The organism is Paenibacillus auburnensis, assembly GCF_927798115.1.
Taxonomy (GTDB): domain Bacteria; phylum Bacillota; class Bacilli; order Paenibacillales; family Paenibacillaceae; genus Paenibacillus_AQ; species Paenibacillus_AQ auburnensis.
Genome location: NZ_CAKMMG010000007.1, coordinates 57672 through 115342 on the forward strand (window position 1 = coordinate 57672; position 57671 = coordinate 115342).

General features: G+C 51.0%; 53 protein-coding genes and 1 riboswitch (1 of these 54 only partly in view). Of the genes, 45 read left to right on the forward strand and 8 right to left on the reverse strand.

Going from position 1 to position 57671, the window contains the following annotated elements; all coding sequences use genetic code 11:
• The first annotated feature begins 41 nt into the window (after positions 1 to 41).
• From aguA to L6H70_RS20560, 8 genes are all read left to right on the forward strand, one after another.
• Positions 42 to 1166 (forward strand): agmatine deiminase, encoded by a 1125-nt coding sequence (aguA, locus tag L6H70_RS20530; RefSeq protein WP_236335969.1) that lies wholly within the window; start codon positions 42 to 44, stop codon positions 1164 to 1166.
• Positions 1167 to 1309: 143 nt separating this feature from the next.
• The gene (locus L6H70_RS20535) at positions 1310 to 1696 is read left to right on the forward strand and encodes a GntR family transcriptional regulator (RefSeq protein WP_236335970.1); all 387 of its coding nucleotides are present in this window, start codon (positions 1310 to 1312) and stop codon (positions 1694 to 1696) included.
• Entirely contained in the window at positions 1689 to 2591 is a 903-nt protein-coding gene (locus tag L6H70_RS20540; protein WP_236335971.1) for an ABC transporter ATP-binding protein, read from the forward strand. Before L6H70_RS20535 ends, L6H70_RS20540 begins: the two co-directional genes overlap by 8 nt.
• The gene (locus L6H70_RS20545; RefSeq protein ID WP_236335972.1) at positions 2566 to 4572 is read left to right on the forward strand and encodes a DUF6449 domain-containing protein; all 2007 of its coding nucleotides are present in this window, start codon (positions 2566 to 2568) and stop codon (positions 4570 to 4572) included. Before L6H70_RS20540 ends, L6H70_RS20545 begins: the two co-directional genes overlap by 26 nt.
• 121 nt (positions 4573 to 4693) lie before the next feature.
• Positions 4694 to 4825: a hypothetical protein gene (locus L6H70_RS28730; protein WP_279306778.1), complete on the forward strand. Its 132-nt coding sequence runs from the start codon at positions 4694 to 4696 to the stop codon at positions 4823 to 4825.
• A gap of 112 nt (positions 4826 to 4937) precedes the next feature.
• Positions 4938 to 5765: a nucleotidyltransferase domain-containing protein gene (locus L6H70_RS20550; RefSeq protein WP_236335973.1), complete on the forward strand. Its 828-nt coding sequence runs from the start codon at positions 4938 to 4940 to the stop codon at positions 5763 to 5765.
• On the forward strand, positions 5729 to 5920 hold the full coding sequence (locus L6H70_RS20555) for an RNA 2'-phosphotransferase family protein (RefSeq protein WP_236335974.1): 192 nt from the start codon (positions 5729 to 5731) through the stop codon (positions 5918 to 5920). Before L6H70_RS20550 ends, L6H70_RS20555 begins: the two co-directional genes overlap by 37 nt.
• A gap of 22 nt (positions 5921 to 5942) precedes the next feature.
• Complete coding sequence (locus L6H70_RS20560) at positions 5943 to 6458, forward strand: mismatch-specific DNA-glycosylase (protein ID WP_236335975.1); 516 nt, start codon at positions 5943 to 5945, stop codon at positions 6456 to 6458.
• 94 nt (positions 6459 to 6552) lie between these two features.
• On the opposite strand, the gene L6H70_RS20565 is transcribed toward L6H70_RS20560, so the two are convergent.
• The gene (locus L6H70_RS20565; protein WP_236336172.1) at positions 6553 to 7512 is read right to left on the reverse strand and encodes an MraY family glycosyltransferase; all 960 of its coding nucleotides are present in this window, start codon (positions 7510 to 7512) and stop codon (positions 6553 to 6555) included.
• Positions 7513 to 7608: 96 nt separating this feature from the next.
• Here L6H70_RS20565 and L6H70_RS20570 point away from each other — a divergent pair, with 96 nt between their 5' ends.
• Together L6H70_RS20570 and L6H70_RS20575 are read left to right on the forward strand one after the other, a co-directional pair.
• Positions 7609 to 8295, forward strand: a complete 687-nt coding sequence (locus L6H70_RS20570; protein WP_236335976.1) for a YjjG family noncanonical pyrimidine nucleotidase — start codon at positions 7609 to 7611, stop codon at positions 8293 to 8295.
• A 126-nt stretch (positions 8296 to 8421) separates the two neighbouring features.
• Complete coding sequence (locus L6H70_RS20575) at positions 8422 to 9087, forward strand: hypothetical protein (RefSeq protein ID WP_236335977.1); 666 nt, start codon at positions 8422 to 8424, stop codon at positions 9085 to 9087.
• A 101-nt stretch (positions 9088 to 9188) separates the two neighbouring features.
• Here the strand turns inward: L6H70_RS20575 and L6H70_RS20580 are convergent, their stop codons facing one another.
• On the reverse strand, positions 9189 to 10172 hold the full coding sequence (locus tag L6H70_RS20580) for a ring-cleaving dioxygenase (RefSeq protein ID WP_236335978.1): 984 nt from the start codon (positions 10170 to 10172) through the stop codon (positions 9189 to 9191).
• 176 nt (positions 10173 to 10348) lie between these two features.
• Here L6H70_RS20580 and L6H70_RS20585 point away from each other — a divergent pair, with 176 nt between their 5' ends.
• The 10 genes from L6H70_RS20585 to L6H70_RS20630 all read left to right on the forward strand — a co-directional run bounded on the left by L6H70_RS20585 (position 10349) and on the right by L6H70_RS20630 (position 20396).
• On the forward strand, positions 10349 to 11158 hold the full coding sequence (locus L6H70_RS20585; protein ID WP_236335979.1) for an AAC(3) family N-acetyltransferase: 810 nt from the start codon (positions 10349 to 10351) through the stop codon (positions 11156 to 11158).
• A gap of 149 nt (positions 11159 to 11307) precedes the next feature.
• Entirely contained in the window at positions 11308 to 11454 is a 147-nt protein-coding gene (locus L6H70_RS20590) for a hypothetical protein (protein ID WP_236335980.1), read from the forward strand.
• Between the two features lie 873 nt (positions 11455 to 12327).
• Positions 12328 to 13746, forward strand: coding sequence for an RtcB family protein (locus L6H70_RS20595; RefSeq protein WP_236335982.1), 1419 nt, complete (start codon positions 12328 to 12330; stop codon positions 13744 to 13746).
• A 478-nt stretch (positions 13747 to 14224) separates the two neighbouring features.
• On the forward strand, positions 14225 to 15340 hold the full coding sequence (locus L6H70_RS20600; protein ID WP_236335983.1) for a slipin family protein: 1116 nt from the start codon (positions 14225 to 14227) through the stop codon (positions 15338 to 15340).
• 188 nt (positions 15341 to 15528) lie between these two features.
• Positions 15529 to 16461, forward strand: a complete 933-nt coding sequence (locus L6H70_RS20605; RefSeq protein ID WP_236335984.1) for a manganese-dependent inorganic pyrophosphatase — start codon at positions 15529 to 15531, stop codon at positions 16459 to 16461.
• A 161-nt stretch (positions 16462 to 16622) separates the two neighbouring features.
• The gene (locus L6H70_RS20610; protein ID WP_236335985.1) at positions 16623 to 17057 is read left to right on the forward strand and encodes an Rrf2 family transcriptional regulator; all 435 of its coding nucleotides are present in this window, start codon (positions 16623 to 16625) and stop codon (positions 17055 to 17057) included.
• Positions 17058 to 17210: 153 nt separating this feature from the next.
• Positions 17211 to 17858 carry a nitroreductase family protein gene (locus L6H70_RS20615; RefSeq protein ID WP_236335986.1) on the forward strand — a complete coding sequence of 216 codons (648 nt, stop codon included), beginning with the start codon at positions 17211 to 17213 and terminating at the stop codon, positions 17856 to 17858.
• A 185-nt stretch (positions 17859 to 18043) separates the two neighbouring features.
• Entirely contained in the window at positions 18044 to 18745 is a 702-nt protein-coding gene (locus L6H70_RS20620) for a pirin family protein (protein WP_236335987.1), read from the forward strand.
• A 40-nt stretch (positions 18746 to 18785) separates the two neighbouring features.
• On the forward strand, positions 18786 to 19115 hold the full coding sequence (locus L6H70_RS20625) for a hypothetical protein (protein WP_236335988.1): 330 nt from the start codon (positions 18786 to 18788) through the stop codon (positions 19113 to 19115).
• Positions 19116 to 19301: 186 nt separating this feature from the next.
• Positions 19302 to 20396, forward strand: a complete 1095-nt coding sequence (locus L6H70_RS20630) for a Glu/Leu/Phe/Val family dehydrogenase (RefSeq protein ID WP_236336173.1) — start codon at positions 19302 to 19304, stop codon at positions 20394 to 20396.
• A gap of 221 nt (positions 20397 to 20617) precedes the next feature.
• On the opposite strand, the gene L6H70_RS20635 is transcribed toward L6H70_RS20630, so the two are convergent.
• The gene (locus tag L6H70_RS20635; protein ID WP_423802862.1) at positions 20618 to 21394 is read right to left on the reverse strand and encodes a peptidylprolyl isomerase; all 777 of its coding nucleotides are present in this window, start codon (positions 21392 to 21394) and stop codon (positions 20618 to 20620) included.
• A gap of 116 nt (positions 21395 to 21510) precedes the next feature.
• Here L6H70_RS20635 and L6H70_RS20640 point away from each other — a divergent pair, with 116 nt between their 5' ends.
• Positions 21511 to 22749, forward strand: coding sequence for an MFS transporter (locus tag L6H70_RS20640; protein WP_236335989.1), 1239 nt, complete (start codon positions 21511 to 21513; stop codon positions 22747 to 22749).
• Between the two features lie 81 nt (positions 22750 to 22830).
• Here the strand turns inward: L6H70_RS20640 and L6H70_RS20645 are convergent, their stop codons facing one another.
• Together L6H70_RS20645 and L6H70_RS20650 are read right to left on the reverse strand one after the other, a co-directional pair.
• On the reverse strand, positions 22831 to 23370 hold the full coding sequence (locus L6H70_RS20645) for a hypothetical protein (RefSeq protein ID WP_236335990.1): 540 nt from the start codon (positions 23368 to 23370) through the stop codon (positions 22831 to 22833).
• Positions 23371 to 23385: 15 nt separating this feature from the next.
• Positions 23386 to 23571 carry a hypothetical protein gene (locus L6H70_RS20650; RefSeq protein WP_236335991.1) on the reverse strand — a complete coding sequence of 62 codons (186 nt, stop codon included), beginning with the start codon at positions 23569 to 23571 and terminating at the stop codon, positions 23386 to 23388.
• A gap of 300 nt (positions 23572 to 23871) precedes the next feature.
• Here L6H70_RS20650 and L6H70_RS20655 point away from each other — a divergent pair, with 300 nt between their 5' ends.
• Together L6H70_RS20655 and L6H70_RS20660 are read left to right on the forward strand one after the other, a co-directional pair.
• The gene (locus L6H70_RS20655) at positions 23872 to 25719 is read left to right on the forward strand and encodes a sensor histidine kinase (RefSeq protein ID WP_236335993.1); all 1848 of its coding nucleotides are present in this window, start codon (positions 23872 to 23874) and stop codon (positions 25717 to 25719) included.
• A 177-nt stretch (positions 25720 to 25896) separates the two neighbouring features.
• Positions 25897 to 27741, forward strand: coding sequence for a sensor histidine kinase (locus L6H70_RS20660; RefSeq protein WP_236335995.1), 1845 nt, complete (start codon positions 25897 to 25899; stop codon positions 27739 to 27741).
• A 17-nt stretch (positions 27742 to 27758) separates the two neighbouring features.
• Here L6H70_RS20660 and L6H70_RS20665 read toward each other — a convergent pair whose 3' ends face one another.
• Entirely contained in the window at positions 27759 to 27998 is a 240-nt protein-coding gene (locus L6H70_RS20665; RefSeq protein ID WP_236335996.1) for an NHLP leader peptide family RiPP precursor, read from the reverse strand.
• A gap of 107 nt (positions 27999 to 28105) precedes the next feature.
• The gene (locus tag L6H70_RS20670; RefSeq protein ID WP_236335997.1) at positions 28106 to 29041 is read right to left on the reverse strand and encodes a hypothetical protein; all 936 of its coding nucleotides are present in this window, start codon (positions 29039 to 29041) and stop codon (positions 28106 to 28108) included.
• A 114-nt stretch (positions 29042 to 29155) separates the two neighbouring features.
• Between L6H70_RS20670 and L6H70_RS20675 the strand changes: the two genes are divergently transcribed.
• Positions 29156 to 29470, forward strand: a complete 315-nt coding sequence (locus L6H70_RS20675; RefSeq protein WP_236335998.1) for a hypothetical protein — start codon at positions 29156 to 29158, stop codon at positions 29468 to 29470.
• A gap of 75 nt (positions 29471 to 29545) precedes the next feature.
• Here the strand turns inward: L6H70_RS20675 and L6H70_RS20680 are convergent, their stop codons facing one another.
• On the reverse strand, positions 29546 to 31450 hold the full coding sequence (locus tag L6H70_RS20680) for a family 20 glycosylhydrolase (RefSeq protein WP_236335999.1): 1905 nt from the start codon (positions 31448 to 31450) through the stop codon (positions 29546 to 29548).
• Positions 31451 to 31534: 84 nt separating this feature from the next.
• Here L6H70_RS20680 and L6H70_RS20685 point away from each other — a divergent pair, with 84 nt between their 5' ends.
• From L6H70_RS20685 to L6H70_RS20785, 21 genes are all read left to right on the forward strand, one after another.
• Positions 31535 to 32392 (forward strand): helix-turn-helix transcriptional regulator, encoded by an 858-nt coding sequence (locus L6H70_RS20685; RefSeq protein ID WP_236336000.1) that lies wholly within the window; start codon positions 31535 to 31537, stop codon positions 32390 to 32392.
• A 1097-nt stretch (positions 32393 to 33489) separates the two neighbouring features.
• Positions 33490 to 34662, forward strand: coding sequence for a sensor histidine kinase (locus tag L6H70_RS20690; RefSeq protein ID WP_236336001.1), 1173 nt, complete (start codon positions 33490 to 33492; stop codon positions 34660 to 34662).
• Between the two features lie 23 nt (positions 34663 to 34685).
• Positions 34686 to 35321: a response regulator gene (locus tag L6H70_RS20695; RefSeq protein ID WP_054938969.1), complete on the forward strand. Its 636-nt coding sequence runs from the start codon at positions 34686 to 34688 to the stop codon at positions 35319 to 35321.
• A gap of 356 nt (positions 35322 to 35677) precedes the next feature.
• Positions 35678 to 36418: a YveK family protein gene (locus L6H70_RS20700; protein ID WP_236336002.1), complete on the forward strand. Its 741-nt coding sequence runs from the start codon at positions 35678 to 35680 to the stop codon at positions 36416 to 36418.
• A complete protein-coding gene (locus tag L6H70_RS20705) occupies positions 36402 to 37043 on the forward strand; it encodes a CpsD/CapB family tyrosine-protein kinase (RefSeq protein ID WP_236336003.1) in 642 nt (213 codons plus the stop codon). The genes L6H70_RS20700 and L6H70_RS20705 overlap by 17 nt, the downstream gene beginning before the upstream one ends.
• A 44-nt stretch (positions 37044 to 37087) precedes the next feature.
• Positions 37088 to 37978 carry a UTP--glucose-1-phosphate uridylyltransferase GalU gene (gene galU, locus L6H70_RS20710; RefSeq protein ID WP_054938972.1) on the forward strand — a complete coding sequence of 297 codons (891 nt, stop codon included), beginning with the start codon at positions 37088 to 37090 and terminating at the stop codon, positions 37976 to 37978.
• A gap of 63 nt (positions 37979 to 38041) precedes the next feature.
• Entirely contained in the window at positions 38042 to 38734 is a 693-nt protein-coding gene (locus L6H70_RS20715) for a sugar transferase (protein WP_054938973.1), read from the forward strand.
• A gap of 25 nt (positions 38735 to 38759) precedes the next feature.
• A complete protein-coding gene (locus L6H70_RS20720) occupies positions 38760 to 39695 on the forward strand; it encodes a glycosyltransferase (RefSeq protein WP_236336004.1) in 936 nt (311 codons plus the stop codon).
• 9 nt (positions 39696 to 39704) lie between these two features.
• On the forward strand, positions 39705 to 41018 hold the full coding sequence (locus tag L6H70_RS20725; protein WP_236336006.1) for an O-antigen ligase family protein: 1314 nt from the start codon (positions 39705 to 39707) through the stop codon (positions 41016 to 41018).
• Positions 41019 to 41047: 29 nt separating this feature from the next.
• On the forward strand, positions 41048 to 41821 hold the full coding sequence (locus tag L6H70_RS20730) for a WecB/TagA/CpsF family glycosyltransferase (protein ID WP_236336008.1): 774 nt from the start codon (positions 41048 to 41050) through the stop codon (positions 41819 to 41821).
• 28 nt (positions 41822 to 41849) lie between these two features.
• On the forward strand, positions 41850 to 43343 hold the full coding sequence (locus tag L6H70_RS20735) for an O-antigen ligase family protein (protein WP_236336010.1): 1494 nt from the start codon (positions 41850 to 41852) through the stop codon (positions 43341 to 43343).
• Positions 43309 to 44694 (forward strand): lipopolysaccharide biosynthesis protein, encoded by a 1386-nt coding sequence (locus L6H70_RS20740; protein WP_236336012.1) that lies wholly within the window; start codon positions 43309 to 43311, stop codon positions 44692 to 44694. Before L6H70_RS20735 ends, L6H70_RS20740 begins: the two co-directional genes overlap by 35 nt.
• Before the next feature lie 244 nt (positions 44695 to 44938).
• A complete protein-coding gene (locus L6H70_RS20745; RefSeq protein WP_236336014.1) occupies positions 44939 to 45793 on the forward strand; it encodes a glycosyltransferase family 2 protein in 855 nt (284 codons plus the stop codon).
• Positions 45780 to 46973: a glycosyltransferase family 4 protein gene (locus L6H70_RS20750; protein WP_236336016.1), complete on the forward strand. Its 1194-nt coding sequence runs from the start codon at positions 45780 to 45782 to the stop codon at positions 46971 to 46973. Before L6H70_RS20745 ends, L6H70_RS20750 begins: the two co-directional genes overlap by 14 nt.
• The gene (locus L6H70_RS20755; protein ID WP_236336017.1) at positions 46967 to 48106 is read left to right on the forward strand and encodes a glycosyltransferase family 4 protein; all 1140 of its coding nucleotides are present in this window, start codon (positions 46967 to 46969) and stop codon (positions 48104 to 48106) included. Before L6H70_RS20750 ends, L6H70_RS20755 begins: the two co-directional genes overlap by 7 nt.
• Before the next feature lie 100 nt (positions 48107 to 48206).
• Positions 48207 to 49307 carry a glycosyltransferase gene (locus L6H70_RS20760; RefSeq protein WP_236336018.1) on the forward strand — a complete coding sequence of 367 codons (1101 nt, stop codon included), beginning with the start codon at positions 48207 to 48209 and terminating at the stop codon, positions 49305 to 49307.
• A 4-nt stretch (positions 49308 to 49311) separates the two neighbouring features.
• Positions 49312 to 50652: a UDP-glucose dehydrogenase family protein gene (locus L6H70_RS20765; protein WP_236336019.1), complete on the forward strand. Its 1341-nt coding sequence runs from the start codon at positions 49312 to 49314 to the stop codon at positions 50650 to 50652.
• A gap of 410 nt (positions 50653 to 51062) precedes the next feature.
• Positions 51063 to 52436, forward strand: a complete 1374-nt coding sequence (locus tag L6H70_RS20770) for a sugar phosphate nucleotidyltransferase (RefSeq protein WP_236336020.1) — start codon at positions 51063 to 51065, stop codon at positions 52434 to 52436.
• A 138-nt stretch (positions 52437 to 52574) separates the two neighbouring features.
• Positions 52575 to 52654, forward strand: a riboswitch (cyclic di-GMP riboswitch).
• Positions 52655 to 52666: 12 nt separating this feature from the next.
• Positions 52667 to 55084: a PA14 domain-containing protein gene (locus tag L6H70_RS20775; RefSeq protein WP_236336021.1), complete on the forward strand. Its 2418-nt coding sequence runs from the start codon at positions 52667 to 52669 to the stop codon at positions 55082 to 55084.
• A 212-nt stretch (positions 55085 to 55296) separates the two neighbouring features.
• Entirely contained in the window at positions 55297 to 56814 is a 1518-nt protein-coding gene (locus L6H70_RS20780) for a glycosyl hydrolase (RefSeq protein ID WP_236336022.1), read from the forward strand.
• A gap of 192 nt (positions 56815 to 57006) precedes the next feature.
• Positions 57007 to 57671, forward strand: partial view of a discoidin domain-containing protein gene (locus L6H70_RS20785; RefSeq protein WP_236336023.1) — the 5' portion only. Its footprint extends 1882 nt past the window's final position; 665 of the gene's 2547 nt are visible here — the first part of the coding sequence; it begins with the start codon at positions 57007 to 57009; its stop codon lies beyond the right edge, outside the window.

A 57671-nucleotide genomic window follows, 5' to 3' on the forward strand; every position in this document is an offset into this window, starting at 1 on the left:
CATAGAATTCTATTAGGATTCTATAGCCGGGGTGAATACTGATGCCACACACAATAGGAAGATCGCCGAGAGAAGACGGTTATCGTATGCCGGGTGAATATGAGCCTCATGCCGGCACCTGGATGCTCTGGCCTACCCGCACCGACACCTGGAGGCTGGGGGCTAAGCCGGCACAGGATGCTTTTGTAGCTGTAGCATCGGCAATTGCCGAATTTGAGCCGGTGACGATAGGCGTTGTTTCCGGCCAGTTTGAGCATGTACGCTCACGGATGCCGGAGTCCGTCCGGGTCGTTGAGATTTCTTCCAACGATGCCTGGATGCGGGATATCGGCCCAACCTTTGTAGTGAACCGTGAGGGTGGCGTAAGGGGAATTGACTGGGGTTTTAACGCTTGGGGCGGACTAAACGGAGGGCTGTATTTTCCGTGGGATCAGGACCTGCTGGTGAAACAAAAAGTGCTGGAGATCGAGCGTCTGGACCGCTATGATCTTCAGCATTTTATTTTGGAGGGCGGATCGGTTCATGTGGACGGAGAAGGTACGCTTATCACTACAGAGCAGTGTCTGCTGCACAAAAACCGCAACCCGCAGCTGACGAAGGGGCAAATCGAAGCTGTGCTGCGTGATTCCCTGAATATCGACAAGATTATCTGGCTCCCGCGCGGCATGCTTCATGATGAAACGGATGGGCATATCGACGAGGTTGCAGCGTTCGTAAGACCCGGCGTCGTTGTCATGAGCTGGACGGACAACCGGCGGGATCAGCAGTATGAGGTGCTGAATGAGGCCTATAAACACTTGACCCGGGCAAGGGATGCACAGGGACGCAGGCTTGAAATCCATAAGCTGCACCTCCCGCAGCCCCTGGCAATTACCGGTGAGGAAGCAGGCCGGATTGACCGGGCCAGTCATAGCTACAGCCGCAGAGCGGGAACCCTTTTAGCTGCTACTTATGTGAATTTCTATATCTGCAACGGGGGGGTTATTATACCCGGCTTCGGGGACAGCAATGACGCCGGGGCTTGTGCCATGCTTAGCAGGCTGTTTCCGGAGCGGAATGTCGTGCAGATCAATACAAGGGAAATCGCGCTCGCCGGCGGCAATATTCATTGCATTACCCAGCAGCAGCCCAAAGGGCAGCGGATTAAATATAACCTGGGCCGATAAAAGGCCACCGAAACGAAACGGCTCTCCGGCAGAGGAGGAAGGCCGTTTCTTTATGTTGACAATAGCATTTAACTGTACTAATAATAGTAGTACAGTTAATACACCTAAGAGCACTGCTATGCAATATGGAAAGGAGGATGCTTATGTTCGAATTGGACGTTCGCAGCCGCAAGCCGATTTACGAGCAGCTGACGGGCAAGATCAAAGAGATGATTATGCATGGGATTCTCCGGGCGGATGAACAGCTTCCGTCGGTAAGAACGTTGTCTTCACAGCTCACGGTCAATCCCAATACGATTCAGAAGGCTTACCGGGAGCTGGAGCGTGAAGAGTACATCTATTCCCTGCCGGGCAAAGGAAGCTTCGTGGCTCCGCTGCGGCAGGAACGGAATGAGAGCAAACGGACGGAGCTGCGCGGGGAGCTGCTGCGGCTGATGGCGGAAGCCGTATATCTTGGATTCACCGAAAATGAGATCAGCACATTGTACCGCCAGGTTCTGGAGCAGAGAGAGGGGGAGAAGCATGATTGAGATCCGCGGAGTAAGCAAGATTTTTCAAGGGGAAAAGGCCGTTGACGGCATCTCGCTGACTGTACATAAAGGGGCAATCTACGGATTGCTCGGTTCGAACGGTGCGGGTAAAACGACACTGCTAAAGACACTCGCCGGTATTTACAGGCCCGAGGAGGGAACGGTTACGATCGGAGGCAAGCCGGTGTTTGAGGCGCCGGAAGTGAAGCAGCGGATTATTTTCATGCCGGACAGCCCTTATTTTTTCCCGCAGGCGTCGATCCGGAGCATGGCTGCCTTTTACCGGTCGGTCTATCCTTCATGGAGCGAGGAGCGTTTCAAGGAACTGGCTGCCGTATTTCGGCTGGATCAGGGCCGGAAGCTCAGCAGATTCTCTAAAGGGATGCAGCGGCAGGCTGCTTTTTGGCTTGCATTGAGCTGTGCGCCGGAGGTGTTGATTATGGATGAGCCGATTGACGGGCTTGATCCGGTTATGCGGCGGCAGATCAAGAATCTGCTGTTCCAGGAAGTGGCCGAACGCGGACTGACTGTACTGATCTCCTCGCATAATCTGCGTGAAATAGAGGATTTATGTGATCATGTCGGCATTATGCATGGCGGTAAAATGCTGGTCGAGAAGGATCTGGATGATCTGAAGGCGGACACGCATAAAATTCAAGTGGCTTTCCGTGATGAACGCCACGCCGGCGCACTTACCGCCAAGCTGCAGATTCTCCATCAGGAGCAGCGGGGCAGCGTTAACCTGTATATCGTAAAAGGCGACCGTGAGCGGATCTCCCGGGCTTTTCATGTCTATGAGCCGTATGTGTTTGATCTGCTGCCGCTGACGCTGGAAGAAATCTTTATTTATGAAATGGGGGATGCCGGTTATGACGCGCAGCCGATTCTTCTTTAACAGCAGCGTGATCCGCCAGAATTTGCGCCAGCACGGCTGGATCGGAATTATATATACTCTTGCTCTTCTATTCGCACTGCCGTTGCAGATGTTCATGAACGGTGACCCGAATGCCAAGCCGCAGACTGTACAGAATCTGTTCTTCGTCGGCGGAGAGATTCAGATGTTGTTCGCCGTTACGGTTCCTGTAGCTGCCGGTTTATTCCTATTCCGTTATCTCCAGGCCAAAATGCCGTCTGATCTGTGGCACAGCCTGCCGCTGCGCCGGGAGCATCTGCTGGTGTCCCATACGGTGAGCGGTCTGATTCTGCTGATGGTCCCCATCTGGCTAACGGGTGCTATTGCCGCCATGGTGCAGCCGCTGGACAGCAATATGTACATTTATACTGGATCGGATGTCTTGGAATGGTGCCTGACGCTGAGTGTTCTAACGCTGTTCCTGTTTATCTTCAGCATGTTTATCGGCATCTGTACCGGACAAACGGTGCTTCAGGGGGCGGTGATCTACATCCTGCTGCTTCTGCCTGTAGTCTTGCTCCAATTAATCAATGAACATCTGGGGATGTACCTGTACGGTTATCCCAGATGGTTTGGGATAAGAGCGCATATCGAAGTATGGTCGCCTATACTTCATATGGTCTATGTGAATACCAATGCATTCAGCGCCGGTGATCTGTGGATGTATTCGGCCTTGTCTGTCCTGTTGTTTGCGCTGTCTGTCCTGCTGTACCGCAGACGCCACGGGGAAAAGGCTGGCCAGGCGATTGCCTTTACGTATTTCAATCCGCTGTTCAAAGCGGGGGTCATGTTCTGTGCAATGCTGATCTCTGGTACCTATTTCGCCCAGCTTAAGCAGCAGCAGCTTGGCTGGACTATCGCGGGCAACCTGGCCGGGGCGCTGATCGGCTACATTGCGGCGGAGATGATCATCCGCAAAACCTGGCAGATTCTAACCCGCCGGGTACCGCTGGAATTTGCCGGTTATGCGTTGCTGCTGGGTCTGCTGCTGTATATTCCGGTCTCCGGAATCTCCGGCTATGAGAACCGGGTGCCTGCTCTTGAGAAGATTGAAGCTGTTTATGCCGGAAGTGATTATGCGGCTAATGATGCGTATTGGAATACCAACAATCCGAATACCAGCAAGGAGGATCCGTTCACTGAGGACCGGAACTATATCGAGGCGGTACGCAAGCTGCATCTTGCCGTGGCAGCTGCACGGCCGGAGGCTCCGGCGAATTATTCCTATTCGGATTACCGGCAATTCTATCTGTCCTACCGGCTGGAGAACGGGCGGATTGTACAGCGTTCCTACATGATTCCTTCTGCCGGATTTGAACCGGAACTCAAGGCAGTGATGGAGAGCGAGGGATACAAGCGCAAAGCGTATAGGCTGTCCCGGCTTGAGACAGACACTGAGAGTTTCCGCTTAAACAACTATAATAAAGCGCTTAGCCTCTCGGACCCGCAGGAGGTTAAGGAGTTCAAAGAAATCCTGAAACGGGAAATTCTGAATATGACCTACGAAGACCAGAACCTGACACGTGTCCAGCCGTCATATGCTTCGATCCAAACTATGGGTAAGCCGGATGCTACCGGGTATCAGCTCTACTACGCCTACGAATGGCAGTCCTCCTTCCATGAGCTTGGAGCCTGGCTGGAGAAGAAGGGATACGCCGATAAAATCCGCACTAAACCTGGAGATATAGCATCTGCCGAGATTATTCAGGATAACTACAATGACCGGCTTCCTGCTGCTGAGCGACATGACCCTGAGCGCCATCTGGAACTGGCCCGCAGCGAGAAGCGTTCGGCTGTGATCCAAGAGGCAGCGCCAATCGCCGACATCCTGGAGCATCAGCGCTATTATTCTGCGAAGGATGGCGATTACCTGGTGAAGCTGGTCTATAAAGAGGGCAGAACGGACTATATGACGCTGCGTGAACAAGACTTAACGCCAGCGGTCAAAGCCATCCTACCTTAGCTCAGGAATACACTAGCGCAGCCGGTTGCTCCAATGCAGGTTGACAGAAACTGGACTATTGCTTTATGCTTTTGGGAAATGATGACAACAAAACAATAAAACTTATAGGAGGTCAGAACAGATGAATTATATGGAGAAGCATTTCAGCCCGGAGAATACCAATTCCAATCTCCATCTGATTCAATCCGTCCAACTGTCCTCCCTGGTTCATAGCGTAGTCTCAGCAGCAGTATATGTATCGCCGGAACGGTAATTTAGCGTTGCGGCATACGTAGCTGGAAGTCTGCTATAGACGGAGCGGGGCCATGGATGATAGAATCCATGGCCTTTTTGTATTGTTTTGGAGCTGAAGGGAGCGTTGAATGATGTCTGAAATTCATAAAGAGATTGTGCGCCAGCTGCGTTCGATTGAAGCGGAAGAGGATGTGCGTATTCTGTATGCCTGTGAGTCGGGCAGCCGGGCCTGGGGTTTTCCGTCCAAGGACAGCGATTACGATGTCCGGTTCCTGTACTTGCGGCGGCCGGAGGCTTATCTGTCGATCCAGGAGCCGAGAGATGTGATCGAACGGCCGATCAGTGACCTGCTGGACATTAACGGATGGGATTTGAAGAAGGGGCTGACGTTGTTCCACAAATCCAATCCGCCGCTGCTGGAGTGGCTGCAGTCTGATATCCGTTATGAAGAAAATTACACGGTTGCAGAGAGCATCCGCAAGCTTTCGCCGCTGGGCTTCTCGCCTAAGTCATGCATCTATCACTATCTGAACATGGCCCGGGGCAACTATCGTACCTATCTGCAGGGCAGCGAGGTCAAAATCAAAAAATATTTCTATGTGCTCCGTCCGCTGCTGGCCTGTGCCTGGATTGAGAAATACAATGAGGTTCCGCCATTGGAATTTTCCGTACTGGTAGAGGAGTTGATTCCGGCTGGCACCCTCCTGAGAGAGACTGTGAACAACCTGCTGATCCGCAAAATGTCCGGCGATGAATTGAACCTGGAGCCGCGCCTTGAAGTGATAAATACATATCTGGAGCAGCAAATCGCCTATTTTGAAGAGGCGGCTTCCCGGTTTGGTCCGGGGAACGGCGTATCGTATGAAGTGCTGGATGAGCTGTTCCGCGCAGCGCTGGCAGAGGTATGGGGAGAAGGTAGCTTATGGACCGCAGGTGTAAGCCGGCGAAGCGGCAATTAGGGGAGGAAACGGCTGCTACCCATGTGCTTCTTACAGTAGACACGGTTAAGGCTGCGGCTTCCGGTGTAACCTTCTATTATGCGGGCAATGAAGTGTGGCTGGCGGAGCTGGTTCCAGCGGACTGTATAGCTGTGCTGGCAGAGCCGGAAATATAACTAGAAGAGCGGAGGGCTGTTCATGGAGGAAGTGCCGGATCACCTGGATCACGGTCTGCAGATTGTCTTTATCGGCTTCAACCCGAGCATCCGCTCAGGGGAGCTGGGACATCATTATGCGAACCCTCGTAATAACTTCTGGAGGATTCTCCATCAGTCGGGTCTGACGCCGCGCCTGTACGAGGCCTCTGAGGATGGAGAGCTGCTGAAGCTGGGTTATGGCTTTACGAACATTGTTGCCCGTCCGACGGTAGGGGCGGAGGATATCACCCGTGAAGAATATGCTGCGGGGAGGGAACTGCTGAGAACCAAGCTCGCCCTTTACCGGCCGGAGATTGCCTGTTTTGTAGGGAAAGGCGTCTACACTGAATTCAGCCGCAGAACCAAGGCGCAGTGGGGTTTCCAGCAGGAAGCGCCGGTCGTTGACGGTGTACGCGAGTTTGTTGCCCCGTCCTCCAGCGGCCTGGTCCGTATGCCGATGCAGGAGATCGTGGATATCTACCGCAGATTATACGACTTTACCCATGAGGGTATTTGAATGAAGCAACGGATTCATAGCAAAAAAACCACCCTTACCAAGCAAGGGTGGTTTTGCTTATCTCAGCAGCCGAAATAACCGGCATGCTTGAATATCAGGTCTCGATTAACAGCAGGATGATCGAGGACAGCGACAGACAGACACTGACCAGATACAGGACGGCAACAACCTGCTTCTGGTTCAGTCCGGCTTTGAGCAGCCGGTAGTGTACCTGGCTGGCATCGGCCTGATAGATTGCTTTGCCTTGAATGAACCGTTTGATTACGACAAAAATATTGTCGAAGATCGGCACGCCCATCGCCAGAATCGGGATGAACAGCGACAGCACCGTGGCCTGCTTGAAGGCTCCATCCAGGGCGATTACCGCCAGGATAAAGCCGAGAAAGGTAGCGCCGGCGTCGCCCATGAAGATTTTGGCGGGTGCTTTGTTGAAGCGCAAGTAAGCCAGGGTAACACCGACCAGGGAAATAGCCATGATGGCGGATGCGGACTGGCCCATTGTCAGTGCGACAATGAACAGCGTGATTGCTGAGATCGCCGTAAGTCCTCCCGCCAGGCCGTCCATGCCGTCGGAGAAATTAATGACCGTAGTGACACCGAAGATCCAGACGATTGTCAGTACGAACTGCAGAATAAACGGCAGGGAAATGTAGTCCCCGGAGAACGGGTTGATGAACCCGGTAAAAGCATTGCCGGACAGGAACACAAGAATGGCCGCCGCAATCTGTACGATAAACTTGGGAAGCGCCGGGAAATCTTTGCCTTTTGTCTTGTACCAGTCATCAATAGTACCTATAGTGAGCAGAAGTACCCCGCCGATGAAGAGGGCGAGCGTCTCCAGCGAGAAATCCCGGGCAAACACCAGGTATGTAATGAAAAAACCGATAAAAATCGCATAGCTGGCTGTCAGAGGAATAGGCTCCCTATGGATTTTACGTTCGACATCCTGCCGGGGCCTGTCCACAAAATCAAGCCGGAACGCAAGCTTGCCTAGCGGAGGGATGAGCAGGTAAACGATGAAAAATGACACCAGGAACGATAAAACGTATAAAATGACAATCACCACCGTTGATTTTTTTAAGCAGGTCTGTCTAAATTATATCGCAGAGCATGTTATCTTGTCGATTGTACGTAAATTTGGAGGCGAATCATGAAATACGATGTGATTTTATTTGATGCGGACGATACCCTGTTTGATTATGGAATGGCAGAGGGGCAGGCTTTTATGAATGTGTTTGCTCATTTCGGGCTGCCGACCGGAGCTGAGGAGTATGCGGCCAGCTACCAGACCATCAACCGGGCGCTGTGGGCAGATCTGGAGGCGGGACGCATTACGTCTGCTGCGCTGCGGGTGGAACGGTTTAATCGGCTGTTTGCCGCCCATCAGCTCGATTTGAACCCGGAGGAATTCAGTGAGGCCTATTTGCGGTTTCTGGGGGAAGGCACGTTTCTGATTCAAGGCGCGGTAGAGCTATGCGAGGAGCTGGCGGCCTTTAGACTGTCGATTATTACCAATGGAATCAAAGAGGTGCAGCTGTCCAGAATCAAGGGGTCGCCGCTTGCGGACACTTTTGAGCAGATTATTATCTCAGAAGAAGCAGGTTATCAAAAGCCGGCTACCGGCATTTTCGACTATGCTTTTGAGAAGCTGGGGATTACGGATAAGCGCAGGGTGCTGATTGTCGGGGACTCACTGACCTCGGATATCCAGGGCGGAATCAACTACGGCATTGATACCTGCTGGTTCAATCCGCTGGGGAAGGCTAACGTTGCAGGGATTCTGCCGACCTATGAAATCCGTGAGCTGGCTGCACTGCTGGAGATTGTCCGTGAATAGCTGCAAGCGGGCCTCTTATAAGGCGTTTTTCCATTAGAAAAAGGTTGGCGGGGTTCTCCTGGTGGTAAATATATGAAGACGAAACATTCATTTCTACATCATTCTAATACACGGGAGAGGATAGCGATGAACTTGAATAAAAAATGGCTGATTGCCGCGGTCGTTACAGGCATGGCAGTGACCGGCTCCGCAGGGGTCTATGCCGGAGCGAAATTACAGCAGATCAAAGCGTATTTAAACCACAGCATTGGAGTGGTCGTTGACGGTACGCCCTACTGGCTCAAGGACGGCAATGGCAAAACCTTAACGCCGATTACCTATGAAGGTCTTACGTATCTGCCGATCCGCTCGGTTGCAGATGCTCTGGATGTGCCTATCACGTATGATTCCGTAAATTATAAAGTCAGAATTGGTAGCGGTGCGGACACGGCTGAAACGCCGGGAACTTCCGGAAGCACTCCGGTGGAGAGCACGTTGCGGCCGGTTAACCTGCCGAAGGATTTCCCGATCCCAGGAGATGCCATTATTGCGACTACGGTGGATACGGATGCGGACGGTGTGAAGAAGGCTGCGTTCAGCTATTCGACGCAGGAATCGCTGGATACCATGGGCTTCGTGTACAGTGAGTATGTCCGGATTAAACGGCTGGAGAATGCCTCGCAGACTGTGACTTCAACAACGGTCAAAATTACCGGCCTTTTGGGCGGCACAAGTCCGGTTTCGATTACAGGCAAACCGTCCACTGCCCGTCCCGGCTTCACTATTTTTACGATCACCTGGTCAGAGAGCTGATCTTAACTTTGCCTGCTGAATAGGGAATGACATACAAACAGCTGCATTCCAGGGCCGGAATGCAGCTGTTTGTGTTGCTATTTGAAGAGGCAGGCCGGGACTCAAGCCTGCTGACGGGTATCCAACGGCTTGAGATGGGCTTCAATCTGGGCGCGTTTGTCTTCCAGAAACGGCGGAAGGGCAAGGGATTCGCCGAGATGCTCCATAGGCTCGTCAGTGGCAAACCCGGGTCCGTCTGTAGCCAGCTCGAACAGAATGCCATTGGGTTCGCGGAAGTACAGGGAACGGAAGTAGAAACGGTCAACGAAGCCGGAATTGGGCAGCTGGACGGTGCGGATGCGCTCAATCCACAGCTTGAGTTCCTCCTCATTGTCGACCCGGAAGGCGACATGATGCACGCCGCCCCGGCCGAGCCGCTCCTGCGGCAGATCGGTGCGCTCTTCCAGATGTACTTCAGCGCCGGAGCCGCCTTCGCCGGTTTCAAATACCATTACATCCGGCTGTCCGGCTACGGGTGATGGATAGCTTCCTTTGCGGCGGAAGCCCAAGAGATCCTCCAGGATGAGCGCGGTATGTTCAGCATTCTCGACGGTGAGATGAGCGGGGCCGAGCCCGATAATGCCGTATTCGGCCGGTACCGGGCTGCCCGCCCATGACTTGCCTCCGGCAACGCCCTGATTATTCTGATCGGATACGAGCAGGAACCGCTGCCCCTCATGATCACGGAAGCCCAGCGTCCGGCGTCCGCCGCGTTCAGTGATGGTCTCATGCTCTACGCTAAGGTCTGTAAACCGCTGCTTCCAATAGTCCAGTGCCTGATCATCCGGCACGCGCAGCGACAGTGCGGAGATGCTGTTGTTGCCGTCACGGTTGCGTCCGGCGTTCGGAAGCTCGAAGAAGGTCAACTCTGTGCCGGGATTGCCTGCTTCGTCGCCGTAGAACAGGTGATAGACCGAGATGTCATCTTGATTCACCGTTTTTTTGATCAGCCGCAGTCCAAGTATTTCGGTGTAGAATTTGTAATTCTCCGGCGCTCTGGCTGTAATCGCAGATACGTGGTGAAGGCCTTTTAATGATAAACTCATGATGTACCCTCCTTGAAAGTGTATTTACAAATAAAACTGTATGGAAATGTAGGAATAAGTCAGTTACTGTTCCATCGGAAGTTTAGTGAATAATATTAAGTTACTATAATTTTATAAGTAAAGTATGAGGATTGCAAGTAGAGTTTTTAACCTATCCAGATAAGGAGAGAAATGTAATGCATACCAAAGCCAGCCTGCTGAAGCAGCTAAAGGAGCTTGGAATTAATCAGCGGGGGACACTGCTGGTTCATTCTTCATTCAAAAGCATCGGACCCGTGCAGGGTGGTGCAGATACGGTGCTGGATGTGCTGTCAGAGTATATGAAGGATGGACTGCTCGTCCTGCCTACGCATACCTGGTCGTATATTGATGCTGATCATCCGCGGTTTTCTGTGGAGGAATCGCCTGTCTGTGTCGGCATTCTGCCGGAGCTGTTCCGGCGGCGCCCGGGTGTCATCCGCTCCTGGCATCCGACTCATTCCGTGGCTGCCCTCGGCCGGGATGCAGAGGTTTTCACTTCCGGAGATCACCGCTGGGATACCCCATGCGCCCGGGGTTCGGTCTACGGGAAGCTGCTCGACCGGAGCGCGGAGATTATGCTGCTCGGCGTGGATCTGCGGCGCAATACGTTCATTCACGGCATTGAGGAATGGGTAGACATTCCCGGCAGAATGACCGATGAGCCTGAGCTACTGTACACAATCACTCCCGACGGCACGGAAATTGCCGTGCCGTCACGCAGACATTGCGGTCTGTCGTGGTCCCAGCATTTCTGGAAGGTGGAGCAGGTTCTGGAGGATGGGGGAGCCTTGCGCAAAGGCTGCTTTGGCGATGCGGCTGTTATGATCTGCGGTGCTGTAGAAACTACGGAAATCCTAAGCAGGATGCTGGCGGAGAACCCTGATCTGTTCGGCGACAACGAGCCGTTACAAGGCCAGGATGTACCGGAGCCGCTGCCCAAGACGAAACGGGGACTCCCGGAATAACCTGCAGGGCCGGGATGCGCTCCACTATTGGAGTCACACGCTGGATCTATACTAGGATCTCCTAAATAAGGTTGACACTTTCTGGGAATCCATGGTAAGCTGGCTACAAATTTACGGGCCGGCATATGGCTGAGGGAGGCGAAGGATCAATGAATAAGGTGAACGGATATGAGCAGAAGCTCCAGCACGGCTGGAATGAGCAAGTTTTACTATCCAACCAACCGTCATTTGATTCCTATATAGAGGATACCCAGGTATCACGCAGCGCTCCCTTCCCTCCCGGTGTGCAGGTCTAACCCTGCAACGCTGATATGGCTAGACTGGGATCTCAGGCTGCGTGCACCGCAGTCTTTTTCTTTGCCCTTGGATAAGGGCAGGGAGGAAGGCGGCGGGACGCAGCCTTTTTATTGTCCGGCAGATGAATCCCTCTGATTCCACCGCACGCGGGTGAAACGAGCAAATTAGAGGTATAAATCCCTCTGATTTCGCCGCATTCGGGCAAAACGGGCGAATCAGAGGTATAAATCCCTCTGATTCCACCGCACGCGGGTGAAACGAGCAAATTAGAGGTATAAATCCCTTTGATTCCGCCGCACGCGGGCGAAACGTACGAATCAGAGGTATAAATCCCTCTGATTCCACCGCACGCCCATCTCGGGAGACTTATGTACGATTCCCGTCAACTGAAATTCTTAAAATAACTTAAGCCCACCCTGAAAGGAGAGAGAAGCATGAATACAAAGACGAATTGGCAAAAGCGGGAGGATATGCAGACCCTATCCCAATACCTATCTGTTTCCCCTGATTACTCCACTATATCCATGGAGCGCGTACAACACGATGAGCGAGAGCCTTATCGGTCCGTCTGTCTCAAGTATCCCGCTTCCTCTCCCGTAAGGCAGAGGCACAGGGATTTCCCGGGGCTATAGCACAGCCGTGCTACAGCAACGAGAAGAAATGAGGCTGCCGGATTGCGCAAGTCTTCGCTGCACCTGGATACAGGCGGAGGTGGAGATGAACGCGGACCGGCAGTTTTTTTGAAATATAAGAATGTATATGTTTTACGCTATAAATTATCCTTCTATTTTTCGCAGAAACGGATACCGTCCCTAATAGGACGGTGAAGCCGTTTCTTCTTATATAAATAACAACAACCAGGAGGAGAAGCAATGAACCGGAACACCAAGGCACACGGCAGCAACCATTATGAGATTGAACTCCCGCATGGAGCGCTGCACGTGTTTGCCAATCAGGAGATTTACGAGTCGTTTGAGGATAAGGTGTTTGAGATGGCTGACAACAATCTGCGGATCCCGCGCAATAAATACATGGCTTATACACCGGATGCGCATGTCGGCATCGGGACCTGCATCGGCACAACAGCGGTGTGGAATATGAAAGACGGTATGGTGTCACCTTCGATTGTTGGCGTGGACATCGGCTGCGGGATGCGCGTACACACGACGCCGCTGCATAAGCGGGATTTGCAGGACAAGGAGGTCCGCCGCAAGCTGATCGAAACCATTGAGAAATATGTACCGACCAACGAACGCGTCAACAGCAATTATGCTGACATCGATATTATGGAGGTTGTGCGCAGCGGGCTGAAGGGACTGCCGGACAAATACATTCCTTCGCCCCAGTGGATTACGCATGTGGAGGAAAGTAATTTCCGTTATGATCATTCGGCTCTAGAGATGCTTCCGCCTAAGATCCGCAAGAACGCACATGGCCAGCTTGGGACGCTGGGGAGCGGCAATCATTTTTGTGAGATTCAATACTTGGAGATTGCTGAAGAGTATAAAGAACTGGCGGCGCAGTGGGGGCTGGTTGACGGAGGGGTTGTCGTAATGATTCATTCCGGCTCGCGCGCCTGGGGAGCGATGGTGGGAAGGGAGCATACCAAAACAATTAAAGAAGCCATGCATTTGTGGGGAGTAAGCAACCCTGACCCGAACCTGAATTACGCGCCGATCAGCAGCCGTGAAGGGCAGACTTATCTGAATCTGATGTACTCAGCACTTAATTTTGCTGTAACGAACCGGCATATGATTGCGTTCGGGGTGCAGGAAGCCTTCCGTGAGCTGTATGGTCCGCAGTTTCAGATGCCGGTGCTGTATGATCTGATGCACAACTACGCGCTGAAGGAATTCCACCGCGGCCAGCCGATGCTGGTACATCGTAAAGGAGCGACCCGGGCGCTGCCGCCGGGGCATTTTCTTAATACGCCGGTATATAAGGCAACGGGGCATCCGGCCCTGATTCCCGGCTCGATGGGTACCTCTTCGTACATTATGCTGGGCCGGGATGAAGGCGTGAAGAACTTCTACTCTATCTGCCATGGTGCAGGACGGCTGCGTTCCAGAAGAGCCACCCGTCTTGCGGTAACAGTAGATGAATTCAGCCAATCCCTGCGCGTAGGTACGGATGATGAGATCGTCGTCAATCACCGGTCCCTGGACACCATTCTCGATGAATGCCCGCAGGCGTATAAGGATGTGGACCAGATTATCGACAGTATCACGGGTGCCGGACTGGCAGATGTTGTGGCGAAGTGTAAGCCGATGGCCGTCATCAAAGGAATTTAGCTGTACGGAACAAGAGTTTACAAATTATAATAGTTTTGGGTATTTAAACGTTCTGCCTGCCTGGCGGTGATTTCGGAATGATCACGCAGTGCCCGCCATCCTATGGCCGGGTATGCTGCAGCAGACGGGGACTTATCCAAACATTCGGGGTTCGATTCCCCAATCGCCTGTCAAGCGAATTGTGGCTCAACTGTGAAATCTGATATGGAAAGACCTCCGGCCGGGGTTTCTTGTCCAGGAGCGCTGCTATGCAGCCGTTGGATACCGGAGTGCCGGAACAGGCGTTCAAGCGGGTAAACATGCCATCTGCGTGACAGTTAGGCTGCAGTCTGAGCCTGTGTTGTCAGCCCTTGGCGTTTGCCGTCATGACGCTTCAGTCCCGCTCCTCAAAATGGGCTCCGCAGCCGCTTACGGCTGAAGCCTCTTCCGGAGGTCGTACATCAGAAGGACCGCCGCACGGCGGATTAAGGAGAACAGTATGTTCAAGAAGATTACGATTGCCGCTGATGAACGCGGGCTTTTGTTTAAGCAGGGCAGCTATGATAAATATTTGGAGCCTGGTACATATTGGTTGACAGGATTTACGGATAAGGAGATCCTCAAGCTGAAACTTAGCGAGCCTTTTGAGGTACCCGGCAAGAAATTGAATATTTTTTTGCAGGATGAAGCGCTGGTGCGCGAGCTTGAGATTGTCACCGTAGCCGATCATGAATACGTGCTGCATTATGAGGACGGCAGCTTTAGTGAGCTGCTTCCCCCGGGGCAGCATGCATTCTGGTCTAAGCTTACGAATCATCAGTTCATCCGGGCGGACAGCCGTGAACCGGAAATTCCGGCGGAGATTGACCGGTCCATACTTGTCCGTATCCCGTTTGCTGTCCAGAGCTTTGGAGTCGCCATCCACGAGACGGGGATACTGTATTTTAATAATGTGTTTCAGCGTGAGCTGCCGCCGGGTAAATACGATTTCTGGAGAGGGCCGGTTACAGTGGTTGTGAAGACCGTTGACCTGCGTCAGCAGCAGCTGGATATGACCGGACAGGAGATGCTGACCGAGGATAAAGTGAGCTTGCGGCTTAATTTTGTCTGCCAGTATTCGGTTGTCAATCCTCAGCGGACGCTGGCGATCAAATCGGTGGAAGAGCAGATTTACGTCACCCTGCAGCTGGTACTCCGGGAATATGTCGGGACGATGAAGCTGGATGATCTGCTGCGGATGAAGCAGGAGGTGGGTGCCTTTGTGCTGTCACGGCTGCAGGAGCTGAGTGAGGGTTATGGCGTCATCTTCCATTCCGCTGGAGTGAAGGATATTATTTTGCCGGGAGAAATCAAAGATATACTCAACACGGTGCTGCTGGCTGAGAAGAAGGCCCAGGCCAATCTGATCACCCGGCGGGAGGAAACTGCCTCCACCCGCAGCTTGCTGAACACCGCGAAATTAATGGACGAGAACAAAACTCTATACCGTCTAAAAGAGCTGGAGTTCCTCGAAAAGATCAGCGAACGGATCGGCAATGTCTCCCTGGTCGGCGGTGGAACGCTCACGGAAAGGCTGGGCCAGCTGCTTATCCATGAAGGCGACGGAAAGCAGTAACCTAAAGAAGCAATGAGGCCATATCCATGCTTGTTAAAATAACCTGCTTGCGGAGTTTTTTCGTGAGCGGGTTATTATTTTTATAGGCTACAGCCGGAGACGGGCGACAACTTCCTGCTCCAATCTGGCTTGTCCCTATCAATGTATGGTATATTATTCTCACAAAAAACAAAGTAAGGAGATTGGAAATGGAAAAAACTTTGATCTTTGGACACAAAAATCCGGATACGGATACAATTTGTTCGGCAATTGCCTATGCTGCACTTAAGAAGGAACTGGGATGGGATGCTGAACCGGTTCGTCTGGGAGAGGTGAGCGGTGAAACCCAGTTTGCGCTGGATCAATTCGGCGTGGCTGCACCTAGACTGGTTGAGAATGTTGCAGGGGAAGCTAAACAGGTCATTCTCGTTGACCATAATGAACGCCAGCAGAGTGCGAATGATATCGATCAGGTGCGTGTTGTTGAGGTTATTGACCATCACCGGATCGCTAACTTTGAAACGGCTCACCCGCTGTACTACCGTGCCGAGCCAGTAGGCTGCACAGCGACAATCCTGAACAAGCTGTACAAAGAGAATGGAGTAGCCATTCCTAAGGAGATCGCCGGCCTGATGCTGTCTGCTATCATTTCCGATTCCTTGCTGTTCAAATCGCCTACCTGCACTGAAGAGGATGTAGCAGCTGCACGCGAACTGGCTGAAATTGCCGGTGTAGATGCCGAAAGCTACGGCCTGTCCATGCTTAAAGCCGGAGCTGACCTCAGCGACAAGAGCATTGCCCAGCTCATCTCCCTGGATGCCAAAGAGTTCAAAATGGGCGACTACAAAGTGGAAATTGCCCAAGTGAACGCGGTTGACGTGAACGATGTGCTCTCCAAGCAGGCGGAGCTGGAAACGGCCCTTACTGCAATCATTGATGAAAAAGGATTGGATCTGTTCCTGTTCGTAGTGACAGATATCCTGAACAATGATTCCGTGGGTCTAGCACTGGGCCGTGTTGCCGGTGCAGTTGAGCAGGCTTACAATGTGAAGCTGGATGACAATAAAGCAATTCTTAAGGGTGTTGTATCCCGCAAATCGCAAATCGTACCGGTTCTGACAGAAACGATTGCTAAGCTGTAATTAATATTAATCTGTCAGTCTTGAACGGCTGACGCCTAATTATGCGTAACAAGCCTCTGCAAGGGAATGAAGTGGATTCCTGGCAGAGGCTTTGTTTTGCCAAAATGGGGTTTGCGTTCTATACTTAGCATACAACATTGAATTAGGAAGGAGCCGGAACAATGGCAAAAACAAGGAACAGCGGGGCTCTTCAATATAAATCCTTCGGGCTTGTCCTGCAGGCGCTTGTGCTGCTGGCCCGCAAAGGCAATACCTGCTCCAGCTGCGAACTGGCGGAATTGCTCTCTTCGGAGGCGACCCTGCTGAGGAAGACGATGGCTAAGCTGACGCGTGAGCAGATTTTGACTACCAAAGAAGGACGCGATGGCGGCTATGCTCTGAACCGTGTCCCGGAAGAACTGACGCTTGCAGAGATTTATCAGGCACTGGAAGATGAATCGCGCTGCCAGGCAGGGAATGATACGATGTGCAGCACTGTGCTGGGGGGACAGCTGAAGGAAGCGTGCTTCGATATTTTTGAGGAAATGGACCGGAGCATGATGACGGTATTGGAGAAATATACGCTGGCGGATATGGTTCGCAAATCGGGATGTTGACAGGAGGCTTTTTTGTGGATTATACTGTGCATAAATAATTACAGTTAAACGCCGCAAGAAGCCGGGCAACAACGAATATTTTTTTGCGGTTAACTGTGCTTTTATACACACAGAATACAAATCAACTGGATTAGGAAGAGGAGGAGCATGGCAATGACAACAGAACTGAAATTGGAAGTGGAATTTAATAAGGTGATCCGTGAACGGCATTCGGTACGGAAATACGATCCATCCTGGAAAATTTCCGATGCGGAAATTAAGGAGATTCTGGGTGATGCGATTCTGGCGCCATCCTCATCCAATCTGCAGCCCTGGCGGTTTCTTGTGATTACGGATCAGGCCCTGAAGGAGAAAGTACTGCCGATTGCTCACAACCAGCAGCAGATCGTCGATGCTTCAGCTACAATTGCCGTGATTGGTGACATCGAAGCTTACCGCAATGCGGACAAAATTTATGAATACGCTGAAGCAGCTGGTTATGTAACGGCGGAAGTAGGCGCGGCGATGGCTAAACGCAGTAAGGACGGCTACTCCAGCATGCCGCAAGAGAAGCTGAAGGAGATTGCCCTGGTCGATGGCGGTCTGGTCTCCATGCAGCTGATGCTGGCTGCCAAAGCGAAGGGTTACGATACCGTGCCGATGGGCGGATTCAATCCCGAGCAATTCCGCGAGCTGTTCAATATCCCGGAACGGTATGTAACCGTGATGCTGATCGCGCTGGGCAAAGCCGCTGCCGAAGGACGCTCAACGGCCAGACTGCCGCTGAATGAAGTTACCCAGTGGAACGGTTTTCAGGGTTAACAGGCATATCCAATGATTTTATAGAAGAATAAGGGGCGGCCGGCGTATGCTGGCTGTCCCTTTTTTAATAGTAGAAAGCGGATGCTTTACGTTACAGGTATGGCTGCAGTTTTTTTGTTTTCCTGCTCTTTCTGCTAAACTATGGTTAGATGAGGATGCTCACGAATCTTTCAGGAGGGGATCACATGATAAAGGTCTATTCTGCAGAATCCGCTCACCAATTTGATCATGGCTGGCTGAAAGGCAGTCACAGCTTCTCGTTCGGGGATTTCTACGATCCGGAGAATACAGCCTTCGGCCCAATGCGGGTCTGTAATGATGATACGATTTCTCCGGGCAGAGGCTTTGGTGCCCATCCGCACAGTGACATGGAGATCGTCTCCATCGTGCTCTCCGGAAGGCTGCGCCATGAAGATAATTTAGGTAATGTGGCGGAAACAACTTTTGGCGGCATTCAGCGGATGTCGGCGGGGACGGGCGCCATTCATACAGAGCATAATCCTTCTGATTCAGAGCCGGTCCGGCTGCTTCAGCTATGGTTCATGCCGCGCACCCGCGGCACCGCTCCCTCCTATACCACAGGGCGCTTTGATCCCGCTAAGCTTGAAGGCAGGCTGCTGGCTGTGGTGGCTACAGAGCGTACGGCGGAAATTGTGGATATCGCCCAGGATATGACGATCTATCTTGGCCGGGCAGGAGCCGGGCAGGAGCTGAACTTTCAGCAAGCGCCGGGGCGGCGGGTCTTCATTTATCTGATTGAGGGACAGCTCAAACTGCCGGATAATCAGGTTCTGTTGCCAGGGGATTCCGCGCGGATTGAGGATTACAGCGAATTATTGCTTGCTGCTGAAGTAGATACCCTGGTGATGGCGATCGATTTGCCTTAAGCGGTCCCACCCAAGCACAACATTAAGGGAGGAACGAATGATGATGCAGCAGGAGAGAGTGCTGGTGAAGCATTCCGTAACCGGGCGCATGCTCGTCAGCAGTACCGACGGGCTGACATATAGTTTTGATCCGCAGGGCGATCTTACATTAATTACGATTTGCGGAGTGGGGGTTGAGCAAGGTGCGGCAGTAGTGGAGCTGCGGTCCGAGTTGAATGTATTCCGCTTTGAGGAGCCGGCAGGCGGTCCGGTCATCAAGCATTGGTATTACGTCGGAGACAATCCTGTGGAGTATGATGCTGCTTCACGATGCCTGAAGATCACTGCACAATCGGAAATTCAATACCGCCCGGATGAGTACTGGGAATAGAGGCGTGATTACGCTCGCCTTACTTTCTTCTAACATTTTGCGTTAAGTTCATGTTTGCTATGTGTGTTTATTTCATGATTTTTCCTTGAAAAAGGACAAATGATCTTGACAATAATCTTTGAGTGTACTAGCTTTGTTATGAAACGTAACACGTTATAAAGAGATGAGACAGGAGAAATGGACAAAATGGAATTGTTTGCAGCAATGGAGCGGGATGATTACGAGGAACTGTTGTTTTGTCAGGATAAGGCATCGGGCTTAAAGGCAATCATTGCTATTCATGACACAACCCTGGGACCCGCCCTGGGTGGAACGAGAATGTGGACGTATGCGTCGGAAGAAGCGGCAGTAGTCGATGCGCTCCGGCTGGCTAAGGGCATGACTTATAAGAATGCGGTTGCCGGGCTGAATTTGGGCGGCGGCAAAACAGTCATTATCGGTGATCCTAAAAAAGATAAAAATGAGGCGATGTTCCGCGCCTTTGGCAGATACATACAAGGACTTAACGGCCGTTACATTACAGCCGAGGATGTAGGGACGACGGAAGCAGACATGGACATTATTCATCAGGAGACCGATTTTGTAACCGGGATTTCAGCGACTTACGGTTCTTCGGGCAATCCTTCCCCGGCTACGGCATTCGGAGTGTATCAAGGCATGAAAGCTGCAGCCAAAGCAGCCTTCGGCAGCGATTCACTGGCCGGCAAGACGGTTGCCGTGCAGGGTGTCGGAAATGTCTCGTTTACGCTATGCAAGTATCTACATGAAGAAGGCGCTGAGCTGATTGTAACGGATATCAACAAAGAGGCCGTGGCCCGGGCAGTTGATGCTTACGGCGCTAAGGCCGTAGATCCTGCTGACATTCTCGGCGTGAAATGTGATATTTACGCACCGTGTGCCCTCGGCGCAACCATTAATGACGAGTCGCTGAAGGTGCTCCAGGCGAAGGTGGTTGCAGGTGCAGCTAACAACCAGCTTAAGGAGCCCCGCCACGGGGATGCCCTGCATGAGATGGGTATCGTCTATGCTCCGGATTATGTTATTAATGCCGGAGGTGTAATCAACATTGCCGATGAGCTGAATGGCTATAATAAGGAACGCGCCTTTAAACAGATCGGCAAAATTTATGACAGCATTACCCGCGTGCTGGAGATTTCGCGGACCAGCGGCATTCCTGCCTATGTAGCCGCGGACCGCCTTGCGGAAGAACGCATCGCGCTATTGCGGAATAGCCGCAGCACCTTCCTGCGCAATCCGCATCACGCGATTAGCAGAAGATAGCAGCGCATCACTCCAGCTGCCCGGCGGTAATCGAGCATCGCGGCCGGATGCATAAGCAAAAGCCCATTTCCTTATTTAAGGAAATGGGCTTTTTTTAAATATAAGAATTTATATGTTTTACGCTATAAATTATCCTTCTATTTTTCGCAGAAACGGATACCGTCCCTAATAGGACGGCGAAGCCGTTTCTTCTTAGCTTTGGTCTGCGGATAAGTGAATCTCTATTGAACCTTTTCCGGCTCCGGATATGCAACACCGAGTGTATCTACAGTGACCTTAGTCATTACCGGCGGGGTTTCCGGCCGGTCTGAGCTGTCGCGCGGCAGATTGACAATGGCCTGCACCACATCCAGCCCTTCCGTTACTTTTCCGAAGGCGGCATAGCTGCCATCCAGGCTAGGATAAGCGGCAGCCATAATGAAGAACTGGGATCCGCCGGAATTCATATCCTGGCTTCTGGCCATGGAGAGTACGCCTTCGGTATGCAGAAGGTTGTTTGTGAATCCGTTCGCGGAGAATTCACCTGCAATGCTATATCCTGGGCCGCCCATGCCGGTGCCGTCAGGATCTCCGCCCTGAATCATAAAGCCGGGAATCACGCGGTGGAAAATCGTCCCGTTGTAGAAGCCCTTTTGAATCAGGGAGATGAAGTTGTTTACGGTGTTGGGAGCAACCTCGGGATAGAGCTCGGCTTTGATAATACCGCCGTTATCCATCTCAATGGTAACAACCGGATGGCTGGCCGTGGCAGAGGGAACGCCTTCAGTAGGGGCTGCAGCACTTTCCTGCGGAGCCGGACTGGCTTCGCTGCCGGTGTTGCTCCCTGTGACGGCATTGCCTGCCGAATTGTTGCCTCCTGGTTTATTGCCGCATCCTGCGGCAATGAGCAGCAGGAGTGTCATCATCAGCAACAGGATGACAGGGGTTCTTTTGGTGCGCTTCACGTTTGAATCTCTCCTTTTGTTTGTGAGTATTCTGGTTCCGACATCCTTCATCATACATGGTTTGTCCCGCTTCTTGCAAAGCCTTAAGACTTACCAGGGATTGGCACACCGGGAAAAGAGGTTTAGAATGGTAGGATACTTCACGGAAAAACAGAAAAGGTGGTGAGAGCATGCCATTTTCATGGAAGCGGAATCTGATCGTGCTTTGGGTAGGCGTATTTTTCTGCAGTACGGCCTATTCGATTTCGATTCCGTTCCTCTCGATTTTTTTGAGTGACCAGCTTGGGGTTTCGAATCATTTGGAGATCTGGTCCGGGGTCAGCTTCGGAATAACCTTTCTGGCCAGTGCGCTGATTTCTCCTTACTGGGGGTCCCTGGCTGACAAATATGGACGGAAGCCTATGCTGATCCGCTCGGGCTTCAGCCTGGCTGCACTATATTTGATTAATTTCTTTGTTCATGATCCTTATGTTTTCCTGATTGTGCGGATTCTGCAAGGACTGCTGGCCGGGTTTGTTCCGGCAGCCATTGCGATGGTCGCGACGAATACCCCGGAAGAGAAGACCGGCTACGCGCTCAGCATCATGTCTACGGCTGGAGCTACAGGGAGTATAATCGGCCCGCTCATCGGCGGAGTGGTCAGTTATTATTCGAGCAACCGCAGCGCTTTTCTGTTCTCGGCGGCGATCGTGCTGGTATCTGCGCTGATAGCAACCTTTTTCGCCAAAGAAGAGAACTTTGACCGTTCTGCCAAGAGATCCCGTGTCCGGGATGACATCCGTGAGGCGAGGAGCAACCGCGCCTTTATTACTTTGCTGCTGCTTACCGGCATCAGCACCTTTTCCGTGATGATTCTGGAGCCGCTGCTGCCGATATATCTGCTGGATATGGGAATTGCGAAGAACAGTGCTTCTTTAAGCTCCGGCATTGTATTCTCCGCTGTAGGCATAGCAACCGTTATTATGGCCCCGCAGTGGGGGCGGATCGGCAGCCGCAAAGGCTTCGGATTTATTTTATTCATCGGCCTCATCGGGGGCGGGATCGGGAACATTCTGCAGTATTTTGTATCGGGTTATGTGGAGTTTGCCATCCTGAGATTTGCCTACGGTCTGTTTTATGCCGGGGTGCTGCCTTCGGTCAATGCCATGATTGTACAGACCATCGAGCCGGGCTTCCGCGGCAGGGCATTCGGCTTGAATCAGGCATCTACACAATTAGCAACGATGGCCGGGCCGATTATCGGCGGGCTGCTGGGTGCATTCATCCCGATTCGCTGGGTATTTGTGATTAATGGGGTAATGCTGCTTGTAGCAGCCCTGCTGGTGAAGGCCGCTAAACTGGAGGTCAAGGTCGGGGAAGCGCGTTCCCATGGAGAAGGAACGGAGGCGGGAGCTGGGATCAAGATGTAAGCATTTATAATAGAAGGAACTGCTCAAAATGCAGCCAAAAAAGCACCACCGGAATAGAATCCGGTGATGCGCTCAGCCTAATTAATCCTCTTCGCCGGTGGAGCCGTTAAGCACATCGGTTCCAGGCATCACATCAAGCGGCGGGGCCGCGGGATCGACCGCGGTGCCTGGCTGCAATTCGTCAGCGTCAGGTATATCCTCTAGCGGTAAGTCTTCTTCATCGTCGGTGAGATTATCTGCAGGGACATCCTCATCATCGGCATAATCAATTACACTGCCGGTTAATCCTGCTGCCCCGGCGGCGAAGATCGCATCCGACTCCAGCAGCTCGTCCCGTTCCGGGGCAGGTGTTGCTGCGATGCGGCCGTTGCGGTCGGCTCTTGGGCCAAGGGTGGTTTCCGGAGTATTCAGGCCGATATCGGCAGCCAGAATCGGATCCCCCTCCAGCACCGGGTCAGAGCCTTCATCCACTACACCGTCCACATAATCGACAGGCGCTTCATGGGTGCCAGGCAGCCGCAGCTCCTCAGGAGGGAAGTCTTCTTCGGAAGTAATACTCCCCATTTTCTGATAACGCTCATATGCTAAATCGGCTTCAGTTTTGTTGAATTCATTACCCATAGCCGTTCAACTCCTTTAGGCTTTAGTCTGATCCTCTTTAGGAACAGCATGATTAATGGCTGCCTTCTGGTCTTCATCCGGCAGCGCACCGGGATAGGAATCTTCCTGAAACAGGCCGAACTCCTCATCGATATCCCGCTCGGTCACAAGTCCATCCTCGGCCGGAGAACCGCTTGCGGCGGATTTCTCTTTGTCGTTCATTGCCCATCCTCCTCCACGAACATCTATAATCATTCTTTACCCGATAATTCGGCGGCGAATCTAATCCTCGAGTCCATTATTTTTTGCCTTCCTTAATATATTCATTTTTGTGTACGATTAACCGCCTGAAGTAGAAAACTACTTATTTCGTGTATTTTTGCAGGATTAGCAGGGATAGTGCGAAGGTTGTCGAAAGTAAGAATCATATGAACTACAAAAATCCAACTAATGATTTATTGAGGTGTCAAGATGAAGTTGCCATCACCAAAAAGAGTGGCTGCTATTCTCATGCTTCTGCTCTTGATAGCTTTAGTACCTTTAGGGATTGCTATGGAGTGGAGCGGTAAGACAGACCCCCTACTTCCGGAATGGGAGATGAAATGGGAACAGGCGGACGCTAATTCTTTAAAAGAAGCGGCAGCAGCTCCAGACCAGGAATGGATAAAGGTGTCCGCGAATGCAGCCAGACCGCTGCCCCCGGCCGGAGTAAGTGCAGCCTGGCTGCGTTTTACAATACCTAAGGTGACTACCAACTCGGCACTGCTTATAGATAAAGTATATGGAAATACAATCAAAGCTTACTGGAATAACGAGATCGTATATGATTCAAGTCAACTGGTTAATTTTAATGGCAGCAAGGTGCTGATTCCTTTATCCCCGAAAGACGGAAATGGACCGATGTATCTATGGAGCAGTGGGGGCGGCAAAGGCTTCGGCGTAGAAGGCGGGGTCAGAACAGGGAATTATGATAAGCTGATCGCCCTTTATGTCAAACAGGATTTAGTGGATATGGTGCTCGGTGCAGCGCTGATCTTTATGGCGGCCGTATTGATGACGTGCCTGCTTTTTGTCAGGGCGGAGCTTTTCTCAGGCGGACTTTGGCTGGTGCTGGTTATTTTATCTTTTGGCGTTCTGTTTATCACATACTCACCGTTTCTGCCGCTTATTCTGCACAATCAGGGAAGGCTAATTGAAACCTTTTTTGATCTGGCGTTATTTACACTTCTGCCGGCCTTTACCTTTTATTTCGAACGGATTTTTGGCCCCGGCAGGGGGAAGAGGCTTGTACGTTTCCGTAATTTTCAGCTCGGCTATTCCATCTTCTGCTTCGGCTTTCTCCTTCTGAATACACTGCTGTCTTACCGGCTGGATCACCTGTATAGGATCATGACTGTAGAGGTTATGGGAATACTAATGATTATCCAGCTCACTTATTTGCTTGGCCTGGCGGTGAGTTATGCTTACAAAGGCAATAAGGATGCCGTTATTTTCTCGCTCGGATTCGCTGTATTTGCTGTTATCTCCCTTGGTGAGCTGCTGCTGTACTTCAGTTCGGCAGAACGCTACCATTTGTATTGGTGGAAGTGGGGAGTGATTGCTTTTGTTATTTCGCTGATCGTTATTCTTGGACGGGGCTTTGCCAGAAACTATGAACAGGCGGTTAGCTATTCCCGGGATCTGGAGAAATTCAACAATGAAGTGCAGCGTTCGGAGAAAATGGAGATTATCAGTGAACTGGCTGCGTCCGTTGCCCATGAGGTGCGCAATCCGCTGCAGGTTACGCGGGGGTTCCTGCAAATTTTAGGAGAACGCTCAGGCTCAAAAGAGAAGGAATATCTCGATATGGCAATGCAGGAGCTGGATAGAGCTTCCGTCATCATTACGGACTTTCTCACCTTTGCCAAACCGGGGCTGGATCAGGAAGATATCCTGGAGGTTTCCGGGGAGCTGAAGCATGTGTCCGGGATTCTGGTGCCGCTGGCTAATCTGCAGGGCGGAGCTATTCAGCTTCAGCTGCAGGACGGGCTTCAAGTGCTTGGCAGCTCCTCTAAATTTAAACAAGCTTTTATTAATCTGATCAAGAACAGTGTGGAATCCTTACAGGAGAATGGTCTGATCAAGGTATCCGCCTGGAAGTCAGGATCACATATAATGGTCAGTGTCAAGGATAACGGTGAAGGCATGAAGGTCAGTGAGCTGGCCCGCCTGGGCGAACCTTATTACTCCAATAAGACAAAGGGAACAGGGCTCGGCCTGATGGTTACCTTCCGGATCATTGAGGCGATGAACGGTTCTATTCAGTTTCACAGTAAAAAGGGCGAGGGGACCGAAGTAATTGTGAAACTCCCAGCCTACCGCAATAAATAGCAATTTTTTTGGATAATACCGTTTTTTTGAAGGGATAAGGGACATTTAGGGCGAAATACTAGCTTGTATAACATTGCTTCTAAAACTTTATTCTGGGGTGCTTGCATGCGCTTGATCGGTAAAAGTTTACATATAACAGCAGTGTTTTTTCTGCTTTTAATGACCTGCAGTTCGCTATTGGCTTCAGCAGATAGTCATTATGCCTCTAAGGAAATCAAGGAATGGCAGATCAAATGGGGACATGATCCGGGAGATAACGGCTTTAACGTACCTGCTCTGGATCAGGGGGAGTGGATCAGCAGCGGGGCAGACCCGGGCATAACGGAGCTTCCTGATGGCGTATCCTCGGCCTGGACACGTATTGAGCTACCGGCATTCAAATATGTGGCACCTGCAGTCTACATCAAAACCTTATACGCCCTGCATGTTAAGGTGTATGTCGAAGACCGCCTGGTATTTGAAGATGACCGGAGCTATATTAAAGACAATTTCTCGCTGCTTGTCCCTCTAAGCATAGATGATAACGGCAAAACGATGTATATCTGGACGTCAACGCTGCAGGAACGGATTGGAATTAAAGAACCTGCAGTCATCGGCGAGTATAGTGACCTGAGCAGAGGTTATATAAAAAATGGGCTTATCGATGTGATCCTTGGCGGTGCTTTTGTTTTTGTAGCGATGGTCCTGTTTGTATGCGGGTTTTTCCTGGACAGGGAACATTTCCGCATAGCATCCTCTTTAGCAGTTGTTATCGCAGCTACCGGGGTTTTATCGATCACGTATTCTCCATTTATTTATACCTTTTACAGCTCTCTTGGAGCGCTCAGCATTATCTTTCTGGATCTGGGGCTGCTGTCGCTGCTTCCGGCACTTACCTATCTGTTCGAGAACATATTCGGCAGCGGGCGCTTCTCGATTATCCGGCGGTTCCGGATCTTCCAGACAGCATACTCCTTGTTCTGCATCCTGTGTCTGATCGTGAATACAGTGTCCGGCAACCGGTTTGTAGAATTTTATTATTTTGTATCCGCTACGGTCATCGGCTTTATTATGATTATCCAATTTATTCTGCTCATTGCTTATGTCATTGCCTTCTCGATAAAAGGGAATAAAGACGCGATCATTTTTGCTGTGGGCTTTGGTACAGCTGCATTAACAGGGGTCTCCGAATTAATCTGGTACTACATCAAGAGCGGTAATTATGATCTGTTTTACTGGAAATGGGCGCTCGTTGTCTTCATTCTCTCGCTCATTATTATCCTCGGCCGCAGGCTGGCCCTGAACCACCGGCAGGTGGTCAAATATTCCCGGGAGCTGGAGCTGTTTAACAATGAACTGCAGCGTTCGGAGAAAATGGAGATTATCAGTGAGCTTGCTGCATCGGTGGCCCATGAGGTGCGCAATCCGCTGCAGGTGACCAGAGGGTTCCTCCAGCTCCTCAGCGAGAAGGCAAGCGGCAGTGAAGAACAGTACTTATCTATGGCATTAAGCGAACTGGACCGTGCCGCCAACATTATTACGGATTTTCTGACCTTTGCCAAACCGGAATTTGAGCAGATTTCAATCCTTAACGTTCAGGATGAGTTTAAACATATTGAGAGTATTATGCTGCCGCTCTGTCATCTGAACGGAGGCCGAATGATCATGGAAGCCGGAGAAGGGTTATGGGTAAGGGGCAACTCCTCCAAATTCAAGCAGGCATTCATCAATATCATTAAGAATAGTATCGAGTCGCTGGGTGATGAAGGGACTATACATATGATAGCCTACGGTGTCGGTGATAAGGTGTATATTCATATCAAGGATGATGGCGAGGGAATGGATCAGGAGGTTTTGAACCGGCTTGGGGAGCCGTATTTCTCCAATAAGACGAAGGGGACAGGGCTTGGACTGATGGTTACCTTCCGGATTATTGAATCCATGCAGGGCGAAATCCATTTTGAGAGCCAAAAAGGAGCCGGAACCGAGTCCGTCACTATGCTGCCGCTGGCAGACGCTCCGGAAGGTTCGGGCTCCCTATGAAGTTAGACTAGGGTGATTTACCAGGAACTAAGTGGGGAGACATTCGTCTTCACGATGCCCGAGGATGGGCTGGGTGGAATAACGAGATAAAACTCATTAGAGCCTTCCTCCACGGTTTTGAGTGTAATATTGTCCGGCAGATGAATACCTAGTGCTTCTCTGAGGGCTTCTTTCGGATTTGTAAGCAGCTTCTGTTTGAAACTTGGATCTTCCCATGCCTTCTGAATCACTTGATTCATAAGAATTGCTTCTGACATTACAATCACCCTTCCCGGAAATGGTAAATGCTTACCTCGTAATAATAACATAGCATTATTTTTGAATCTATTACTTTTTTTGGTTGTTATCTGCATTTTTGAAGGTATTAAAGATTCATATTTTTGGATAACCAGTACCCGAGGCCGCCTCCCTGTAATAGTGCTTTCTCCGCTTCAATCGCTTCAGCAATTTGCAGGAGATTGTCCACCAGCATTTGATGAAAGGCGGTTAGCCCGGGGATAGATAAGCGGCCCGATAACAGCTTTTCGTGATTCCCGGCTGCCGTTGCCGTATACTGTGCGAGCCCGCCTGTGGTGAAAATGAAATCTTTGACGGCAGCCGGAGTAAGAATGGCAGTATCCTGCTGCAGATGATGACGGACCAGAGACAGCAGGCAGTTATAGCTGCCTTCAGCCAGGTCCTCCTCCCAATCCTCATAATCATCGAGCATTTGCAGGGTGAGCAGCACGGTTTCAAGCATTTCTTCCGAATCGGCAATGAAGGATGGCTTGTCTGAGAGCAGCAGGGCGGCAGTACTGGAGAGCTTAAGGGGACTGGCTTTGCGGGCAACCCTGCTGCGGTCATTCCAATAATAATCGCCGGCGGCTTCTCCGGCCACACTGTCTGCCCATTCGGTGATATAACGCCTGAAGTAAGACCAGAAGAAGGATTCCGGAGGGAAGAGCGGACGATAAAGATCCAGAAACTCCACATACAGCAGATTGGCAAGCGGTAGCACTTCAGCAGGTGCCGAATGCCTGTTGTCCATCAAATCATCCTGCAGGAAAAAAAAGAGCATCAGCACGACGTTGCCTGCAGACATCCGGCGCGTCTCCCCGGCGGTTAATCCGCACTCGCGGCTTAACCAGTACGGCAGCAGATAGCAAATGTAGTTCTTCTTGCTGTGAACCTGAAATACATCAAATTGCTCCAGATAGGCCAGTCCCTGCGAACGGAGCGGTTCCGGAAATCCGGAGATGATCGTTCTGCAATCTTGAAATACGGTGTGAAGCTCCTCCTTATAATCCTCCAGCCAATTCATAGTAGGCTTGTCTCCTGTCAAAAAAGTATTTTAAAAGGAAAAATGTGGGTTTTTACCATGATTATATGCTGCAGTGCGGTCTATTTCAATTAGAACTTATGGGGTGGTTTGCAGATGAAATGGTATACTTTCGGCCAAATGCTGATGCAGATCCGGATCGGGCAAAAAGCCGCCACTCCCGATGGGCGCACCGTAATGCGCACCTCCAAAGGATTGCTTTGGCAGAACGGGAGATCGGCCGGGGCAGCGGTTGAGATTAAAGATTATCTCTTCTCGGACATCTGGAACATCTTCGAAGATGACGAAAGCTTGCGGGAAAGCGCGGGCCGGGAAGAGCTGGAGCAACGAGAGCGTGAAATGCTGGCGAATCAATATGAGGAAATCCGCGGGGAATTTCTTCAGGCAAAGAGACCGGCAGAGCGTGAATGAGATAAAGGTCTGGCAGACCCAGTGGAATCCAATCCGCTCTGCCGGGCCTTTGATTTGGTACATAGGTCTTAGATCTTAGATCAGGGCTTCATATTCACTTCGGAGGCGGAGAAGCTTACTGATACTCTGCTCAAGACCGCCAGCCCGGTTGCGCCGGGTCCACAATTGGCGGTAGCTGTGCAGCAGCAGGTCGAGATCCTTAATCAGACCTTTAACCCGAGCAAGATCAACTTGATCCGGGGATGCTGAAAGCTGCAGCTTGAGCCGTCCGAGGTATAACGCATGTTTCACAAAATGGATACCGTTCGCAAGCTCCTGCCGGACAAGCTCCGCATCATCGCAAGCCAGATCCAGCTCCTCCAGTTGCTCCTCTATCGTACTGACGTACGCTTCAAGCTGATCAAAATGAACCGGTGTAAGCTTCTTAACGATTCCCATATTGTCCAGCCGGCTGCGCAGCAGCATTGACAGCTCTGAATCGTTGGGACGTAACGTTCCGGATTCCAGCTTGTAATAGTTGCCAAGGTCAAGCAGCAATTGTCCAATTGTTTCTGAATGGTCCTTGAACACGGAACGGTTCAAATATCCTGCAACATCAGCTTCGAGATTGTTCTCCACATTCCAGGATAAGGCGGCACCGTATATGAAGCCGGCATAGCTGACAGGCAGATGCTGCCAATGGCCGAAGTCTCCCCAATCTGTAATGAGGTAGCCGACCGCCCCGTTGGTTTTGCCGTGAACAGCAGCATTGCGAAGATTGGCCAGCATATTGTCGGTCCGTCCGGTCAGGGAATTCCAGGAGCTGGTGCCGGGGCAGACATAGAACGGGATTCCCGCTTCACGGAATTTTAGTGTATCTGCCTCGAACGGATGCCCGGCGCTGTAACCCCATTCCATGGCAATGATATCTTTAGGCAGGTGCGGGATCAGCTCCGGATGCTGGATAATGATATCCCCCCAGAATTGCATCGTTTTGCCGCGGGCGGTAACAAGCTCATGAATCTTTTGCAGGAAGGACAAGTAGAGCTGCCCTTTGCCTGCAGAGCCGGCCAGTGCTTTGCTTTTGCCAAGCCCAAGCTCATAGGTCTCATCACACCCGACATTAAACTGCGATGAAGTGAAATAGGGAAGAAGATCATCGTACATTCTGCCCAGCAGGCTAAGTACTTCAGGGTCTTCCGTATGGAAGGTCCCAGGCTGCATAAACAGACCGTCCGGATACAGATCACTGTCATACATTGTATCCGGGAGCATAAAGCCCTCTGGAATTTCAGCCAGGTGATTGAACTCCGATCGGCTCAGCCAATGCTCCATGTGGCCGAAGCTGTTCTGGTTCGGTACCAGCTCGATAAAACGCTCACGGCAATAGGCATCAATCCGCAGAATTTCTTCGCCGGTTACCGGGGTTTCCAGCTCCCAGACCTGGGGAAAAGACTCATAGGCAAAAGGAGAACCTTCTATATATAACTGCAGCTGGTTGAACTTCAAATCTGACATCAGATCAATGATCCGGTAAAGCGTTTCAAGCTTCGGGATTTTGTTGCGGCTGATATCAATCATCAGGCCTCTGGCTGCAAAGTCCGGTTGATCGCAGATGGACAGATAAGGCACGTCTCTTCCGCATTGCTCCAGGATTTGTTTTAGCGTAGCGACTGCGTAGTAAGCGCCTTCCGGAGAACTGTAGCTTATCACGATTCCGTCCGCTCCGGCTGTAATCTCATAGGCCTGTGCCGGAAGCAGCTGGTTATAACTAAAGTTATAGGCAGACAGGCGGGAGGGACGGGGACCTATAGACAGGGGCAGCTCCAGCCGAAGGGCTTGTGAAGTCACCTGTTGAAGCTTGCGGGCTGCGGGCAGAATGTCACGGTTCTCTGCGTCGTTAAGAACGATACTTCCTTTGGCCGGGATCCGGAATAGTCCTCCGGTCACTGTAAGTGACCGCGGGCGGGGCAACAAATGTAAAACAGGAATTTCTGACATGGCGTGGACACCTCTTATTCATGTAGAATATGATCATCTTCAGATTAACCATATCACTCCTAAACAGAGGGAGGAATGCAATGTATGCCCAAGGTCATGGATTATATGATCAGTCCGTATCCCATTAGGGTTATTGATCCGAAGGTGGATAGCTCTATGCTTAGACTGGGCGGCATCCGGATAGGGCAAGCAGGTCATCTGCCAGGCAGAACATTATTCCGCAGGGATGTAGTGTTTGAGCATTGGGCGCTGGTCTATATTGTATCCGGCTCCGGTACCTTTGCGGAGAACGGGGGGGAGGTTCAACCGGTCCGGGGAGGCAGCCTGTTCTTCTTTCGCCCGGGCTGCAGCTATAGCTTTGGTCCGCCGCCTGGAGGGAGCTGGGATGAATATTATATTAATTTTGACGGGAAGCGGGTAGATGAGTGGCTGGAGTCGGGACTAATCGCAGCGGGAATGATATTTCAGGGAAATGCACTGGCCGAACTTGCGGCTTCGTTCGAGGAGGTCCTGGGTCTGATGGACGGGGGCGCACCTGCTGATGCCGACCGGGCGGCACTTCGTCTGGAGGCGATCCTGCTGGAATGTTCGTTTGTGACCCGGGACAACGCGCGGTTCTGGCAGCATGAAGCTATGCCACAGATTCGCCGGGACTTGAATTCCTGTGTGTATGAGCAGCCTGACTTACCGCAGATTGCCGCAAAACACCATATTTCCATGTCCACGCTGCGCCGTCTGGTCCGCAGCAGCAGCGGATATCCGCTGCATGAATATATCCACCGGCTCAAAATGGCGGAAGCAAAGCATTTGCTGCTGAATACCTCCCTGCAGGTCAAGGAGATTTCAGGCATGCTGCAGTACAGCGATCCGTTTTATTTTTCAAGGCTATTTAAGAAATATATGGGAATTTCACCCCAGCATTGCCGCAGTAACGTTCATTAGCCGACATAATTCTGCTTCATCTGTGGATTGTTGTCGGAATATGATGATTCATGTTGACACTGATAAAAACGGGATGTTATTATTTAGATAATATTAGCAGTTTTTATTAGTTCTTATTGACTATGTTATGCCGGAGATGAAACCATGAGAGAGTTTTACTGCATTAGTTGCCGTAGTCTCCATAAGGTGGATGTGCGTAATAATCATACTATACGTATTCTGTCCACCGGGTATCATATCGTTGGCGAGCAGCGTTATCAGATTTGTATTTGTGATCCTAACAAGTTGCATCTATCTTTGCCTGTAGTAGCCGAATAAGCTGCCCGGATGATGCCCTATGACCGATAGTATTCAGAGAATTAGCCTGTCCACCTGGTGGAGAGGCTAATTTGCTGTTCCTCAAACTTTTATTTGAGATTGATAGCGCTATCTTTGGCTTATATGGATAAAATTAAGTTAAACTTAGGAAAAAAAGGTGGACATTCTGTTATTTTTTTTGAAAAGAAAACGCTATCAGTAAATGTTGAAACTTGTTATTGTGATTTTTCTCATGTATGATGCTTTTAAACAAAGCTTTGATAAGCTCGCATTTTCCAAAAAAGGTGGAGAATAGGGTGGTGGGATGAAAATTAAAACAACCGCGGAAGACAGAATGATTGCTTTTTACAGATATTTCTCTTTGTCCCTCACATCGCTTATGTACCTCCTGGACCACACGGGGCCTTCCGTACTTCATAAATCCCTATTAATCATTGCACTCTTTATGATTGCTCAAGTGTTCACGATCTACTACCGGAGGCTCCGGGCCAGACCACGGGTTCTTATGCTGGTAGTTAGTATAGAGATGGCGGGCGTTATTGCATTGACTTTACTGACTGGCGGCTTTGAGAGCTCCTTCAAGCTCTATGTACTGAATCCTGTTTTAATTGCGGCGGGCTCATTGTCATTTTATTTCAGGTGGAGCCTGCTTCTGAGTTATATTGGCATAGTGACTACATTTTGTTACGTTTTTTTTGAACTCTGAGGGCAAATCTTTAGCAGATGCGGTGCTTCAGAACGGAAACCTGTTTCTAGCCCTGGTACTTACGGTTATAGTTATGCAAATGGTTAACAGGATCAAGCGGCAGCGGGAAGAAGCAAACGCGCGGACCAACGAAACCATGGAGCATATTAAATCGCTCTATCATATCGTGGAAACCTCCAGCCAGCATGACTTCATGAACATCGGGCAGGTCATCACAGACTATGTGGTGAAGCTTACCAAGTTGGATAAGGCCTTGTTCTGGTTCGCCAAAAAAAGTGGTGAACCCGCTCCCCAGAGCCGGCAGACCGGCTGGCAGCATGAAGAAGAACGTTTTTTGTTCACAGAGCTGGAAAAGCATGAGCACGAGTGGAGACTGCAGCGTGAGCCGGTGTTCAAGAGTCTGCCTGGCCTTGGCGATTTTTTGCTGATGCCGGTAAGAATGAGCACCCGATTTGTCGGCATGATCGGCGTGAAGCTGGAATCGTCGGAGGGTCTTGAGGGCCGCAGATGGTATATTCAGCAGCTTATGTTTCTGTCGGAGCTTAGCGCAATTATTCTTGAGCGCCATGAACTGGGTGTCATCGAAAATCGGCTGATCATCACGAATGAACAGAACCGGATAGCGGATGAAATGCATGACAGCGTGTCGCAGAGCCTTTTCGGCATTGTGTACGCAACCCACTCCCTGAAACAGACCTGGCGTAAAATGTCCGAGTCCGAACTGGAAGAGCAGATTGACCTCATTCATGATTCAGCGACCAAGGTTGCCAAAGAGCTGCGGATTACGATCTACAGTCTCAGCTCCAAGAAAAGCGGCGGACCTACGTGGCTGGGCATGGTGAGATCGCATCTTAAGAGCTTATCCAGGTTAAACGATGTGGAAATTGAATTAAAAATAACGGGTGATGATTTCAGTCTCCCTTATCCTTACCACAAGGCTCTCTTCCGGATTATTTCTGAAGCGACAGGCAATGCCATACGTCATGGTGCGGCCAGCAGGGTGGATGTCGAACTGTCCCTCAAGCCCAAATGGATCAGACTTTCGATTGTGGACGATGGCGTCGGTTTTGATACTGATCTGCTGTGGACAACGTCTGAGGATACTACCAGCGGACTTGGCATGAAGAATATGCAGTATCTGGCTCAGTCTCTAGGCGGAGATTTCCAGTTATCGAGCAGCGAGAATGCAGGAACCAAGATTTTAATTTCAATACCTGTCGGTGTGGCTGAATTAAAAAATGCATAAACTTTAGGCAGGAGGTCGTTCAAGTGAATATCGTCATTGTTGATGATCACCCTTTGGTGAGAAGAGGATTGGCAGCAGTCATTTCCATGCAGCCTAATCTGCATTTTGCAGGCGAAGCAACGAATGGCCAGGAAGCTCTTCTTGTGATTGAGGAGACACAGCCTGATCTTGTGCTGATTGATCTGAGGCTAGCTGATGAGTCGGGTCTGGATGTGATCAAGGCTGCACGGGCCCGCGGGCTGAGCAGCAAATTTATTCTGCTGACCTCTTCGGCAAGCAGAGAGGACTTCCTCAAAGCGGAAGAAGTCCTGGTTGACGGCTATGTGCTGAAGGAAGCATTGCCGGAAGAATTGCTGTTCGCGATCCAGCTGGTCCATAAGGGCCGGAAGTATTATGATCCCGGATTAATGGAAGATAAGATGCGGATGAGCGGCAGCAGCCCGACGGACGAATTGACTCCGAAGGAGAAGGAAGTGCTGATTGAACTTGGCCAAGGTGCCTGCAATAAGGATATTGCTTCGCGCCTGTTCATCAGTGAATTTACGGTCAAGAAGCATGTGAGCCAGATTCTCGCAAAGCTGCAGGTGGCTGACCGGACGCAGGCGGCGCTGTACGCTAACGCGGTAGGGCTGACCAAGTACGAAATGTCTTATGATTAACAGGACTTTATAATTTTTCATGAAATGTTGGAACACGGACACGGATGTCCGTGTTTTTTTGTGTCCAAATCTCCCTGAATCTAACACGGTAATGTATAGGGATTTAAAGGTTTTACTAATGAAATAACGGACTGCGTCGGCTTAGCTTCCATCTATTGATAATATTTACCAGCGGTATGGTACAAAAGTATACCATGACGCCCCACTTACGGACCAAACCGACTCACACGAAAGTGAAGATTAAAGTAATGGTAGGAGCCATGTGGCAACTCGTACCGCTTGATAGAATTAAAGCAAGATATCTGAAACTTTCATGATTGCTTTCAGAATGCAACTAATGCGGAAGGAGGGTTACTGTGGAAAAGACGATTTTAGATTACATTAACCTGATTAAGAAGAGGTTGTGGTTGATAACGGTGTTTGTATTAATCTCCTGTGCTACCACCTTCTACATCAGCAAGAACTTCGTTGTACCCGTCTACTCCGCCTCCGGACAACTGCTGGTCAACAATACTGCAAATGTACCCGAGAGCAATAATCTCAACAACTTAAACTTCAGCCTTAACCTCATCGAGAGCTACAAGGAAATTATGAAGTCCCCGACGATTATGAAGAGTGTTGTAGCCGACCATCCGGAGTTTGGCCTTACGGAAGATCAGCTGGCTGCGAAGCTTCAGGTAAAGACCTCCGAAAAAAGCCAGGTCATCAATCTCAGTGTAGAAGATGAAAGTTACAGCAAGGCGGCAAACATTGTAAACGCGGTTTCGCAAAGCTTCATCCGCAGCCTGCCATCACTCATGAAGCTGGACAATGTAACATTCCTGACTCCGGCTGATCCGGCTGATGTACCTGCGGCAACAAACGGCAGTTTTGCAATGAATCTGATTATCAGCTTTGTTGTCTCATTGATGGCCGCAATCGGGATTATCCTGCTGCTGGAAACACTCAATGGAACACTCCGCACCGAGAAGGAAGCCGAATTCGATCTGGGACTGCCGGTCATTGCCAGCATCCCGACGATCCGTAAACGCGATCTCGGCAAAGCGGCAAACGCTAATGCAAGAGTAGGGGAGGGCGCTTATGTTACGGCCGAATAAAAGTTTAATTGCGGACCTGAACCCGTCTTCGCATATCTCTGAATCCTTCCGCTCGCTTCGTACCTATATCCGCCAGCTTGGTCTGGCTGGAGGGAGCGGCGGACAGGTGCTTCTCTTCACCTCCGCCGAAGGAGGAGAAGGCAAGACGACGATCCTGTCCAACCTCGCTGTTTCTTTTGTCCAGGACGGCAAAAGAGTCGCTGTTGTTGACTGCAACCTGCGCCATCCCGGACTTCATAATGTGTTCGAGGTGGAAGGCAGCCAGGGGCTTGCCGCTTACTTAAGCGGACAGGAGGAAGCTAAGGATATTGCCGTCTACGGGAACCTTGCCAATCTGGCGGTTATTCCAGCCGGTATTACCCGGGTCAGTCCTCCGGATCTGCTCGGCAGCGACAAAATGACCGCTCTGCTGGATGAGCTGAAGGCAAGCTTCGATCTGATCCTGCTTGACTCTCCGCCGGCGGTAGAATTCAGTGATGCACGGATTCTGGCTCCGCTATCCGATGGTGTAATCCTTGTGGCAAGACACGGAAAGACCAAACGTGAAGCAGTCCGCAAGCTGAAGGTGCTGATGGAACAGACCGGTTCCAAAATTCTTGGCATTGCCATGAATCAGGCCAAATAGAGTTTTCAAACATATCCCACCAAACTTTATAGGAGGTAAGTGCGATGAAAAAGGTAAAGAAGGTAATTATCCCTGCAGCAGGGTTAGGAACGCGCTTCCTGCCTGCAACAAAGGCCATGCCTAAGGAAATGCTTCCAATCATCAACAAACCGACCATTCAGTATATCGTGGAAGAAGCTATTGCTTCCGGTATCGAGGACATCATTATCGTTACTGGTAAAGGAAAGCGGGCGATCGAGGATCACTTCGACAACGCCTTCGAACTGGAGTCCCGCCTGCTGGAAGACGGCAAGCTGGAGCTGCTTAAAGAAGTTCAACGTTCCTCTAAAGTAGAAATACACTATATCCGGCAAAAAGAACCAAAGGGTCTCGGACATGCGGTTTGGTGTGCAAGACGGTTTATCGGAGACGAACCTTTCGGCGTAATGCTGGGGGACGATATCGTAACCGGAAAAACACCATGCCTCAAGCAGCTGATCGATCAATACGAAGAAACACAAAATTCGGTGATCGGGGTTCAGGAGATTCCGGATGAATTCACTAACCGCTACGGGATTATCGAACCGGATCTTCAGGACGGACGGCTCTACCGGGTAAACAATTTTGTTGAGAAGCCGGCGCTGGGTACAGCACCATCCAATCTGGCGATCATGGGACGCTACGTATTTACTCCAAAAATCTTTAAATATCTGGACCTGCAGGAAAAGGGTGCCGGAGGCGAAATCCAGCTCACGGATGCAATCCAGAAGCTGAATCAGAGTGAACGGGTATATGCCTACAACTTTGATGGTACGAGATACGATGTCGGCGAACGGCTCGGTTACATTTTGACTACGCTGGAATTTGCACTTCAGAGCGACGACCTGCGCTATCCGGTGATGGATGCGATGGCGGAATGGCTCAGCAAAGCCGGACAAATCACTCTTAGCAGCTAATCCATCTTGCGTTTGTTTTACCAAGTAAATTTGTACCTAAACATTTAGGAGGAATGAGGAGAAATGAGCATGCAAAAACTGCCGGAAGACTATGAGGCCGTCCTGCCGAAACTTTACATGCTGCATGCCAAAGAAGGAAGTAAAGAAATGGATTCCTATCTGGTGATGAAGCGGATTATCGACGTTTTTTTCTCCGCTCTTGGCCTTCTCGTACTACTGCCGCTCTTCGCTCTTGTGGCCATCCTGATCAAGCTGGAAGACCCCAAAGGCAAAGTGTTCTTCCGGCAAAACCGGGTTGGCAAAGACGAAAAGCTGTTTCCCATGTATAAGTTCAGATCCATGGTCTCCAATGCCGAGGAGCTGAAAGCGAATCTGATGGCCTATAACGAAGTGAGCGGTGCTATGTTCAAGATCAAAAATGATCCCCGCATCACACGGATCGGAAGATTTCTGCGCAAGACTAGTATCGATGAACTGCCTCAGCTCTGGAACGTGCTGATGGGCCATATGAGTCTTGTTGGTCCCCGTCCTCCGCTCGTTGAAGAGGTGGCGCAGTATACGGATTACGACAAGCAGCGGCTGCTGGTTACACCGGGATGCACAGGATACTGGCAGGTTAACGCCAGAAACAGTGTCGGTTTCGACGAAATGGTGCAGCTGGATCTGACTTATATCCATATCCGCAGCACGATGCTGGACCTCAAGATCATTTTTAAAACCGGCCTGATGCTGCTCGGTTCCAAAGACGCTTATTAAAATTATGGGAATTGGGTGATAGCCGATGACTGAGTACGGACACGTCCCTAAGATTTCCATTATTATCTGCACTTATAACAGGTCGGCTTTACTGGTTAAGACGCTCCAGTCCCTAATCACACTGGAGAACCTGCAGGAGGCTGAGATCATTGTGGTGGATAACAGCTCCACGGATGACTCGGCAGCCGCCATTAAAGGCTTTATTGAGGCTCATGGTGCAAAAATGGATATCCGTTATCTTCTGGAGCCGGTACAGGGATTGTCGGCGGCCCGGAATGCAGGGATTCTGGCTTCCAAATCGCAAATCATTGCCTTTCTCGATGATGACGCGATACCTTGCCGGAATTGGATTACCACAATCATCAGTACATTTGATGAAAGGCCGGAAGTCATGGCCATGGGCGGAAAAGTCGCCCCCATCTTCGAAAGCAAGCGCCCGGACTGGCTGATTAAGCCGTTCGAGCTGCCGTACACTATCGTTGATCTGGGCGGCAAGGTCAGGGAATATCCGAAGCGGTTGCATCCTTGCGGAGCCAATATGGCGATGCGCAAACCCGCGTTCAATATCAGCCTGTTCCCGCTGGATCTCGGAAGAAAAGGGGATTCCCTTATCTCCGGTGAAGAGACGTGGCTGTTCGGCCAACTGCAGAAAGAAGGGCACACCATCCTTTATCATCCGCAGATGGCTGTTGAGCATTTCGTAGCGGCAGGGCGCCTGACGGAAGATTGGATTATGAAAAGGTATTACAGTCAAGGCATCTCCAACGCCATGAAAAGCGAAGGGGTAAAAGGAAATCTGCTCCTGCTCGGAAAGACAGCCGCCAAAGTAGTGTATATCCTGGCGGACTCGGTACTATCCAGAAGCCAGGGCAGAAAACTTTTGAACAAGTGCCGGCTGGAGAGTATTCGTGGAACTCTTCATATGTTCTGGAACCGGAAGAGGGAATCTGCAGCGGGGTGAGGGAAGACAATGACTAATTTTGAGTGGGGCTCCAAAATGAACGCTTTGCCATACGGAATGCTCTACCTCGTGTCCGCACTGTTCCTGGGGACAGCGGTCATTTACCAGCCGGCAATTGCGGTAGCGGCCGTACTCCTGATTATTTTGCTGGTTGTCTCCATTTCACGACCCGAACTGATCAGTTATTTCGTTCTGCTGACGACGGCCATCTCCATCAATTTCCTGTACGACGGCAGCATGTTCGGAATTGAAATCCTCTCGCTCTACAAGCTGGTGATCCTGGTACTTCTGGTGCCCTGCATTCTGGTAAACGGACTGAAGTTCAAGCTTAGTCCTCCCCTATGGGCCATGCTGGGACTGGTATTTATCACCTTCGGCTTCTCCATCTGGCTGCCGGAGATGAGCTCCTCGATTGCCGCAAAAGCCTTCATCGGATTATCGCTTCCCTTCGTATTTCTCCTGATCAACTGGAAGAAAGAGGTGGCTGAGAAGCAAATCCGCATCATCGCCATGCTGCCGCTGGTAAGTGTGCTTGCGGGAGTGCTGCTGCAGGTGGCTCACCTGCATGCTTTTCTCGACATCGAGTTCACGGGCGCTGTACGGATACAGGGGGCGAACATTCCGGCGCATTTGGCGATGCTGGCCTTCATGGGTATAGGCATTTCATTTATTGAGATTAAACGCAGTCCGCAGCATATCCGTTATTTCTACATCATGCTGGCGCTGAACTTTCTGATTCTGATCGGAACAGGAACGCGCGGACCTATATTAGCCCTGGTGCTGATGATTCTCTATTATTTCTACGACATCTCACGCCAGTACTTAAAAGGCAAAACGCAGTATCTGATTCCACTGCTATGTTCAGTGATGTTGATCTTCTCGGCAGTTTATCTGCAGCTGGATAACATCAAGAAGCGTTCCTTTGAACGGACAACTGAAACGGGGGTTGACCTGTCGGGGCGGGCGGAGGCCTGGGAGTACTTCCTGAATAAAGTGGCAGATTCCCCTTGGTCAGGAAGAGGACTGGGAGCAGTTACGGTCGCGAATGACGGGACGCTCTATAAAGGCTTTGTTGTTCCGCATAATGAGTACATCCGGTTTTACTTCGATGGAGGGTATATCGGCGCTATACTGCTGCTGCTTTCCTTATTGGCTGTGTTTCTTCTGGTTTACAGAGCTTTGGCACCGCCGGTCAAACCTTACTATCTGCTCTTTATAGCAGCGTTTCTTATTTATTCTTTCTCCGACAACACGCTGTCGACGGTCCAATCCATTATTCCGTTCTGTTGGTACCTGAACTGCCTGTATCGATCTTCACAGTAGGCCGACTCCCCACAAAAAGAAGTGATACGATGAACCAAGTTAACATGTTCGATGTCAATTTCGATAATTATGATTTCATGGATTTGCTTGAATATATCGACAAAACGATTCAGGAAAGGAATCAGTCCTACATCCTGACCTGCAACGTCGATCATGTGATCAAGCTCCGTAAGGACAAAGAGTTCCAGACTGTTTATTCCGAAGCAGGCGCTGTAGTCGCAGACGGAATGCCGCTGATCTGGGCTTCCAAAATGCTCGGCAAACCGCTGAAGCAGAAAGTATCCGGCGCGGATCTCTTCAGCCGTCTGGGCAATGCCTTCGAGCAGAGGAAATACCGCCTGTTCTTCCTGGGCTCAGCAGAAGGTGTACCGGAGCGGGCTACTCAGAATCTAAAAGCGTCTTATCCGGATATGAACATCGTCGGCTGCTATTCCCCTTCTTATGGCTTCGAGCATAACGAAGAGGAGAACCGGCGTATTATCCAGATGCTGACCGACAGCCGGCCGGATATCGTATTTGTCGGTGTGGGTGCGCCGAAGCAGGAGAAATGGATTTACCGCCATTACACCTCTTATCAGGCGCCGATCTCGATCGGCGTGGGCGCTACCTTCGACTTTCTCTCCGGTTCGGTAAAGCGGGCGCCGAACTTTATGCAAAAGACAGGGCTCGAATGGTTCTGGCGGCTTAGCCAGGAGCCGGGACGGCTCTGGAAAAGATATCTTGTAGACGATGCCCAATTCCTAGTCCTGCTGCTCAAAGAGCTGCGCAAGAAGGATAAAGTGAAGGGCAGCAGTCTTGAATGAATGACCGGAGCGGAGGTGGGAAAAGAAGATGACGGACCAGAATGAAAGCAGCTTGACGCTGCCATCCCTGACAGCGGTAAGATCGGGAGCGGTGATGGCGCTGATATGTGCCATATGCCTTGGCCTTCCGCTGATGATCGGGTTCGCCAGTGCGAAACTCAGTGCTTCCAACAGCCTGCAGGGCGTGGTTCTGGCGGGGATTCTCTTTCCCGCCTTCCTGCTGGCGCTGGTGAAGCCGAAGCAGCTGCTCACCTACACACTGCTCGTATGGGCGGTGGCTCCGGAGCTGAGGCGTATCGCTGACTGGTCGGAGGGCGTGTACCATTCCGTATCACTGCTCAGTCTGGCACCGCTGCTGACGGGTGCACTGCTTGCGGTTCCGGTGCTCAGGGAGATTCACCGGATCCGCAAATCCTCCACCCGGATCATCCTGCTGTTCTCGGTTGCCCTGGCCTACGGTGCACTGATCGGCCTGGCCAAGAACGGCATAGGTTCAGTGTACGATCTGGCGAATTACATCGTACCGCTACTGCTGATTCCATTCTTTGCAGTCACGCGGTTCAATCCAAAAGATATTGACCGGCTGCTGTACTCTTTTGCCAACATAGCAGTGCTGGTCGCCGTTTACGGTATCGTTCAATATCTGACCGTTCCGCCATGGGATGCCTTCTGGATGCGGAACGCCGATATGATGTCCATCGGAACTCCGTATCCTTTGGAAATCCGGGTCTTCTCCACACTGAATTCACCCGGGCCGGCTGCAACCTTCCTGGTGTTCGCACTGGTGCCGATGATTCTGGAGAAGAGATGGCAAGGCACACTGCGCTGGATCGGCGTACTGCTCGTAGTGATCTGCCTGCTGACCACTCTGGTCCGCTCCGCCTGGCTGGTGATGCTGGTGATGCTGCTGGTCTACATCGGCTCCTCGCCTTCGAAGGGCAAGTGGAAGGCACTGCTCCAGCTGGCCTTTGTAGCAGCAGCACTGTTCTGGATCGTGCCGAAGCTTCCGGGTGCAGAGGGGCTGGTCGCCCGGATGGAGACACTGACCTCTGTGCAGGAAGACCACTCCTATAACGAACGGCTCAGCCTCTGGCAGAACATGCTGCCGATGGTCGCATCCAACCCGGTGGGTCAGGGAATCGGCAGTGTAGGGCAAGGAACCAAGATAGGCAACGGAGGAGAACTCGGGGAATACGGCAATATGGATAACGGGTTTATCGCATTGCTGCTTACCTTTGGAGTGTTGGGTGCTTTGTTCTTCTTCGGTGCACTCGGCGCAGTTATTAAACAAATTGTCAGCCGGGTAACGAGCAAGGACAGTCTCCAGCCTTATGCCAGGCTGTCGCTGGCCGCATGGACGGGAGCGGTAGTCAGCCTGGTATCGGACAACGGCTTCCCAGGACTTAAAGGATATCTGATCTGGATGCTGATTGGCCTGGGCCTTGGCGCTAAAGAGATTATTGAGAGCAGAAAGAAGGGGACACCACATGCAGCAGTTGAACGCGAAATCACTTCCCACTAGCACAGTCTGGTCCTCGCTCAAGAGCTTTACGAAGAGCAAGAACAACAGCTCTGCCGCCGTAAAAACGATGATGGTCAGCGTACTGATCCTGCTGGTCAATATGCTGACCGGTGTGCTGACCGCCCGCTACTTAGGCCCGACAGGCCGCGGGGAACAGACGGCTATGGTGAACTGGTCGCAGTTTCTGGCGTTCAGTATGAGTTTTGGTATTCCCTCGGCACTGATCTACAACGCTAAGAAGAACCCGGATGAAGCCGGAGTGCTGTACCGGGTGGCGCTGTTAATCGGGCTCGGGTTCGGGGTGGCAGCAACGACGGTAGGTATTCTGGTCTTGCCGTACTGGCTGAAATCCTTTAGCCCGGACGTGGTCCTGTTTGCACAGGTGTCCATGATTCTATGCCCACTGATTGTGCTCTCACAGGTCAATAATGCAGCCTTTCAATTCAGAGGGGATTACAAAACCTTCAACCTGCTGCGTTATCTGATTCCGCTTCTGACGCTTGCAGCGATCGGGATCCTGATCCTTACCGGCAGCATGAATCCATTTACTACCGCACTGGCCTATCTGGTTCCGTCGGTTCCGCTGTTCATCTGGATGACGATCTCGCTGCTCCGTACCTACAAGGTAAAGATGAAAGATACTTACCTGAATTTCAAAAGATTGTTCACCTACGGGCTCGGCTCTTACGGCAATGACCTGCTCGGCCAGTTCTCCTACTATATTGACCAGATCATTATCGCCGGCCTGCTGCGGCCAGCCGATCTGGGGCTGTATGCGGTCGCGGTGAGCCTGTCGCGGATGGTCAACTTCTTCTCAAATTCGATCACAGTGGTGCTGTTCCCGAAAGCTTCCGAGCTATCGAAGGATGAGGCGATTGCGCTGACCTTCAAAGCTTTCCGGATCAGCACCACCTGCACCCTGCTCGGTGCGCTGTTCCTGATGCTGGTGGCCCCTTTCGTAATTCCGCTGCTGTACGGCAAAGATTTTAACACAGCACTGACTGTGTTCCGCCTGCTGTTGCTGGAAGTAACGATCAGCGGAGGCACACTGATTCTGGCTCAGGTGTTTATGGCGCTCGGCAAACCGAAGTTTGTTTCCATCCTTCAGGGGGTGGGCCTGATCCTGGTGATCCCGCTGCTCTTCCTGCTGGTGCCGAAGTTCGGATTGTTCGGAGCAGGGGTAGCGATGCTCTCCTCTTCAGTGCTTCGCTTCTTGTTCATCATTCTTAATATCAGATATAACCTGAAAGTCAAGCTGCCCCGCCTGTTGATCAACGGGGATGACATTCAGTGGATGAAGACGACGATGAATTCCTATATTCGCAAAAAACCTATGGATACGAGCAGTTGAGAATTTTTACAGCGAGCAGAGGACACGATGCGAGCTACTAACTGCTAAACAAAACAAGGGACGGTGCCAGAGGAGCGAAGAGAAAGTTTGGAGCTGTAGAAGCGTTAGCGTTCGCCTTTGTCTTCTGATTTCAACCGCAGCCGCGGTTCAATCAGGAAATCAGAAGACAACAGCGATCGAAAGCCCAAATCTTTCTCGCAGCGACGACAGACACCGGACCAAACCAGCAAAGGAGGAGACCTTCATGGATTCAGTGACAAGCGTGCTTGGCGGCCCGGGCAGTTACCCGATTTCGGCTGTCATCATTGCTCAGGATGACGAAGTTCGCATATCCAAAGCAATTCAGTCCTGCCGACTATTCGCCGATGAGGTGGTTGTAATCGACGGAGGGAGTAAAGACGGGACGGTGCAGCTGGCCGAAAGCCTGGACTGCCGGGTGTACGTCAACCCATGGCCCGGATATGCCAAACAAAGGGAATTCGGGGTGGAACGCGCCGTCCATGATTGGGTCTTCCTGATTGATACCGATGAAGTGGTCAGCGATGAGCTGGCCCAGGATATTCTGCAGCGTAAGCCGGCCCTGACGGACAGGGCTGTGGCGTACTCGCTATACCGGATCGGAGATTTCCTGGGCAGATGGCTGGACAAAGGAGAATACCTGGTGCGTCTGTACAACCGCAAGGAGTACGGCATCCGCAACTCCCTGGTGCATGAAATGCCGGAGGTTGAAGAAGAGCGGACAGTCCGCCTGAATGGAATTCTCTGGCACCAGGGCTTTCGGAGCATCAATGACCACGTGGCCCGCTTTAACAAATACACCGATCTGGAGGCTCAAAGCGCTTTTGCCAGCGGTAAGCCGTTTAAGATGAGAAATCTGCTGCTGCGGCCGCCGGCACGGTTCCTGCAGAAATATTTCCTGCACGGTTTGTTCAAAAAAGGCATTTCGGGATTCGCGGTATCCGTATTCTGGGTGATGTATGAATTCATGGTCGGCTTCAAGCATTACGAATTAACAAGCTCCAGCAAGCTGGCCCGGCACAACGCACAGGGTCAGGCGGAGAAAGAAAAGAAAGGGGAGCGAAGCTATGCCGTACAGTGACGGACTCAATATTATGACGACCGGCCTCAGTTGGCCATCGCTCCAGCCCGGCGGGCTTAACACGTATTTCAAATCCGTATGTGAGCAGCTCTCCTCACGCAATCAGGTGCATGCGCTGATCTGCAGCCAGGAGACGCCCTCCACCCCCAAAGAGCTGATTATCCATAACGCCGGCGACCCCAAAGAGACCATCTGGAAGCGCAAGGATGCATTCCAGCGTAAAGCAGCAGATCTGATGGGAAACGGCAGCGGGCGTATTGATATCCTATATTCGCATTTTGCACCATACGGCATTGGGCCGGCAATAGAAGCTAAGAAGCGAGGCATTCCGGTAATCATGACCTTTCACGGTCCGTGGAATGAAGAGATGAAGATCGAGGGGCAAGGCATCAAGCACCGGGTCAAGACGACCATTGCCAAATCGATTGAACGCAAAGCCTATAAGCTGGCGGATAAATTCATCGTACTCAGCGAGTACTTCCGTGACATGCTACACACGCTGCACGGTGTACCGCTGCACAAGATCATCGTCATCCCGGGCGCAGCGAATGTGGAACGCTTTGTTCCGGCAAGCAACCGGCTGGCCGTACGGCGGACGCTGAATCTGCCGGAGGGGGCAACGACAGTCCTGACCGTACGGCGGCTGATGAACCGTATGGGGCTGCTCCAGCTGTTGGATGCCTGGAAGCAGGTCACTGAACGCTTCCCGAATGCGATTCTGCTGATTGGCGGCAAAGGCCCGCTGCGCGCGGAGCTGGAAGAAAAAATCGCCGATTACGGCCTTGCTAACAAGGTCCGGCTGCTCGGATACATTCCCGATCATCAGCTGGCCTCCTACTATCAGGCAGCCGATATGTTCGTGGTTCCCTCGCAGGCGCTTGAAGGCTTCGGCCTGATCACCGTTGAAGCCCTTGCTTCCGGTCTCCCCGTGATGGCTACGCCGGTAGGCGGCAACAAAGAAATTCTCCAGGGCTTCCGCCCGGAGCTGCTGTTCAAGAGTGCGGCCAGCGATGATATGGCGGAAGGCATGATTCATATGCTAAGCAACCGCAAGCTGCTGCCGAGCCGCGACGAATGCCGGGATCATGTACTGGAGAAGTACACCTGGGAGCATGTTGGTGACCGAGTGGAATCCGTATTCCTTGAAACTTTGGGAAAGGGTGTGGCAGCAGGATGCTAAAAGTCGCTTATATTGATCACACCGCGAAGTGGAGCGGCGGAGAGGTTGCTCTTTTCAACATTCTTACCAATATCGGTGAACAGATTGAACCGCTGGTAATCCTGGCGGAAGAAGGAACACTTGCTGAACGGCTCCGCGAGAAAGGGATCGATGTCCGCATTATTCCGCTGGATGAGAGCATCCGCAGCCGCGGCAGAAACGCCGTCAACCTCGGCGCTCCGGCAGCAGCCATTAAGCTACTGGCTTACGGACGCAAGCTGGCGCCGCTGCTCAAGCAGGAGAAAGTGGATTGTGTGCATACCAATTCCCTGAAGTCGGCCTTTTACGGCGCCGTTGCCGCCAAAAAAGCAGGAGTGCCGCTGATCTGGCATATCCGGGATCATATCGGAGCCCCGTATCTGAAGCCGGTTGTTGCCAAGGCTATCCGGCTCCTGTCACGCCTGCTCCCGAACGGCGTTATCGCCAACTCCCACTCTACGCTGAATGCGCTGGAGCTGCCCCGCACAAAAAAAACCCTCGTCGTGTATTCCGCTTTTGCCAAAGCGATCGGCGAAGGAATCGGCAAACGGGATCAGAAGGATTTCAACGTGCTCCTGGTAGGGCGGCTGGCACACTGGAAAGGCCAACATGTCGTGCTGGAAGCAGCGAAGGCTTTTAAACAGGATAGCCGGGTTAAGTTCTGGCTGGCCGGCGACGCGCTTTTCGGAGAAGAAGAATACAAACAGGAATTAATCCGCAAGATGCAGCAGGATGATCTGAGCAATGTCAGTCTGCTGGGACATGTGGATGACATACAAGGCCTGATGAATAAAGCAGATTTGCTGATACACACGTCGATCACCCCCGAGCCGTTTGGCCAGGTTATCGTCGAAGGTATGGCGGCTGGACTGCCGGTGATCGCCTCCAATGAAGGCGGACCGGTAGAGATCGTAGTACCCGGTGTAACGGGACTGCTGATCCAGCCAGGAGACGCTAAGGTACTCGCAGATTCAATCACCTGGATGCTGGACCATCCCGAAGAGCGCAGACGGATGGCGGATAGTGGAATGAAGCGGGTGAAAGAGCACTTCGTCATCGAGAATACAGTCAAGGACATCGTTGACTACTACAAAGGTTTGCTGGCAGCGACCTAATAGATTCCCGAACTCAAGCCAAAGCGTAAACAACAACCGCCTGCATCCATACAATCACTACTTGATGATGCTGCTCCATAAAACTTTGAGGATGATTCACATGAAAATTGCGATAGCGCACGATTACTTAATCCAAATGGGCGGGGCGGAAAGGGTAGTGGAAGTTTTCCACCACATGTATCCGGATGCTCCGATCTTCACGACGGTTTTTAACGGAAGCCGCCTAACCGACAACCTCAAAGATGCGGATATCCGGGCCTCCTGGCTGCAAAAAATTCCGGGAGTGAAGACCAATTTCAAAGGGGTGCTGCCGCTTTATCCCATGGCCATCCGAGATCTGGACTTTCGCGGATATGATATTGTCCTGAGTTCCAGCAGTGCTTTTATGAAAAGCATTCAGGTGCCCGAATCGACGTTTCATCTATGCTACTGCCATACGCCAATGCGCTTCGCCTGGGATTATGACACATACATGGAGCGGCAATCGAACTCCGGACTGTTCAAAAGACTGCTGAAGGTCTACATGCAGCGGCTCAAGTCCTGGGACCAGCGGACATCCAAAAATGTGAACCAGTTCGTAGCCAACTCTTCCGTAGTGAAGAAGCGGATCCAGAACTATTATCACCGGGATGCCGATGTGATTTTCCCGCCGATCAACACCGCCCGGTTCACAAGCTCCAGTTCCATCGGCGATTATTACCTGATCGTCTCCCGGCTTGTTTCCTACAAGCGGATCGATCTCGCCGTGGAGGCCTTCAACCGCAATGGTCTTAAGCTCTATATCGTCGGTGACGGACCGGACCGCAAACGGCTGGAGGGCATGGCCAAAGATAATGTATCCTTCCTCGGACGGCTGGAAGATGGAGAGGTAACAGGCCTGATGTCACAGTGCCGGGCATTTATTTTTCCGGGAGAAGAGGATTTCGGGATTACGCCGCTGGAGGCGAATGCCGCAGGCAGACCGGTCATCGCTTATCAGGCCGGAGGCGCACTGGATACTATCGTTCCATACGTCAACGGTGTGTTTTTTCAGAACCAGGAAGTTGACGATTTACTTAAGGCCATCCACGAAGTGGAGTCCTACCCATGGGATATCGGCCAAATTATGGGCCATGCCCGCAAATTCGACGAGCAGGCGTTTATGGTGCAGTTCAAGCAATATGTAGAGCAAGCCTACATTAATTTCCTAAAAGGAGGATGATTGTATGAAGCTGGCAGTTATCGGTACCGGCTATGTCGGTCTAGTATCTGGCGTATGTTTTACACTTAACGGGAATCATGTCATCTGCGTCGATAAGGATGAGGAAAAAATCAACAAGCTTAACCGGATGGAATCCCCCATCTATGAACCGGGGATCGAGGCATTGATTGAGATGAATCTCCGGGAGGGCAGATTATCCTTCTCTTCGGATCTTCAGGAATCGGTGCGCCGCTCAGATATCGTCATTCTGGCTGTGGGTACACCTTCTTTGCCGGGTGGCGAAGCGGATTTAAGGTATATCGAAGGAGCCGCTACAGAAATTGCCCAGGCGATGGAAGGCTACAAAATCATCATGACCAAGTCGACTGTTCCGGTTGGCACGAATGAGAAAATCCGCAACCTCATCGCTTCCCACACGAATCATCCCTTCGATATTGTCTCCGCTCCCGAGTTCCTGCGTGAAGGCTCAGCAATCCGCGACACCCTTCATCCGGACCGGATCGTTATCGGCCTCGATAATCCGCAGCTTGAGCCGACCATGCGCCAGCTTCATCAGGGCTTCACAGAAAATGTTTTCGTAACAGATATCCGCAGTGCGGAAATGATTAAATATGCTTCAAACGCATTCCTGGCAACCAAAATTTCTTTTATTAATGAGATTGCCAACATATGCGAAAAAGTGGGAGCTGATGTAACCATGGTAGCGGAAGGCATGGGAATGGACCGTAGAATTGGTTCCTCATTCCTGCAGGCCGGCATCGGTTATGGAGGCTCCTGTTTCCCGAAAGATACCAATGCGCTTATCCAGATCGCCGGTAATGTCGATTACGAATTCAAGCTGCTGAAATCGGTAGTTGAGGTGAACAAGGACCAGCGGTTCATGATCATCTCGAAGCTCCATGAATCGCTAGGCAGCCTGCGCGGCGCAGTCATCGGTATTTGGGGGCTGGCCTTTAAGCCGAATACCGATGATGTCCGCGAAGCTCCAGCACGTGAAATCGTCGAAGCACTGGTAGCGGAAGGTGCAACAGTGAAGCTGTATGACCCGATTGCTGCTGATAACTTCAGAGCAGGGTATGATCATTCGCAGCTGCGTTGGTGCGGCCTTCCGGAAGAGGCGGCAGAAGGCAGCGACGCCATTTGCCTGCTGACTGACTGGGCCCAGTTCAAGGATATCGATCTGCATCAGCTGGCAGGCAGCATGCGCCGCCAGATTCTGATCGACGGCCGCAACGTTTACTCCAAGGAGCAGATCGAAGGCACCGGGCTGGAGTACCACTCGGTCGGTCGCCCGCAAATGGGCGGATTGAGCGGATATTCCCCAAGCGTCGCCGGGGCGATCTAATCCAGAGTTGCTCTTGAGCGCAGCTTTAGCTGCCGCTCCGCTCCTTGCCTTATAGCTGCAACTCCTTGCCCTTAAATTGCCGCCTACCAAGCGGCAATGCCGGATCTTTAGCAGGGAGCTAGCCTGCGGGCAAAGTAAGCAAAAGCTGCGATTCTTCCAGAACGCTCAGTCAAGCAGGAGTTCTTAACCGTAAGCTGTTATGGAATGGAACGGAGAGGAATTTTGGAACTGTAGGAGCGATATGCGTCCGCCTTTGTCTGCGGATTTCAACCGCGAAGAGCGGTTCAATCAGGAAATCTGCAGACAACAGCGGCCGAAAGTCCAAACATTCCTTGCAGTGACTCTCATAACAGTGTGATTTTTAACAATCCGATATTTTCGCGACAACACATAAATAGGAGGGTTCACTTATGAAACTGGTACTTCTATCAGGCGGTTCTGGTAAACGGCTCTGGCCTTTGTCCAACGATTCACGTTCGAAGCAATTTCTGAAGGTACTGGAAAGCCCGACGGGTGAACCGGAATCTATGGTACAGCGTGTCTGGAGACAGCTTGAGGAAGCGGGCATGACAGGTTCGTCTTATCTGGCAACGGGCCGCAGCCAGGTGGAATCGATTCAGAGCCAGCTTGGCAGCGAGGTTCCGATCATCGTTGAGCCTGAGCGCCGTGATACCTTCCCGGCCATAGCGCTGACAGCAGCTTACCTGTATTCGATGGCCGGTGTTTCTCCGGACGAAACAGTCGCTATCCTGCCTGTTGATCCCTATGTGGAAGCTTCATTTTTCGATACCGTAGTCCAGCTTGAGCAGACAATGGAGGAAAGCGGCGCAAATCTGGCGCTGATGGGCGTAGTTCCTGAACATGCGTCAGAGAAATACGGATATATCATTCCTACCACTGCTGAGGCGGGAACAAGCGGATATCTGCAGGTGAGCCATTTCCAGGAAAAACCTGACCGTGTACAAGCCGAAGGTCTGATCAGCAAAGGTGCCCTTTGGAATTGCGGGGTGTTCGCTTTCCGCTTGGGTTATCTGCTTGATATTCTGCAACGCAAAGGGCTGCCGCTTAACTACGAGGAACTGCAGAAGCAGTATAAACTGCTTGCCTCTATCAGCTTTGATTACGAAGTGGTGGAAAAAGAGGAGAATATCGTGGTTCAGCCTTATGCAGGATTCTGGAAGGACCTGGGTACCTGGAACACGCTGACTGAAGAAATGAGCAGCAATCTGGTAGGAAAAGGTGTTGTCACAGCCGATTCTGAGGGGACTTGCCTGATCAATGAGCTGGATATTCCGATTACAGTCATCGGGGCGAAGGATTTAATTATTGCCGCCAGCCCGGATGGCATCTTGGTTACACATAAAGCGGAAAGCCCACGGATCAAAGAAGTGCTGAAGTCTTACGAGCAAAGACCGATGTTCGAGGAACGCCGCTGGGGCCATTACAAGGTCATTGATTATGTGAAGTACGATGAGGGCAATGAAGTTCTGACTAAACGGATTTTTATTGAAGAGGGCAAGAACATCAGCTACCAGCTGCACCGCAAACGCAGTGAAATCTGGACCTTTGTAAGCGGGGAAGCCAGCATTGTGATTAACGAAAAAATGCATAATGTGAAGGCGGGCGATGTGGTTCGCATCCCTGAAGGCACCAAACATGCGATCCTTGCGCTGACGGATGTGGAGTTTATCGAAGTGCAGACCGGCTCCGAATTGGTGGAAGAGGATAATATCCGAATCACCTTGGACTGGAAGGATATAGCATTACAACAGTTCATTTCGTAGGCCTAAATAATCTATTTAACCAATTGTTACAAATCCAAAACAGGTATTAAGAACCATTTATTAAGAAATCTTAATTTTTGCTATAAACCTACAACTAAATAGAGTCGATACTTACGGTAAGAAGGAGAAATCCTTCCAAAACGACAAAGGCAAACCTAATCGAAAGATAGGGACGCAAAGCTATAGGGCCTCTTAAAAGTGGCAGCCTGGCTACCGAAAGGAAGATCATTTTGAAAACTTACCGTAAGTTTCGTTTGTTGTCCGCCGTGTTGTCACTGGCTGTGTTTTTGTCCGCAGTACCGCTTGGACTAGGACTTGCACCTTCCCCGGCTAAAGCAGCTTCAAGTACAGCTGTGCCAGTTAATCCGGACGCTTCAGCTGAAGCCGTCAAGCTCCTCGGTAACCTGTATTCTATTTCCGGAAAAGGTATTATTTCAGGTCAGCATGATTATCTGGAGAGCCCGGATGAATTTAGCAACAAGCTGAAAGGAACAAGCGGACAATATGCCGCACTTCACGGATATGAGCTTGGAGTTATCAGCGGACAATCCGAAAGCACCGCCGCAACGCAACGGAAGAATGTAGTCAATAGTGCGATCAACTGGGCTAAATCTGGTGGTATCGTAGCAATGACTTTTCATGAGAATCTGCCGGGCACTACGTATGATTGGGCTAATGTGCAGAAATCATTAACACAAGCAGAGTTCAACAAATATATAACACCAGGTACGGCACAGTATAATGCACTGATTGCTGATCTCGATAAGGTTGCAGTTTCACTCAAAAGCCTGCGGGATGCAGGAGTCCCCGTACTTTGGAGACCTTATCATGAGATGAACGGAGACTGGTTCTGGTGGGGAAAGAAGACCAACTTCGCCTCACTTTGGAATATTATGTATGACCGGTTTGTTAACTATCATAAACTTAACAATCTGCTGTGGGTATGGAATCCGAATGCTCCGAATGCCTGGTCTGATCCCTATGAGCTGACCTATCCTGGTGCAGATAAGGTCGATGTACTTGCAGCTGATATATATAATAATGATTATATGAATAAATATTATGACAGCTTGGTTAGTCTGGCTGCCGGTAAACCGGTCGGCATCGGTGAGAATGGTGAAATGCCAAGCACAGCTAAGCTGCAGCTCTACCAGAAGAATTACGTTTATATGATGAACTGGGGAAAAATGCTCTATGATAACAACAGCACGACTACAATCACAAGCTTTATGAATGACAGTTACACCCTGACCCGGGATGAATATAAGGCATTCACAGTCCCGGGAGCAACGGCAACGCCGACAGCTACGCCAACGGCAACACCGACCGCGACACCAACGGCAACGCCGACAGCGACACCAACGGCAACGCCGACAGCTACGCCAACGGCAACGCCGACAGCTACGCCAACGGCAACGCCGACAGCTACACCAACGGCAACGCCAACAGCTACACCAACGCCGACTCCTGTACCTGAAAATACATTGCAGGCACCGGTACCGCTGGTAAACGGGCTTACAGGCGAATATTTTAAGAATATGACGCTGTCCGGCACGCCTGTGCTGGTACGCAATGATAGTTTGCTTAATTTCAACTGGCGTCAGGCATCACCGGATGCTTCATTGCCCGTAGATATTTTTTCCGTACGCTGGACCGGCCTGATTAAGCCTTCTTATAGTGAAACTTATCAATTCTATACAACGTCTGATGATGGTATCCGTGTCTATGTGAATGGAACGGCCGTCATCGACAGCTGGATGAAGCAGAGCGGTACCGAGCGTACCGGAAGCATTGCTCTGAAAGCCGGACAGTATTATGACATTAAAGTAGAATATTATGAAAATGCCGGTGATGCCAATATCCGGATGATGTGGCAGAGCCCAAGTCAGGCCAAAGTAACCGTTCCTTCAAGCGCATTGTTCCTGAAAAGCTCCACATCATCTATAAGTGCTGTAGAATCGTCATTAATGACCAATTCGCTGGCTATGGTACAGACAGTAACAGTGTCACCAACGCCAACAGCAACACCAACGCCGACAGTGGCACCAACACCGGCACCAACGCCGACAGCGGTACCGACGCCGACAGCAGCACCAACGCCAACGCCAACGCCAACGCCAACGCCAACGCCGACACCAACGCCAACGCCAACGCCGACAGCGGTACCGACGCCGACAGCAGCACCAACGCCAACAGCAACACCAGCACCTGCGGCCAACGGGCTGCAAGGGGAGTATTTCAACAACATGCAGCTGGCGGGAACTCCCGCTGTAGTACGTACCGACGCGGTTCTTGACCTCAACTGGCGGCTTGGCTCGCCGGATGCGGCAATTGGAGTGGATTTCTTCTCCGTACGCTGGAGCGGTAAAATTAAGCCGCTGTATAGTGAGACGTACCAAATCTATACCTCTTCAGATGACGGTGTCCGTGTCTGGGTCAATGGCAGTCTCATCATCGACAGCTGGGTGAAGCAGAGTGGAACCGAACGCATGGGAAGCATAAACCTGCAGGCAGGACAGTTATATGATATCAAAGTGGAATATTATGAGAACCAAGGGGATGCAAGAGCGAAGCTGATGTGGGAAAGCCCGAGTCAGTTAAAGGGAACTGTCCCGTCAAGCGCCTTGTTCCTACCTTCCGCTTCCTAAAATAAGCGATTCGCAGTCTGTTATATCACCGCCGTCACTGATGCTGGTTAAGCCGTTACAATACTAAATCCTCAAAAGTCCACCCATTAGGGCCCTGCTTACCAGCAGGGCTACTAAGCTATAGGCCTTAGTTGGCTGCAAAATGACTGCCCTGCTAAGGGAAATGTCACTTGCTCCATGGAAGGTTTTACGGCTGGAGAAAGGAGTTAACATTGAACACTAACCGCAAGTTCCGGCTATTTACGACGATTTTGCCAATTATCTTCATTCTCTCTTTACTGCCCTGGTCGGAGGTACGCAGCCTTCCGGTTACCCGGACTGTGGATACCCCGGCAGCAGTGATTACTCCGATCAATCCTAACGCTTCCCAGGAGGCGGCCGATCTGCTGACCTATCTTTCGAATCTCAGCGGCAACGGCATGATTTCAGGACAGCATGACTATCTGGAGAGTCCTGATGAATTCAACAATAAGCTGAAAAAGGCCACCGGGCAATCTGCGGTTTTACACGGCTATGAGCTTGGAGCAATCAATAATCAGTCGGAATCTGCCATTAAGCGTCAGCGTAAGGCTGTGGTGAACAGTGCAATCAAATGGCATAAGGGTGGAGGCATCGTAGCGATGACCTTTCATCAGAACCTGCCCGGCACTTCTCCGGAATGGGCCAATGTGCATATGAGTCTCAGCCAGGAGGATTTTGATGCCTATGTGACCCCGGGAACAGCACAATATAAGAATCTGATTGCCGATATTGACGAGATTGCCGGGTATCTGGAAGATCTTCAGGATGCCGGAGTACCAGTTTTGTGGCGTCCCTATCATGAAATGAACGGAGACTGGTTCTGGTGGGGGAATAAAGACAACTTCACTAAACTCTGGGACATCATGTACAACCGTTTAACAAACACGCACAAGCTGAACAATCTGCTATGGGTATGGAACCCGAATGCACCTAATGAATGGTCGTATGACTTTGAGCCGTATTTCCCCGGTTCTGGAAAAGCAGACATTCTGGCGGCAGATATTTATAACAATGACTTCAAACAGTCCTATTATGAGAATCTGCTGAAGCTGGCAGACGGAAAGCCTATTGGCATCGGGGAAAGCGGAGAGCTGCCAGACCCTGTCATATTGTCTCAAACCCAAAGTAAATGGGTATATACCATGACATGGGGTAAAATGCTGACTGAAAAAAATGATGTGCAGAAAATCAAAAATTTTATGAATGATAATTATATCGTTTCCCGTGATGATTATATTATTATGCTCGCTAGTAAACCGAACACGAAGCCTTCCGCTTCGACCAAGGGATTAAGGGCGCAATATTTCAATAATATTGACCTGTCCGGCGGAGCACAGCTGATCCGTAATGACAACAAGATTGACTTCAACTGGCATGGGGACTCTCCGGCAGTCGGCCTCGGGAAGGATCTCTTCTCGGTTCGCTGGACCGGATTGATCATGCCGATCTATAGTGAGAAATATACGTTTACGGCCTCTTCGGATGACGGAGTGCGGCTCTGGATTGACGGTAAACTGGTGATTGACAGCTGGAAGAAGCAGAGCGGCGTCGGACGCGAGGGAAGTATCGACCTTACTGCCGGAACCTCATATGATATTAAAGTGGAGTACTATGAGAATCGCGGGGACGCCAACATCCGTTTATTGTGGAAGAGTGCCAGCCAGAAGCAGGGAATTATCCCCAAAAGTGCATTGACCCTCCCTAAGTAACCTAATCGATTCTTATACGACTTATGAGCAGACACCCCGGAAGAAAGCGAGGACAAAGGAATGAGGACTAAGAAAAAAACAACCAGACCTCTAAAGTTACTACTAAAATTTGCGGCTTTAACCATCTTGTTTCTTATGTCTGTTTCTGTCTTCGGAGATGATGGGACGAAGCGGGGCGAAGTGGAGGTAGATATGACTAAGTTGTCCTCAGCGGCTGATGCAGGTCCGGCTTTGCCGGACGGCAATGTACTGTGGCAGCTGGGGCAGCGTGATGGATCTGCCGGAGAATTTGCAGCTTCCGGTTCCTCAGACGCTAAAAAGATTTATAATGCTGTCTCTACCGTTGCCAAGGCCGCTGAGCTGAAAAGCGTTCCCTCGGGCCTGAGGGGAGACACTAACCCTGAATTGATTATTACGTATAATTTGAATAAGATCCCGGCGAACGGGGTCTTATTTCGCGTAAGTATTCTAGATGCATACAAATCCGTTCCGCAAATGAGTATTTTCTCTAATCATCAGCTGTCAGGCATGATACAGATTGCCGGTGTTGCCGGTACGGACAGCAAATACACCTTCCGCAAAACGTATGAACTCTATATCCCGAAGGAACAGCTGGTGCTGGGCAGTAACGAGCTGAAGCTGCGGACCACACGCGGTATTTATTCCTCAAGTATGGAAGATAAATACGACTGGTGGACCTGGGATTCCTTAAGTCTCGAATCGCTGAATGCTCCTATTAAGGAGCCGATTCACGGCAGCTATACACTGACCGGCACAATGGTCAACAACAAGCAGTTTTATTTTGATGAAGGTGCGGTTACTCATTTGCCTTACGTCATGAAATGGCTTGGCGTGGC

Bases quoted from the DNA above. Each gene is read 5' to 3' on its own strand.
- aguA (WP_236335969.1), top strand. From the start codon at position 42: ATGCCACACACAATAGGAAGATCGCCGAGAGAAGACGGTTATCGTATG.
- L6H70_RS20535 (WP_236335970.1), top strand. From the start codon at position 1,310: ATGTTCGAATTGGACGTTCGCAGCCGCAAGCCGATTTACGAGCAGCTG.
- L6H70_RS20540 (WP_236335971.1), top strand. From the start codon at position 1,689: ATGATTGAGATCCGCGGAGTAAGCAAGATTTTTCAAGGGGAAAAGGCC.
- L6H70_RS20545 (WP_236335972.1), top strand. From the start codon at position 2,566: ATGACGCGCAGCCGATTCTTCTTTAACAGCAGCGTGATCCGCCAGAAT.
- L6H70_RS28730 (WP_279306778.1), top strand. From the start codon at position 4,694: ATGAATTATATGGAGAAGCATTTCAGCCCGGAGAATACCAATTCCAAT.
- L6H70_RS20550 (WP_236335973.1), top strand. From the start codon at position 4,938: ATGTCTGAAATTCATAAAGAGATTGTGCGCCAGCTGCGTTCGATTGAA.
- L6H70_RS20555 (WP_236335974.1), top strand. From the start codon at position 5,729: ATGGACCGCAGGTGTAAGCCGGCGAAGCGGCAATTAGGGGAGGAAACG.
- L6H70_RS20560 (WP_236335975.1), top strand. From the start codon at position 5,943: ATGGAGGAAGTGCCGGATCACCTGGATCACGGTCTGCAGATTGTCTTT.
- L6H70_RS20570 (WP_236335976.1), top strand. From the start codon at position 7,609: ATGAAATACGATGTGATTTTATTTGATGCGGACGATACCCTGTTTGAT.
- L6H70_RS20575 (WP_236335977.1), top strand. From the start codon at position 8,422: ATGAACTTGAATAAAAAATGGCTGATTGCCGCGGTCGTTACAGGCATG.
- L6H70_RS20580 (WP_236335978.1), bottom strand. From the start codon at position 10,172: ATGAGTTTATCATTAAAAGGCCTTCACCACGTATCTGCGATTACAGCC.
- L6H70_RS20585 (WP_236335979.1), top strand. From the start codon at position 10,349: ATGCATACCAAAGCCAGCCTGCTGAAGCAGCTAAAGGAGCTTGGAATT.
- L6H70_RS20590 (WP_236335980.1), top strand. From the start codon at position 11,308: ATGAATAAGGTGAACGGATATGAGCAGAAGCTCCAGCACGGCTGGAAT.
- L6H70_RS20595 (WP_236335982.1), top strand. From the start codon at position 12,328: ATGAACCGGAACACCAAGGCACACGGCAGCAACCATTATGAGATTGAA.
- L6H70_RS20600 (WP_236335983.1), top strand. From the start codon at position 14,225: ATGTTCAAGAAGATTACGATTGCCGCTGATGAACGCGGGCTTTTGTTT.
- L6H70_RS20605 (WP_236335984.1), top strand. From the start codon at position 15,529: ATGGAAAAAACTTTGATCTTTGGACACAAAAATCCGGATACGGATACA.
- L6H70_RS20610 (WP_236335985.1), top strand. From the start codon at position 16,623: ATGGCAAAAACAAGGAACAGCGGGGCTCTTCAATATAAATCCTTCGGG.
- L6H70_RS20615 (WP_236335986.1), top strand. From the start codon at position 17,211: ATGACAACAGAACTGAAATTGGAAGTGGAATTTAATAAGGTGATCCGT.
- L6H70_RS20620 (WP_236335987.1), top strand. From the start codon at position 18,044: ATGATAAAGGTCTATTCTGCAGAATCCGCTCACCAATTTGATCATGGC.
- L6H70_RS20625 (WP_236335988.1), top strand. From the start codon at position 18,786: ATGATGCAGCAGGAGAGAGTGCTGGTGAAGCATTCCGTAACCGGGCGC.
- L6H70_RS20630 (WP_236336173.1), top strand. From the start codon at position 19,302: ATGGAATTGTTTGCAGCAATGGAGCGGGATGATTACGAGGAACTGTTG.
- L6H70_RS20635 (WP_423802862.1), bottom strand. From the start codon at position 21,394: ATGATGAAGGATGTCGGAACCAGAATACTCACAAACAAAAGGAGAGAT.
- L6H70_RS20640 (WP_236335989.1), top strand. From the start codon at position 21,511: ATGCCATTTTCATGGAAGCGGAATCTGATCGTGCTTTGGGTAGGCGTA.
- L6H70_RS20645 (WP_236335990.1), bottom strand. From the start codon at position 23,370: ATGGGTAATGAATTCAACAAAACTGAAGCCGATTTAGCATATGAGCGT.
- L6H70_RS20650 (WP_236335991.1), bottom strand. From the start codon at position 23,571: ATGAACGACAAAGAGAAATCCGCCGCAAGCGGTTCTCCGGCCGAGGAT.
- L6H70_RS20665 (WP_236335996.1), bottom strand. From the start codon at position 27,998: ATGTCAGAAGCAATTCTTATGAATCAAGTGATTCAGAAGGCATGGGAA.
- L6H70_RS20670 (WP_236335997.1), bottom strand. From the start codon at position 29,041: ATGAATTGGCTGGAGGATTATAAGGAGGAGCTTCACACCGTATTTCAA.
- L6H70_RS20675 (WP_236335998.1), top strand. From the start codon at position 29,156: ATGAAATGGTATACTTTCGGCCAAATGCTGATGCAGATCCGGATCGGG.
- L6H70_RS20680 (WP_236335999.1), bottom strand. From the start codon at position 31,450: ATGTCAGAAATTCCTGTTTTACATTTGTTGCCCCGCCCGCGGTCACTT.
- L6H70_RS20685 (WP_236336000.1), top strand. From the start codon at position 31,535: ATGCCCAAGGTCATGGATTATATGATCAGTCCGTATCCCATTAGGGTT.
- L6H70_RS20690 (WP_236336001.1), top strand. From the start codon at position 33,490: ATGCAAATGGTTAACAGGATCAAGCGGCAGCGGGAAGAAGCAAACGCG.
- L6H70_RS20705 (WP_236336003.1), top strand. From the start codon at position 36,402: ATGTTACGGCCGAATAAAAGTTTAATTGCGGACCTGAACCCGTCTTCG.
- galU (WP_054938972.1), top strand. From the start codon at position 37,088: ATGAAAAAGGTAAAGAAGGTAATTATCCCTGCAGCAGGGTTAGGAACG.
- L6H70_RS20715 (WP_054938973.1), top strand. From the start codon at position 38,042: ATGAGCATGCAAAAACTGCCGGAAGACTATGAGGCCGTCCTGCCGAAA.
- L6H70_RS20720 (WP_236336004.1), top strand. From the start codon at position 38,760: ATGACTGAGTACGGACACGTCCCTAAGATTTCCATTATTATCTGCACT.
- L6H70_RS20725 (WP_236336006.1), top strand. From the start codon at position 39,705: ATGACTAATTTTGAGTGGGGCTCCAAAATGAACGCTTTGCCATACGGA.
- L6H70_RS20730 (WP_236336008.1), top strand. From the start codon at position 41,048: ATGAACCAAGTTAACATGTTCGATGTCAATTTCGATAATTATGATTTC.
- L6H70_RS20735 (WP_236336010.1), top strand. From the start codon at position 41,850: ATGACGGACCAGAATGAAAGCAGCTTGACGCTGCCATCCCTGACAGCG.
- L6H70_RS20740 (WP_236336012.1), top strand. From the start codon at position 43,309: ATGCAGCAGTTGAACGCGAAATCACTTCCCACTAGCACAGTCTGGTCC.
- L6H70_RS20745 (WP_236336014.1), top strand. From the start codon at position 44,939: ATGGATTCAGTGACAAGCGTGCTTGGCGGCCCGGGCAGTTACCCGATT.
- L6H70_RS20750 (WP_236336016.1), top strand. From the start codon at position 45,780: ATGCCGTACAGTGACGGACTCAATATTATGACGACCGGCCTCAGTTGG.
- L6H70_RS20755 (WP_236336017.1), top strand. From the start codon at position 46,967: ATGCTAAAAGTCGCTTATATTGATCACACCGCGAAGTGGAGCGGCGGA.
- L6H70_RS20760 (WP_236336018.1), top strand. From the start codon at position 48,207: ATGAAAATTGCGATAGCGCACGATTACTTAATCCAAATGGGCGGGGCG.
- L6H70_RS20765 (WP_236336019.1), top strand. From the start codon at position 49,312: ATGAAGCTGGCAGTTATCGGTACCGGCTATGTCGGTCTAGTATCTGGC.
- L6H70_RS20770 (WP_236336020.1), top strand. From the start codon at position 51,063: ATGAAACTGGTACTTCTATCAGGCGGTTCTGGTAAACGGCTCTGGCCT.